Source organism: Corynebacterium sp. p3-SID1194 (assembly GCF_025144155.1).
Lineage (GTDB): Bacteria > Actinomycetota > Actinomycetes > Mycobacteriales > Mycobacteriaceae > Corynebacterium.
On sequence record NZ_JALXWY010000010.1, the window covers coordinates 1 to 57,141 of the forward strand.

Consider the following 57,141-nt stretch of genomic DNA (forward strand, 5'->3'; position numbering starts at 1 on the left):
TTGACCCCGCCAAGAAGCCCGTGCGGTGTGTGTGAGAATAGAGCGGTGCGAAAAGTTCTCATCTTGGGGTCCACTGGGTCAATTGGTACGCAGGCGTTGGAGGTCATCGCCGCGGCGCCGGAGCAATTCGAGGTCGTCGGCATCGCTGCCGGGGGTTCGGACCCGCAGGCTGTCATCGCCCAGGCGAAGAGGTGGGGGCTGAAGGGGGATCAGGTGGGCGTCGCTAAGCAATCTGCGTCTGCTGTTGTCGCGGAAGCTCTCGGTGAGCCTGTGCGCGCGGGCGAGCACGCGGCCGAGGAGCTCGTGCGCGACATTGATGCGGACGTGGTGCTCAACGCGCTCGTCGGCTCGCTGGGGCTCGCGTCGACGCTGGCAACGCTCGACCGCGGCGCGGTGCTCGCACTCGCGAACAAGGAATCCCTCGTTGCCGGCGGCGACCTGGTCACCGCGAAAGGCGGCGACATCGTGCCCGTCGACTCCGAGCACTCCGCGATGGCGCAATGCCTGCGGGCAGGACGCGCAGACGACGTCGACCGCTACGTGCTCACCGCGTCCGGCGGGCCGTTCCGCGGCTGGACCCGCGAGCAAATGTGGGGCGTCACCCCCGCGCAAGCCGCCGCGCACCCGACGTGGTCGATGGGCCAGATGAACACCCTGAACTCCGCGACGATGATCAACAAAGGCCTCGAACTCATCGAAGCAACCCTGCTGTTCGGTATCTCCCCGGACATCATCGACGTCGTCGTCCACCCGCAGTCGATCGTGCACTCGATGGTGACGTTCAACGACGGCGCCACGATTGCGCAAGCCTCGCCGCCGTCGATGAAGATGCCGATCGCGCACGCGCTCGCGTGGCCTGGGCGCGTCGCGGGCGCGCAACCGGCGCTCGACTTCCGTGACGCGATGGACTGGCGCTTCGAGCCTCTCGACGAGGCGGCGTTTCCTGCGGTGCGTCTCGCACGCGAGGTCGCGGCGGCGCGCGGCACCTACCCGGCGGTGTACAACGCGGCCAACGAGGAAGCCGCGGCGGCGTTCCTCTCGGGGCGGATCCGCTTCCCGCAGATCGTCGACATCGTGGCTGAGGTGCTCGATTCGGCGTCGTCGTACGCAGTGGTACCGTCTTCCTTCGACGAAATCGTGGGCGTCGAAACCCAGGCCCGGCAGCGCGCCAATTCGCTTATCGACGCCACCTCCTAACCCCAGGAAGGCCACACCCCCATGGGAGCATTTGTATTAGGCATCGTGCTCTTCGCCGTGTGCATCGCTTTGTCGATCGCGCTGCACGAGGCCGGGCATATGCTCACCGCAAAGGCGTTCGGAATGCGCGTGCGGCGGTTCTTCCTGGGCTTCGGCCCGACGCTTGCGTCCACGAAAAAAGGCGAGACTGAATACGGTATTGCGGCGCTCCCTTTCGGAGGGTTCTGCGATATCGCCGGCATGACCGCGATGGACGATTTGAGCGCCGAGGAAGAGCCCCATGCCATGTACCGCAAGCCGTGGTGGCAGCGCGTGGCGGTGATGAGCGGCGGCATCGTGATGAACCTACTGCTCGGCTTCATGGTCATCTACCTGTTAGCCGTGAGCTCTGGGATCCCAAACCCGTACGCCGATCGCACCCCGACCGTCGGCGAGCTGACCTGCACCTCCGACCAGGTCGACGAGACGAACGTCGCGGACTGCACCGGTGACGGTCCTGCCGCCGCGGCTGGGGTGCGCGCAGGCGACCGTATTCTCACCGTCGACGGGGAGGAGCTGGAGTCGTTCGTTCAGCTACGCGACTACGTTCTCGCCCGTCCTGGCGACACCGTTGTCCTTGGTGTGGAGCGTGGCACGGAGAGCCTCGACATCCCGGTAGAGCTCGATGAAGTCGTCCGCTTCGGCGCTGACGGCCAGCCGTTCACAGCGGGTGCGATCGGCATGGGGAACGCACCGGTTGCCGACGCCATGAAGCGCTTCGGACCGGTCGAAGCAGTGCCGGCGGCGGGGCGTTTGTCGGGGGAGATGATCTCGGCGAGCGTCAAGGGATTGGCGGCGTTTCCGGGCAAGATCCCGGGCGTGGTCTCCGCGATTTTCGGTGGCGAGCGCGATACCGAAGGCCCGATCAGCGTCGTCGGCGCATCCCGCGCGGGCGGCGAATTGGCGGAGCGCAACCAGTGGGCGATCTTCTTCTCGCTGCTGGCCTCCCTGAACTTCTTCCTGGCGCTGTTCAATCTCGTTCCGCTTCCGCCTCTGGACGGCGGTCACATCGCCGTCGTCCTCTACGAAGCCGTCCGGGACCGGATCCGCCGGCTGCGCGGCCTACCGCCGGGCGGACCCGTGAATTACGAGAAGCTCATGCCGCTGACCTACGCCATGGCGGCGCTACTGCTGGGGGTGGGCGTGCTCGTGATCATCGCGGACGTGACTAACCCGGTCCGATTGTTCGGGTAGCGCGCGTGGTTTGCGTGCGGTGTTAATCTTGGGGCTATGAATCAACCTATCGGTTTGGGCATTCCGGAAGGGCCGCCGCCGACGCTGGCCCCGCGTCGTAAAACCCGCCAGCTGTTCGTCGGTGACGTGGGGGTCGGGTCCGATCACCCGATCTCCGTGCAGTCGATGACGACGACGAAGACGCACGACATCAACGCCACCTTGCAGCAGATCGCGCAGTTGACGGCGACCGGCTGCGATATCGTGCGCGTGGCGTGCCCGAAGACGGTGGATGCGGAGGCGCTGCCGGCGATCGCGAAGAAGTCGCCGATCCCGGTCATCGCGGACATTCACTTCCAGCCGAAGTACATTTTCGCCGCGATTGACGCCGGCTGCGCTGCCGTGCGCGTCAACCCGGGCAATATCAAGGAATTCGACGGTCGCGTCAAGGAGGTCGCGAAGGCAGCTGGTGACGCGGGCATCCCGATCCGCATCGGCGTCAACGGCGGCTCCCTGGATAAGCGCCTGCTGGAGAAGTACGGCAAGGCGACGCCGGAGGCGCTCGTCGAGTCCGCGATCTGGGAGGCCGGCTTGTTCGAGGAGCACGGCTTCGGCGATATCGCGATCTCGGTGAAGCACTCCGACCCGGTGCTGATGGTCGAGGCGTACCGCCAGCTCGCCGCGAAGACGGACTACCCGCTGCACCTCGGCGTGACGGAGGCGGGCCCGAAGTTCATGGGCACGATCAAGTCGTCGGTCGCGTTCGGCGCGCTGCTCGCTGAGGGCATTGGCGACACCATCCGCGTGTCCCTGTCTGCGGACCCGGTGGAGGAGATCAAGGTCGGCGACCAGATCCTCCAGTCGCTGAATTTGCGTCCGCGCAAGCTGGAGATCGTTTCCTGCCCGTCGTGCGGTCGCGCACAGGTGGACGTGTACAAGCTCGCGGAGGAAGTCACCGCGGGCCTGGAGGGCATGGAGTACCCGCTTCGCGTCGCGGTGATGGGCTGCGTCGTCAACGGCCCGGGTGAGGCGCGCGACGCAGACCTCGGTGTGGCGTCGGGCAACGGCAAGGGCCAGATCTTCGTCAAGGGCGAGGTCGTGGAGACCGTCCCGGAGTCGAAGATTGTGGAGACGCTCATCGCGCACGCAGAGCGCATCGCGGAAGAGGAAGGCCTCGAGGAGATCGAGGGTGCTCGCGCGGAGGTCAAGGTTACAAAGTAGAACGGGCGGGTTCTGAGAGTGGCAGCGTCGATAAGCATGTCGGCGCTGCTATTTTTACGGCCATGAAATCCAGGCTTTCGGTGCTGCTCATGGTCGTCGCGGTCGCGTTGGGCGCGGTGGCGTGCACGCCGAAACCGAATCCCGCGGAGCCCGTCGCGGAGGAATTCTTGGACGCGTTGGCGCGCTTCGATTACGAGCACATCAGCACGCTTATCGACGACCCCGCCACCGCCTCCGATTCCCTGTCTTCTTCCATCGGCGGCATGCAGGCAGAAGCGGTCACGGCGACTCTGAATTCGGTCGACCAGCAGGAAAACCTGGCCACCGCGCACTACACGCTGGACTGGGCGCTGCCGCGCGACCGCCATGTGCGTTACGACGCGTCGATGACCTTGACACAGCAGAACGAGGATTGGACGGTGCGGTGGCAGCCGTCGATTCTGCACCCGCGGTTGGGCGCGAACCAGCATCTGGAGTTGCGGACGGTGCCGGCGGATCAGGCGAGCGTCGTGTCGTCGGACGGTGTGGCGCTGCTGAGCCCGGGGGTTGCGTACCGTCTGCTCGTGGACACGAATGCGGTGGGGGATAAGGCGAATACAGCTGCATCGATTGCGAATGCGCTCGGTGCCGCGCACGAGCAGGATCCGTCGGTGCCGATGCGTGATGCGGGAGAGCTAGAAAAACAGCTTGACGACGCCACCGGCGTCTTCTCCGTCGCCATGATTCCCCAAGGAGCACGCGAATCCGTCGAAGGAGCCGTCGGGGGATTGAAGGGCGTGCGCCTCAACGAGGAAGCGTCCATGGTCGCTGACGATCCGCACTTCGCGCCCGACATCATGGCGCGCATCGGCGAGGAAGTCCGCACTGATCTTGAAGGCGATGCCGGATGGAAGGTCGCCATCGTCAACGAGAACGGCAACGAGCTCGAAGACATCGAGCGCCACGATGCGACGCCGTCGCCGTCCATCACCGTCAGTCTCTCCCATAAGGTGCAGACCGCTGCTGAGAAGGCCCTCGAGCCCATCAACGGGCAGAAAGCCATGATCGTGGCAATCCGGCCTTCTAGTGGCGAGATTCTCGCAGTCGCCCAGACCAAAGCCGCGGATGAAGACGGCAACACAGCCATGATGGGGCAGTACCCGCCGGGGTCGACGTTCAAGATTTTGACGGCGTTCGCGGGCGTCGATAAGCAAGGCCTTTCTTCTGAAGCGATCGTGCCGTGCCCTGGAACCATGGATATCTACGGCCGAACCGTGACCAACTACGCGGGCTTCGGCATGGGAAGCGTCCCGCTCGAAACCGCTTTCGCGCGGTCGTGCAACACCACCTTCGCCGACATCTCGACGAAACTCGCCCCGGGTGAATTGAAGGACGTGGGCAAGCAATTCGGCCTCGGCGTCGACTACGAGATCGCCGGCCTCGACTCTTTGACCGGATCCATTCCCGACGGGGAAGAACCCCTTGACCGCACCGAAGCAGGCTACGGCCAGGGCCTCGACTTGGCGAGCCCCTTTGGGATGGCGCTGGTGTCGGCAACCGCCGCGAACGGATCCACCCCGATGCCGTATCTCATCTCCGGACGCGAGACGAAGCCCAGCGAAGAACTTCCCGCTCCCAACCCCCACGCGATCGAGGAGCTGCGCGGCATGATGAAAGCCGTCACCAGTCCCGGCGGTACCGCCTCCGGCTTCGGCGCTGGCGGCGACATCCGCGGCAAGACCGGTGAAGCGGAGATCAACGGAGGTTCCCATTCGTGGTTCACCGGCTACCGCGATGATGACATCGCATTCGCCACCCTCATCGTCCTCGGCGGGGGATCCGAGGCTGCTGTTGCCGTCACCGACACAATGCTGCGGAATATCGACGAGGCCGGTGCCCCGAAGCAATAGCCCGGAACCGGGGACTAGCATGGTCCGCATGAACACTCGCGGAAAACTGACCCCCGGTAAGCCCACTCCGATTCGCACCGTGCCCGATAGCATCGAGCGCCCCGAATACGCGTGGAAGGACGAGGTCCAGGAGAATATCGGTGAGCCGCTGATTCAGACGGCGGAGACCATCGAGAAGATGCGTGAGGCGTCCCGGATTGCTGCGAATGCTCTTGAGGCTGCCGGCGCCGCTGTCGCCCCCGGCGTGACCACCGACGAGATCGATCGCATCGCCCACGAGTACATGCTCGACCACGGCGCCTACCCGTCGACGCTCGGATACCGTGGGTTTGAGAAGTCCTGCTGCACCTCTCTCAACGAGATCGTCTGCCACGGCATCCCCGACACCACCGTCATCCAGGACGGCGATATCTGCAATATCGACGTCACCGCCTACAAGAACGGCGTCCACGGCGACACCAACGCGACCTTCCTCGCCGGCGACGTCGCAGAAGAGAACCGCCTGCTTGTTGAGCGCACTAAGGAAGCGACCATGCGCGGCATCCGCGCTGCCAAGCCCGGCCGCCAAATCAACGTGATCGGCCGCGTGATCGAGTCGTACGCGAAGCGCTTCGGGTACAACGTCGTCACCGACTTCACCGGTCACGGCGTGGGAACGACCTTCCACAACGGGCTCGTCGTCCTGCACTATGATTCCGACGCCTACACCGACGTCCTCGAGCCCGGTATGACGCTCACCGTCGAGCCGATGATCAATATCGGGTCCCTCGACTACGACATCTGGGACGACGGCTGGACCGTCCAAAACCGCGACGGCGAATACACCGCCCAGTTCGAGCACACCATCGTCATCACCGACGACGGCAACGAGATCCTCACGATCCCGGATTCCCAGCGCTAGTTTCCGAATAGAAGACTCATCGCGCCGAACGGGTGGACTTTATTGTCCACCGTGAATCCCCGCGGGGACCGCCAGACAGGTCTGCCCCTGATATTCACGACCTTGCCGCGGTGACGATTCTTCGGATCATCGTCGTTAGTGCGGTTGTGGTACCTGCACAGCGGCGCCAGATTCGACATATTCGTCTGACCGCCGCGCGACCACGCCGTGATGTGGTGGACTTCGCAGTTATCGGAGGCATGGCGGCAGTCGGGGACAGGACACGTCGATAAGCTTGCTCGGGCGAGATCGCGCTGTTTCTTGTTAGCGAAACGGCTCGTGCGGTACAGATTCACGGCACCTTCCTGCGGGTGGAACATGGCTACCTCGAGGTCGGTGCCGTGATACTTGGCCAGGTAGTCCGCCCCCGTGATCGTCGTGCCGTCGCTGAGACCGAGGATGGTCTCGTCGCCATCGCCGTTGATGATGTTGAGGTAGTCCGGCAGCGGGATCAGCACCAGCGGCCGCGGCACAGCCGGCGCGGCGGGCGTTGTCGTTTCCGTCTCGGCGTCGGGCCGCAACCCCAGCATGGCCATGAGCGTCTCGAGCATCTGCGGGCCCGCCGGACCGTCCGACGAGATACGCTTCCGCAACGCGTATTCCAGCGCCGCCATGTCCTTCTCGGTGCCCATCGCGGTGAGTGGACGCATGCCATCGCGGGTTTTACCGAAGCCCATCGTCTTCTTAGGCTTCGGCTTCTCCTTCTCGGGGACGATTTCCGCTGCCTTTCGCTTCAGAGCGTCGCAGCGGCCCCGGATGCCCAACAGTTTTAGCCGCAGCTGCCATTTTTCGCGTTCGTCGGTGATGTGTTTGATGCGCGATTCAATGGCCCAGAGCTTGTCCGCCGTGAACTCCGCCGACCGAGCGGCGTGCGCGGCATGCCGTTGCTGGCGCGCCCACTTCGTCGGAGCCAGGTACACGTTGTGAATGGTTTCCCATTGTTTCACCGTCGACCGGTCGAGCCCCGCGTCGAGAGCTTCCTGGGCATCGAAGTGCTCCAGGAAGTCGAGCGGGGCCTTCAGCGCTCCAAGCATCGCGGTGAATTGGTTCATGGTTTTCAACCTAGACACAGCCAAGGGCGCTGCGAAAGAGCATGTCTACTGAAGTGCGCAGCCGCGGGGGTGGAAGCGGGGGTAGCGCTAAAGAACGCAATAAAAAAGACCGCCCGAAGGCGGTCTTTTCGGTTGAAAACCGTGTCCCTTACTTGAGGGTCATGGTCTTCCAGTCAATCTGCGGCAGGTAGCCGTTGTAAAGAGCCCAGTTGGCAGCACCGATGACGCCACCGATGATGGTGGCGAGGGCGAACCAGTCGATGCCATCGCTCCAGAGGCGGGCCCACTGCGGAGTGTTCTCATCTTCCTTGTAGGTTTCCTTGCCCCAAACGTCGCGAACGTCGGCATCCGTGTCAGCGTCGGTGGCGTCACCAACGGCCTCGAGGCCGGGCTTCTCGCCGATCTTACCGATCAGATCCTTGATCGGGGTATCGCCGTCCTGGCTCGAGCCGGAGGTGAAAGATCCACGGGACTCGTCCGGCTGCGGAGCAGCGGTAGCGACTGCGGTGCCGCCGAAAGCAACGGCGGAGGCGGTGACTGCAGCGAGAGCTGCGTTGCGGAACTTGCGCATGATGTTTCCTTACTTTGCTGTTTGAAGGTTACCGGCTTAGTTTCGCAATTACTGGGCGAACGGGCCGTATTTAATGAAGTTGTCGAGCGGTGCGAGAATGACGCCGAATGCTGCAACAGCGCCGAGGGCGACGGTGAGTCCGTAGAGAACCTTTGCCGGGGTGCCGACTTCATCCCAATTCTTGGAGGAGCCGAACAGGTCGCGGCCGTTGACCATGTAGGTGTCCGAGTCGCTGTGGTCGCCACCGATGCTCTCAAAAATGCGGGTGGAGGAGCTGCGCGGCTTGTCGCCACCCTGGTGCTGCTCGCTTGCGGACTCGTTGCCAACCGTCTCCTCAGCACCTGCGACGGCAGTGCCACCGAAGGTCAACGCCAGGGCGGTGGCGCCAGCGATGGCTGCGTTGCGGAAGTTGCGCATATTCACTGTTCCTTTTCAAATAGTTTGGTTCGGTGAACGGCGCTTCATGGATAATCACCGTTCGCTTTCGGGGGGATAGTCTAGCGCACCTCATCCTGATTTCCAGTTTCCGGCAACCTTTCCTCAAGGGAAAAGAATTATCTGCCGGGAACCTGGGAACGAGGTCTGCTATCTGGTTATTGTCAGCTGGGAGAACTTCGTTACAACAGAAACTGTGTTTTGTGTCACACTGCGGGAAATTCGAGGTCGAGGCCGAGGATCGCGTTCTCGGTGACTTCGGCTAGAGCAGGGTGGATCCAGTACTGCTTGCGCGCGACGTCGCGGAGGTCGAGGTCGAATGCCATGACGGTGATGAGCTGCTGGATCAGGGTGGATGCCTGCGGGCCCATGTAGTGAGCACCGAGGAGTCGGCCGGTCTGTTTGTCGGCGACGAGTTTGACCACGCTGTCCTGGTCCTCGAGGGCCCATCCGTATGCGACATCGCCGTAGTTCTGGATCTTGGTGGTCACATCAAAGCCGGCGTCGCGTGCTTCAGCTTCGGTCATGCCGACTGTTGCGAGCTGGGGGTAGGTGAACACGGCGGAGGGGACGTGCTCATGGGGCATCGGCACCATGTCTTGGGGGTTGAGAATGTTGTGGCGCACGGCGCGCAGCTCGGCGTTGGCGACGTGCTTGAGCATGTGGGGAGAAGAAACATCGCCCAGCGCCCAGACACCGTCGGCAGTCGTGCGGCCATGCTTATCGACGACCACCCGTCCCCGCTCATCCATCTCCACGCCCCCGGCTGACAGGTTCATTTGGTCGCCATTGGGGATGCGCCCGGTGGCGACGAGGAGGGCGGAGGAGGTGATGGCGGTGCCGTCGTCAAGCGTGAGCGTGACGCTGTTGTCGTCGTGGTTGGCGCTGGAAACAGTGCGCCCGATGTGCGTTTCGTAGCGGGGTGCGGCGAGCGCGTTGAAGCGGTCGTGGATGTCGTCGTCGAGGTGGCGCATGAGGGGCGAGCGGTTCACGATGCGCACGTGGGTGCCCAACGATTGGAAGATGTGGGCGAATTCCATGGCGATGAAGCCGCCGCCGAGAATCGTGATGGATTCTGGCTGTTCCGGCAGGCGCATGACGTCCTCGTTGGTGAGGTACGGGACGCCGGAATCGGCGATGACGGGCGGAATGAATGGCCGGGAGCCGGCGGCGATGACGATGGTGTCGCCGGTGATCTCCACATCCTTACCGTCAAGAGTCGTTGAGAGGGTTTTGGGGCCGGTGAACTGGGCGTGACCGTCGAAAAGCGTGATGTTGGGGCACTCGTCGCCGCGCCGGTACTCTTCGCCCCCGCGCGAGATGAGGTCGATGCGGCGGGAGAAGACGCGGTCGACGATCGCGGGCCAGTCGGCGCCCTCGAATGTCGTGTGGATGCCTAGGCGCTCGGAATTTGCGGCCGCGCGTGCAGTGTCTGCGGCGACGACGTACATCTTGGTCGGGATGCACCCGTTGTTGAGGCACGTGCCGCCAAACCGCGGGGCCTTATCGATGATGGCAATGGAAGCGTCGTCGAATTCCGGGGTGGGGAACGAGTTGCCGGAGCCGGAGCCGATGATGATGTAGTCGAAGTGCATGGTTAATTCTCCTGGTTGTCGAGCTCAGCGAGCCACGTGTCGGCGGCGTTGAAGGCGAGCTGGCGTGGGTGCGGCTGGGACAGGAAGACGTCGTGAAGCGCGCCCGGAATCGGCCGGGTCTCGTGCGCGGCCGTGGTCAGCTTCGGCGCCCAGCGTTGGATTTGCGCGACGTCGAGGACGGTGTCGGCGTTGTCCGCGGCGGGGGAGTACGGCTTGCCCAAATACGAGTGGGTCGAGCACATCGTGAGCGTGGGCACGCCAGCGTCCGTGTCATTGTGGAGCTGTTCTTGACCGCGCAGGACAGCGCCGAGCCATCCCATGTATTTGTCGTGGCCGCCGAGTCGCTTTTTCTCGGTGTCGAAGTCCCACGAACCGTTGCGCTCCTTATATATGGAGTCGCCGTACGTCGTCTCGCCCGAAATCGGCAATTTCAGGTTCGGCGCGAGTTTCGCACCAAGCTTGACGACGGGGCGCAGCACCCTCAACTGCCACCCCGGCACCTGCATGTCCACCCACGGGCTATTGAGGATCATTCCGTTGACGAGTGCGTGGGTGTCTTTGTCCGTGCGACGGAGGTGATCCAGCCACAGGGGCACGATGAGTCCGCCCGTCGAGTGCGCGAGCGGAATGACTCCGCCGTGCTTTTCCGCGATGAGCTTCGTTGCTTCGGTGAGCTCGTCGAAATAGGTGGCCATGTCGTTGGTGTGGTGCCAGCGCTGGCCGTCACAGTGCGCGCGGCCGCACTTGTGCAGATCGATCGCGTAGAACGGGTAGCCCTGTTCCGTGAAATGGTCCGCGACGTGCGTCTGGAAAAAGTAGTCGGACATGCCGTGCACCCACAGCAGCGCGGGCTTGTCTGTTTGGGGCTCGCGTGCTTTCACCAGCACCGCGACGTTGTCTCCTTCGCCCTCCGGGTCCGCGCCGAGGTGGAGAGTTACGTGTTGATAATTGTCGCCGAGTTCATCGGCGGACCAGTCCAGAGAGTCGATTTTCGGGGCTTCGTGATTCATGGCCCTCATCTTAGGTTCGGATTCAGGGGGTGGGCCATGTTCGGTGATCTGCGGGGCCGCGAAGCACCGTTTGTGGTTTTCGGGGGTGAGTTCCCGCCGTTTTTAGGTGTTTACTGGCCACGAGAAATAGCGTGGAATGATTAGAGTAAGCTTCATCAGCACTAGACGATTATCGGATCGAAGAGGTCATTGAAAGTGTCAACATCGTATTCGCAGGAAGCAGCTAGCACGAGGAACGGAGACGAGGTTGACGTTCTCCTGATCGGCGCCGGCATTATGAGCGCCACCCTCGGTGCCATGATTCGCCAGCTCGAGCCGGACTGGACGCAGTTGGTCTACGAGCGCCTCGACGGACCCGCGCAAGAATCCTCCTTCCCGTGGAATAACGCAGGTACTGGCCACTCCGCACTCTGCGAGCTGAACTACACCCCGGAGAAGAACGGTCGCATCGACGTCTCCAAGGCGCAGAACATCAACGAGAAATTCCAGGTCTCCCGCCAGTTCTGGTCCCAGCAGATCGAAGAAGGCGTGCTGACGGACCCGACAGAGTTCATCAACCCGGTCCCGCACGTCTCGTTCGCTCAGGGCGACGATCAGATCGATTACCTGCGCCGCCGCTACGACGCTCTGTCCGACAACTACATGTTCCCGGACATGAAGTTCACCGCCGACCGCGACGAATTCGCCGAGAAGCTGCCGCTGATGGCGCGCAATCGCGACTTCGACCGTGAGCGCGTGGCGATTTCCTGGACGGATGAAGGCACCGACGTCAACTACGGCGCACTGTCCACCCAGTTCTTCGAACACGCCAAGAAGGCCGGCACCGAGATCCGCTACGGTCACGAGGTCAAGAGCCTGAAGAAGAAGGGCAAGTTCTGGCACGTCACCGTCAAGAACCTGCACACGGGTGACACCAAGGTCACGCGAGCACGTTTCGTGTTCGTCGGCGCCGGCGGCTACGCGCTTGATCTGCTGCGCTCTGCGGGTGTCCCGGAGGTCCGCGGCTACGCCGGCTTCCCGATCTCGGGTGCATGGCTGCGCACCACCAACCCGGAGCTTGTTGAGCAGCACCAGGCCAAGGTCTACGGCAAGGCCAAGGTCGGCGCTCCGCCGATGTCTGTCCCGCACCTGGATCTGCGCGTCGTCGACGGTAAGCAGTCCCTGCTGTTCGGCCCGTTCGGCGGCTGGACCCCGAAGTTCCTGAAGGAAGGCTCGTACCTCGACCTGTTCAAGTCGATCCGCCCGGACAATATCCCGTCCTACCTGGGTGTGGCTGCAACGAATTTCGACCTGGTCAAGTACCTCGTCGAGGAAGTCCTCAAGTCCTTCGATAGCCGTGTCGACGACCTGCGCGAGTACATGCCGTCCGCTGACGGCAAGGACTGGGAGTCCGTGATCGCGGGCCAGCGTGTCCAGATCATCAAGCCGGCTGCTCCGCCGCACTTCGGCTCCCTGGAATTCGGTACCGCTCTGGTCAACGATCAGGACGGCTCCATCGCCGGCATCCTCGGCGCATCCCCGGGCGCATCGATTGCTCCGGCTGCGATGCTCGAGCTGCTCGAGCGCTGCTTCGGTGAGCGCATGATCGAATGGGGCCCGAAGCTGTACGACATGATCCCGACGTACGGCAAGTCCCTGAAGCGCCACCGCGACCTGTACGACCAGCAGTGGGACTACACGCAGCGCGTGCTTAAGCTGGACCGCTAATTAGGTTCCGCAGAACGTCGTAAAGGCGATATCGTCCTCAGGCTCGGCCATCCAGGCCGGGCCTGCTTCTGCGTTATAGGGGTCGGTGACTGCGGCGAGCAGCTCGCGGTACGCCTCGAGATCGCCTTTTTGCTCCGCGGCGGTGATGGCTGCCTCGAGCATCTGGTTGCGGGGCACGAAAAGCGGTCCTTCGTGGTGCTTACGGTTATACGTCGTGATGTCTTCGGCTCGGGCCAGGGCCTCTGGATCGGGAACGTGCTCGGCCCAGAGGTGATGCCACGTCGATTCCATACCGGCGAGGATGTCCTGCATGGCATCGATATCGCTGACCGGAAGCAAGGCTTCGGCCAGGTGCGACAGGTTCCACGCGATGATGTCGGGCTGATGGCCAAAGGCATAGCGCCTTTGAACGTCGATGGAGGAGAAGCATGCATCGACGCGGAAGCGTTCTGTGAAGGCGCAGGGGCCGTAGTCGATCGTCTGGCCGGATAGGGCAGTGTTGTCGGTGTTCATCACGCCGTGGACGAAGCCGAGGCGCAGCCACTGCGCGATGAGATCTAACTGGCGCTCCATGACGGTGCGCAACAACTCCTCCGGGGTATTGAACCCCGCGGCCGCCACGACGGAATCCACCAGGTCCGCAGACTGTGTCGCCGCGTACTGCACAGAGCCGACGCGCAGGTGGCTTGTCGCCACGCGGACCACTACGCCGCCGGGTACCGGGCCATGATGTCGCAGGACGGTCTCGCCGGTGGTCAACACCGCAAGCGACCGTGTCGTTGGAACACCGACCGCGTGCATGAACTCGCTGACAAGATACTCCCGCAACATCGGCCCGAGAGCACCGCGGCCATCCGAGCCCGGTTTTGAAAACGGCGTCGGCCCAGAGCCTTTGAGCTGAATCTCTACTCGTCCGTCTGGGGAGGGAAGATCGCCGAGGAGGAGGGCGCGGCCGTCGCCAAGCAATGGCACGAACTGGCCGAACTGGTGCCCTGCGTACGCTGTGGCGTGTCCGCCCTGTGCTCCCGTGAGCCAGCGGAGGCCGTCGTCGCTGCGCAGCCATTCGATATCGAGACCGAGCGATGCGGCGAGCGGCTCGTTGAGCACGACAAGCTGCGGGTCGGGGAAGTCGGCGCCGCGCGCTTCGAATGCCATGGACGGCAGCGCGTCGGCGAAGCTGTGGGCGAGTTTCGGTTCCGGCATGGGCACCACCCTAGACTCAGAAGCCATGAACGGAAGAGTGACTCTTGTCGGAGGCGGCCCCGGCGCGTGGGACCTGATCACGGTACGCGGTTTGCGCGCGCTGGAAGCGGCGGACGTGATTCTCACGGATCACCTGGGGCCGACGGATCAGCTTGCTGAGTTCCTGGACACGTCGGGCAAGGAGATCGTCGATGTGGCGAAGCTGCCGTACGCGAAGCAGGTCGCGCAGGAACGCATCAACGAGTTGATGGTCGCGCATGCCCGTACCGGCAAGCGCGTGGTGCGGCTTAAGGGCGGGGACCCGTACGTGTTCGGCCGCGGCTTCGAGGAGCTTCAGTCGTGCGCTTCTGCCGGCGTGCCGTGCGAGGTCGTGCCGGGCGTGACAAGCGCAGTGTCGGTTCCCGCGGCGGTCGGCGTCCCAGTCACGCAGCGCGGGGTCACCCACGCGTTCACCGTCGTTTCGGGGCATCTCGCACCGGATGATCCGCGTTCGCTCGTTGATTGGGAGGCGCTCGCGCGGGTGGGCGGCACCATCGTGGTCATCATGGGTGTGCGCCAGGCCCCGGCGATCGCGGAGACGTTGCAGCGCGTGCTGCCCGCCACGACGCCGGCCGCGGTCATCCAGGATGGGGAGACGGGCCGGCAGCGTGAGTTCCGCACCACGCTCGGAGCGCTCGCCGAGACCATGGCGTGCGAGAATGTGACCAACCCCGCGGTCTACGTCATCGGGGAGGTCGCAGGCCTTGCGCACGCTGGATAAACTCATCGTCGACGAAGCGCTTATCGACGCCACCGCCACCACCCTCATCTGCCACGACCCGTCCCTGGATCTCACTCGCACGGCTCTGGACGCAGGTGGACCGGTGGTGTTTTTGGATTCCGATTATGCGCGCAGCCAGCAGGCTGCTTCCCTCGGCGCTCAGATTGCCGGGGATGTGCGCTTGGACGAGTTCCTGGCCGGTGCGTCAGGCTCAGCTGTGGCCTTGGGTGAGATGCCGAAGTCGTTGGCCCGCCTGGACTACCTGGCACGCTCGATCGCCGGTGCCGGTTACGATGACGTGCGCGTGGTGCTCGGCGCGAATAACAAGCACCTCTCGCGCGGGATGAACGCGGTGCTCGCAGAATCTTTCACCGAAGTCGCGGCCTCGCGCGGTCGTGGCAAATTCCGTTGCCTGGTCGCCTCCGGTCCCCGTGACGTCACGTATACGCCCGCGCGCGGCGACGGCCTCGTCGCCGTCGGCGGCGTCTTCTCCGGCGCAAAGCCCGACCGCGGCGGTGAGCTACTGCGCTCCTGCCTGCCCGACGCGCCTGGCCGTCTACTGGATCTCGGCTGCGGCAACGGCTCGGTCACCCGCGGTCTTGAGGCCCAGGCGACCGACTCCGATGCTGATGCGGTGCTGTCTGCCCGCGCCATCGGCCTCGACGCAACGTGGGATGACGCGGGCTCCCAGCTTTCCGACGCCTCCTTCGACACCATCGCCCTCAACCCGCCATTCCACGACGGCACCACCGTCGACGCCACGTTGGTGCAGCATCTTCTCGATGCCTCCGTGCGCCTGCTCGCCCCCGGCGGTTCCCTCTACCTTGTGCACAATTCGCACCTGCGCTACCGCGGCGAGGTGGAACGACGTTTCGCCGCAGTCGAGCAGGTCGCCCGCGATAAGACCTTCACGGTCCTGCGCGCCTGGAACTAGCTAAAGAGTTTCGGGAGCGCATTGGCCGCCGTGTCTTCAATGACCACTTCAGCCAAATGCGACAGGTCAGTGCGCAGCGGGGTGACCTCAATGATCGGGATCTCGCGGGAGTGCGCGAGCAGCGGCAGACCGGCGGCGGGGTAGACCACGCCTGAGGTGCCGACGATCACCACCGCGTCCGCCGTCTGCATCCGACGCTCCGCTTCCTTCCACTCGGCCTCGGGGAGAGCTTCCCCAAACCACACCACGCCCGGTCGCACCGTTCCGTTGCACATGGGGCATGCCGGCGGGGTGATCTCAGCGACTGGCTGCTCGGGGAAGGAGATGGGGTGGGGGTACGGTTCGTCGCAAAGCGAACAACGGAATTCGAATAACGAACCGTGCAGGTGCACGACTTCCGTGCTTCCCGCCCTTTCGTGCAAATTGTCGATATTCTGCGTGGTCACCGTCGTCTTCGGCGAACGTGCGATGGCGATGTGCCCCGCGTTCGGCTCCGCCTGCTGTGCGAGACGCGCGCGCCACAGATACCACGCGAACATCGTGTCCGGATCGTCGTGCCACGCGTCAGTCGACGCCATGTCCTGCGGGTCCACGTTCTCCCACAGGCCCGTCTGCGCGTCGCGGTACGTGGCGATGCCGCTGTCCGCGCTCATGCCGGCGCCGGTGAAGACCTCGATGTGCGACGCGTTGGCGAGGATCTCCTGTGCGCGAGTGATACTCATACTCTCCAGGCTATCCACTCGGCTGTGCGCACGCGTTGCTGAAGAATGGGAGCAGCGACCTGAAGAACATCAGTTTATTCGCTGTGGCCGTCCCCGGTCCAGCAAATATTGTCCGAGATAAGGCTGGGAAAATTCGACGAGGCCCCATCCGGCGGGAGTGATCAGATCCCTTTCGATGAGGCGGGCCCGAATATCGGAGAGCGCCGTCGAGGGACGGCCGAGGTGCTCCGAGAGTGCAGCCGTTGAGACGTCGCTCGAGCCGGTATCGGCCTCGATAGCCGCCATTGCCCGGAGGTATTCCATCTGTCGGGCGGGCACCTCCCGCAAAGCTGGTTGGTGCACGTGAACCCCCAGTCGTTCGAGGGTGCGCGGAATTGCGTCCGACACCGAGTGGGCATCGATGCGGTCCGTGCCGAGGGCGTCGGCAGCTTCCCACGATAGGAACCCCAGCAACTGAACGAGGTAGGGGTAGCCCTTGCTGAACTGAGCCGCGCGTTCGGCGTCTTCGAACGGCCTACCGCCGTCGCGAGCTGTATCAGCAAGAGCCGTGCGAGCATCTTCCAACGTGAGAGGCCCAAGCTCGTAATGGCGGGCGCGCCGCAGAAACGTCGCCCCTGGAAGATCGAGCAGGGCGTTGATTCCGTGAGTGAGACCAGCCATTGCGACGGCGACAGGCAAATCGTCCCGCACTAGATCCTGGTACGTAACGGCTACCTGGGTGAGATCCTCGGGGGAGGCGTCCTGCACTTCATCGATGGTGATGAGCACGCCCGTACCGCGGAGATGCGAAATGAGTTCGCGCAACTGAGTGCTGAGTCTAGGAACTGAGTCAGTGGTCTCCACATCGGTTCTCACCGACCCGATGCCCGCCACGGAAACACCGGTAATGCGGCGCCGCGGTGGAGGCGACAGACGGCGGATCGCTTCAGGGATCACGGATTGCATGAGTGATTCAGCGATCTGTTCCCGAGCCGAGGCACGCAGCACAACCCAGCCGTGCTGCGCTGCAATGTCTTCGAGTTCCGTGAGGAGCACAGTCTTTCCGATGCCACGCGACCCCGAGATCACAATAGAGCGGTCAGGGTTTCCCACAGCCCCGGATATTGCACGGTCGAAGTCGGTGAGCACTGTGGTGCGTCCTGCCCAGACGAGGGGGCTGGCTCCGAAGGTAGGGCGGAAAGGATTGTCCATGCTGGTCATCATAGCGCAACCGATAAACCGATAAATTCACCTCGACCGATAAACCGATAAATCGTCGTGCGACTCAAAGTGCGCCCGCTCATGGAATGTGCTTGAACACCTACCTGCGTCAGCTAGCCGATCTGCTTCTTTGTGTCGCAGTCGATCTTGGCGTAGCGCCGGCCCTTGTCATCCACGTTGTTCAGCGAATAATTCCCGCCGTACGCCCTGCAGCCGGTGTAAACCTCCGCGTCGTCTACTGGCGTGGCCTGGTCGGGCGCCGCGCCGACGAGACAGCCCGGCTCGACTCCGAAAACCCCTTTCCGGTCCGCGCGCGGGCCGGCTTCGGCAGCGAGAATCCGGTCGTAGAACTTCCGATTCGGTTCAAAGACCACCGCGTGGGCGAATCCTTCGCTGACGATCTGCTCGTTGACGAAGTCGTCGCCCACAAATACCCCGGCGAGCTCGCGGCCGTAGCGGTCCTGCCGGTCCACGTCGTACTCGAGTGTCACTGTCGTCCCCGCCGGCAGGAGTTCCTCGAGGCGGTCTTTTGCCTCCTGAGCGAGGCATTCTTCCGGGGCACCGTCGTGGGCGAGCTCAGGGGCATTGATATTGAGCAGCCTCACCCGCTTCGTCCCTGACCAGGTGGACACGTCGACGGTGTCGCCGTCGACGACGCGCTCGACCGTCGTGTCGCTCCCCACGACGACGGCTGCCGCCGCTCCAGCTCCCACGAGCGCAACTGCTCCGATGCCTGCGATCCACTTCTTCATCGTCACTTCCTCTAGATGCCCGCGCTTAGAGAGCGAGGAACGGAACCACGCACACCGCGGCGAGCAGCACGAGAAGTACGAGGGCGTACTGCTTCACTGGTGCATGGGCCCAGTTCAGATCCACCTTGCCCTGGTTGAACGGCGAAACCCACGTGACCATCGGGTCGTCGGGCTCGTTGTAGAAGCCCATCCCGGCCCCCGCACCGAAGTGCTTCTGGCGGGTGCGTTCATCGTCGTCGGTGGGCATTTCCTCCATCTGCTTCGGCCAGCGGGAAAGTAGCACGAAGGTGTAGATCACTGCGGCGATGAGACCGACGACAAGCAAGCCCAGCGCGACTGGGCGGTACGCCGCGTACTCGGGAAACGCGAACGTCAACTGAATCAGGCACATCGGCACGACGAGCGCCACGGCGATCCAGGCCAGCGAACGGTCCGACAAGCGCAACAGGGCAGCGGCTTTGTCGGCGGCGGTGTCGGAGAAAGGGATGGGGGAGGTGGGGGAGACGGGGATTCGTCGATAAGCGATGCCCGGACGCGGGGCCGCGAAGTAGATGAGCGCGACGAGCAGCAGCGAGTACCACGCGCCGAATGTCGCGGCAGGAAGAGATTTGGGCACCCAACTGTCGACCTCGCCGGCGGGGCCAATGTGGACGGGGATCTCTGCGGGCACCGCGTCGTAGCGCAGCAAGATGACAGCGAAACTGAGCAACGCCACGCCGAGCGCCGCGCCGTACAAGGTCCGGGATTTCACGTGATCACTGTATCGGACACCACAAGACACCTGACCGTGACGGTGCAAGAATGGGTGCGGGGGAGAAAATGAACACAGACAAAGCAAGAAAGCTTATCGGAGCGTTAGTGTCCACTCGGGCGGCAGCTTCTGGAAATCGCGAACAAGGACGCCAAATCATTGAGGGGGAACTCGTCGAGCTGTCTTCGAGGTTCGCTTTGCCGCGCGATCTCTATTCAACGTTGGAAGCTTATGAACAGAAGTGGATCACCGTCGCCGCAGTAGCGGCCGGTGCGCCACGAGCGGTAGTGTGCGGTCGGTCAGCTGCACGACTGCTTGGGATGTGGGTGGTTCCTCCCAAGGGGGAAAAGGTCGAGCTCATGCTCCCTTCTGGGGGTCTGCCGCCGAAATCGAAATGGCCGCAAGGGGTTGTTTATTACCGCGACGGCTACCTCGCCGACACCTTCGCGGAAGTCCACGGCATGCACATGACGACTTTTGTGCGCACAGCCTTAGACATCGCGGCGCGCCACGGATTTCTCGAAGGGCTTGTGGCCGTGGACTGGCTTCTGGGACACGGGGTCGCGACTCGGAATCAGTTAGAGACGGAAGTTAGACGTATGCGCGGGCGGAAAGGCGTCGGGACGGTACGCCAGGTAATCCGTCACGCAATCGATTGTTCTGAGTCGCCTTACGAAAGCTATGCCCGTGGGCTTCTGATCGAAGCAGGTTTGGAGGTAGGTGCGCAGGTACAGATCGGGAGGTTTCGAGTTGACCTGCTCGTCGGACGGGTGATCGTCGAAGTCGACGGGCAGGAAAAATACGACGGGGTCACCTATAAACCGGTTGATGAGACTTTGCGGAAGGAACGCGCACGCGAGAACCATTTGCAGGACATTGGTTATGTGGTGCGTCGTGTGTCGCCGCAGGAGTTGCGGCGGGATCCGCAGGGGTTCGTGGAGCGGATCAGGCGTGCACTTGCTGTTTCCTAATGGTCAACGATCCGACGTGTAACGGCGATTGATAACCAGGTTTGCCTTTTGTGGTTTGCCTTTTGCGAGTTTCCGGCGTCGGCGAGCTGGGGTTTTGTGGCTCTCGACGTGCAAAAAGCAAACCACAAAAGGCAAACCTCCCTCAGCGCGCACGAGCACGCTTATCGACGCCGCCCGCGCCGCCCCGCACCTCCTACACGACCAGGGTGAGCTGGTTCGGATCCTTGCTGTCCGCGCCGGGAAGCTCCACCGTCATGCCGGCGGCCTCAGCAATGGAGGCGACGCCCTCGATGTCAGTCACCGAGTCGGCGTCGGGCGCGGTGGCTAGGACGCGGGCGAGCTCGCCTTTGTAGTGCTTGTTGAAGTGGCTGACGACCTTCCGGGAGCCGTCGTCCTGCACCGACTCCACGCGGACGGTCACCGCGCCGGGCACGGGGCCGAGCTGCTGGTAGGCGCCCGAACGCATGTCCACGATGAACCCCTGGTCGGCCAGCGCATCGGTGATGACGGACCCCCACCGGGCCTTCATAGTGGGCTGGTTACCGTCGCGGGACGGGAGCTTTGACCCGCCGGACAGCCGGTAGCGGGGGATGGTGTCGCCGGCGCGGACAACACCGAAGAGGGCGGATCCGATGGCGAGGTGTCCCAGGGAGGAGGAGGGGAGGGAGCTAGCGTCGAGGGCGTCGTAAAGCACGCCCGTGTAGCGGTAGATGGCGGGCATGACGGGCGCTGTGCGCAGCTCGAGGTTCTCGGCGGCTTCGTCGCGCTTGGTGGCGGGGAGTTTGAGCGCGGTCATCATGTCGTCGACGCTGAGGGCAGCGAGGTCGTCCATGATCTCGGCGCGGACCGGATCGAGGGCGGGAAACGACACGTCAATGCCGTCCATTTCGCCGCCGGGAGCTTTGGTTTCGGAAGGGGGGAGCACGATCAGCATGCCGTCAAAGTTACCGGGTAAACTCGCCCGCACCACGGATGGCCGCAACACACCAAAGCAGATCGCCGAGGATGCCTCCGACCTCGCAACTGCCGCCGACAAGGACCTCGAGCACCATGCAGCTGAGTTGTATAGCCGCGGGATGCCCGAAGAAGAGATACAGCCAATCCTCGAGAACGTTCGGGCCCAGAACAGGACACGAGGTATCGGAGAAGAGGTAGCGAAAAATGAGTGACGCAATGACAGTGTTCTTCGATGCGCTTGGTGCCCGCGAAGGCACCAGCCCTGTCTATGACCTCATCGCCCACATCGGAGTCGCCTTCGACTTCACCGATCCCATCGAGGGCGAGTTTTCGTACATCTTCAGCAAGCGCGGCGCAGAGGTGGTCTTCGCAGATCACGTGGTCGTCATGGTCACGGTGGTCACCGTGCCTGAGGGTGAGTTCGCCGCGTGGGCGGGTGAGGTGGTTACCGGCCTCGATCCCCGAGCATCCCGCGCTGAGGTCATGAATGCTCTGGGCACTCCTGAGCGTGTGGGCGAAGACGGCTCATGGGCACGATTCACCGATGGTCCAGAGCGCTACATCCACGTGGAGTTCGATACCCAGGACCGGGCACGCCGCTGGTCCGCCCTGAACGAGGCGCCGTAAGGCGAAGCACTCAAAGCAACCGAGCCACTGCATGGTGCCGGTTGTCTGTTCCTCCGCCCGTGGGCACACCTGACACCTGATGCTCCCCCAGTGCCCTGTTGGCTCCGATGACCGAAACCGCCCACGCCATCTCGCCGCCGGGAGCCTTGGTTTCGGAAGGGGGGAGCACGATCAGCATGCCGTCAAAGCTACCGGGTAAACTCGCCCGCATGATCACACGGTTGTCCACGCTGTTCCTACGCACGTTGCGCGAAGATCCCGCTGATGCTGAGGTGCCCAGCCACAAGCTGCTGGTTCGGGCCGGTTATATTCGTCGCGCGGCGCCGGGCGTGTACTCGTGGCTGCCGCTGGGTTTGCGCGCGCTGCGCAATATCGAGGAAATCGTCCGCGAGGAAATGAATGCGATCGGGGCGCAGGAGCTGCTGTTCCCGGCGCTGTTGCCGCGCGAGCCGTACGAGGCGACGAACCGGTGGACGGAGTACGGCGACGACCTGTTCCGCCTGAAGGACCGCAAGGGCGCGGACATGCTGCTCGGCCCGACGCATGAGGAAATGTTCACCGCGGCGGTGAAGGACTTGTACTCGAGTTACAAGGATTTCCCGGTCACGCTGTATCAGATCCAGACGAAGTACCGCGACGAGGCGCGTCCGCGTGCGGGCGTGCTGCGCGGCCGCGAGTTCGTGATGAAGGACAGCTACTCGTTCGACATGTCGGATGAGGGGCTCGATGAGTCCTACGCGAAGCACCGCGGCGCGTACCAGGCGATTTTCGACCGTGTGGGCCTGAAGTACGAGATCTGCAAGGCGACGTCAGGCGCGATGGGCGGTTCCGCTTCCGAGGAATTCCTCGCGTACAGCGACAACGGCGAGGACACGTTCGTCGTCTCCACCGCGGGCGATTACGCGGCCAATGTCGAAGCCGTGGTCACGGTTCCGCCGGCCGAGCGCGCGATCGAAGGCCAGCCGGAACCGCAGGTTCACGACACGCCGGCGTGCGAGACGATCGAAGCGCTCGTCGAGTGGGCGAAGCAGAACGCGCTTATCGACGATCGACCGGCCGACACCGCCGACACCCTCAAGTGCATGATGGTGAAGGTCAACGACCCCCGCCAGGTCGGCGAAGACGGCGAGCCAGTCGGCCCGCAGCTGGCTGGCGTGCTCATCCCGGGCGACCGCGAGCTGGACGAGAAGCGCCTCGAGGCATCCCTGGAGCCGACGACGTTCGAGCTGGCGGGGGACGAGGACTTCGCTAAGAACGATTTCCTGGTGAAGGGCTACGTCGGCCCGCGCGCGTTGCAGGCAAACGGCGTGAAGATCTACGCGGATCCGCGCGTGGTCGACGGTTCCGCCTGGATCGCGGGTGCGGACGAGCACGAAAAGCACGTCGTCGGGCTGGTCGCCGGCCGGGATTTCGAGGTCGACGAGTTCATCGAGGCGGCGGAGATCTTAGAGGGCGATCCGTCGCCAAGCGGCAACGGCACTGTGAAACTCGCCCGCGGTATCGAGCTGGGCCACATCTTCCAGCTGGGACGCAAATACACCGAGGCGTTCGACGTGCAGATTCTCGATGAGAACGGCAAGCGCGCCGTGCCCACGATGGGCTCCTACGGCATCGGCATCACCCGCATGCTCGCGGTCATCGCGGAGCAGACCCACGACGACAAGGGCCTCGTGTGGCCGAAGGAGATTGCCCCGTACCAGGTGCACCTCGCCGTGGCGAACAAGGATGCCGCAGCGATGGAAGCAGGGGAGAAGCTCGTCGGCGAGCTCGAGGCCGCCAGCATCGACGTGCTTGTCGACGACCGCCCCAAGGTCTCTCCCGGCGTCAAATTCAAGGATGCCGAATTGCTGGGCATGCCCTTCATCGTGATTCTGGGCCGCGCTTTCGCCGACGGCATCATCGAGCTGCGGATCCGCGGCGGCGAGACCCTCGAGGTCCCGGCCGACCAGATCGTGGAGAAAGTCCAGGAGCTGGTCCGCGGTTAGCTTTAGGCGCTGGCCTCGGCGCGCTGCGCATGGCCAGCTAAGACAATGGCGGCCGCGCGCCACTCAGTAGTGGAAGCATCGGCGGCGGCGTTGCGCCAGCGGTCCACGAGATCGCTTTCCAGCTTATCGACGAAGGCTGCCGCCTCCGCCGGGTTTGTGGGGGCACCATTCGGAATCTCGTAACCGGGTTCCCGGGCGGGCAGGGTGTCCGCGGGGAAGGAGTCGTTGAGGGCGGCGAGGCGGGCGTCGTGAAGCTCGCGCAATGAGTCGATGCGGCCCTGGAGCGCATCGTCGGCGTATGCGGTGGCGATGTCGAGGCCGTAATCGACGGCGTATTCGGCGCTGGCCAGCTGCTTCGCGGCCTCCGCGGCGTCTTCATCCTCGATGGGGGTGAACTCGACGAGCGCGAGGGGATCGTCTGTGGCCGCGGCGGCGTCGATAGCTTGGGCGACGACCATGTCGACGGAATCCTCCGGGACCTTGTCGGCGGCCTTGGCGGTGCTCGCGATGAGCTCCCTGGCATCCGCTGCGGCGGGGAGATCGGTGTCGCCGTAGCCCACATCGCACGTCGACGGGGTGTTGCCGTGGTCGTCCGTGCCGCAGAGGCGGCGGGCCTCGTCCTTCAGCTGCTCAGCGTGGAAGGTGCGCAGCTCGCGCCACGACTCATCGCCGGATGCCCTGTCAGCCGACGCCTGTTTCGCCAATGCCATGATCTCGCCGTTCGGGCGTGGGCCGAAGACATCGAGGGGCGAGCACGCGGCCAGGGGAGCGGCGAGTGCTGTGGTGAGAATGACGGCAAACATCTGGCGGGAGGACTTCACAGTGGGAGACTGTACCGCCCGCGACCGTCCAGACCCGTACAGTGGTGGGCATGGCATTTCCGGATAGTGGAGAACTCGAGACGCTGATCCGCCCCGTTATCGATGCATACGGGCTGGACATCGAGGCCGTGAAAACGGTCAAAGCGGGCAAGAAATCGCAGGTTGTCGTCGCCGTTGCCGGTGATGAGGCGCCGACGCTCGACCAGTTGGAGGAGATCTCCAACGAGCTTTCCGCGCTTTTCGACGCTACCGAGGAGCGCGGCGAGGTCAATTTCGGCGCCGGCTACACCCTAGAGGTGACCACCCCGGGCGTGGACCTGCCTCTGACGGAAGCTCGGCACTGGCGGCGCAACCGCGGCCACCTGGTGAAATCGGGCGAGAAGCTGTACCGCATCGGCTCCCTGAACGATGCTGAAGACACCGTTGCGCTGATCGTTCCCGCCGCGAAGAAGAGCGGCGAGCCCACCGTACAGACGGCGCCCATTTCGTCGCTGTCCGGTGCAGTGGTAGAAATTGAGTTCAACACTCCGCCAGCCGCCGAAGTGGAACTGGCGGAAAAGGACTACGTCGACGTTGAGGCCCTCGCGGGCAACGGCGATGAGTAGGACCGAGAAAGACTCACTTTCCACGAAGCACGACCCACGTAAGTAAGGACGACAAGTGAATATCGATATCGCTGCACTCGAAGGCATTGAGAAGGAAGCCGGCATCCCGGTCGACGACCTGCTGACCACGATCGCCACGGCACTTTTGCACGCCTACCGCGAGACCCGCGGGGACAGTGGTGCGAACGCGGAGGACGGCTCGAAGGCACGAGTGGATATCGACACTGAGACTGGCCAGGTCGCTGTCATGGTCAGCGAGCTCGATGAAGAAGGCAATATCGTCTCCGAATATGACGACACCCCGGTGAACTTCTCTCGCGTCGGTGCGCTCGCTGTGCGTGAAGCGATCCTGAAGCGCATGCGTTCGGCTGAGGCGACCCGCGCCTACGACGAATACTCGGAACTCGAGGGCAAGGTGGTCTCCGGCATCGTGCAGCGCGACGCGAACGCGAATGCTCGCGGGATCGTCGTCGTGCAGCTGGGCACCGAGGCGAACCCGCAGGACGGCATCCTGCTTCCGGCGGAGCAGATCCCGGGCGAGAAGCTCGAGCACGGGGACCGCGTGAAGGCCTACGTCGTGGGAGTGACCTCCGGCGAGCGCAACACCACCGTCAACCTGTCGCGCACGCACCCGGAACTCGTCCGTGGACTCTTCGCGCTTGAAGTGCCGGAGGTGGAGGACGGCTCCGTGGAGATCGTCGGTATCGCCCGCGAAGCTGGCCACCGCTCCAAGGTCGCTGTGAAAGGCGCCGTGAAAGGCATCAACGCCAAGGGTGCGTGCATCGGCCCGCGCGGCGCACGCGTGACCAACATCATGGAGGGCCTGAATGGGGAGAAGATCGACATCGTCGACTACTCCGACGACCCGGCCGTCTACGTGGGCAACTCGCTCGCCCCGTCCAAGGTGATCAAGGTCGACATCCTCGACCTTGAGGGGCAGGCAGCGCGTGTGACCGTTCCGGATTACCAGCTGTCGCTGGCGATCGGCCGCGAAGGTCAGAACGCCCGCTTGGCGGCACGTCTCACCGGTTGGAAGATCGACATTCACTCCGACACCGACCGCGCGAGCTAGCCGGTTCGGGGCAAATAGCCGAAGGTGAAATCCAGCCGGTGTAATTCGTTCCGGCGAAAGTGAACAACAAGTTACAGTTCCGGGCGCCAATGGCGTATGGTTGAACCTTGGCTTCAATTCTGCCGAGGTGGCGGGGCGGGAGGCGTCGATAAGCGAAAATGAGTAACCCGACACGAACCCGAACGTGCATAGCCACGCGCGAGGCGCGGCCGGACACTCAGCTTTTGCGCGTCGTCGTCGACCCCGACGATCCCACGCGGATCATCCCGGACCCGGGACGCAAACTTCCCGGCCGTGGCGCATGGATCACACCCACCACCCAGGCATGTGAGCTAGCGGAGCAACGCCGCGCCTTCGGGCGGGCCCTCCGGGTGTCCGCGAACGTGGACACCAGCGCAGTACGCAAGTACATCGCGGAAGAAATTCCGCACAGTAAGTGAAAAGGACTAAAGAACTGATGAGTCTTCAACCATGAAGCAGACCATGAAGCATCAGCGATGAACGTCATGACCATCGTCTAGAGGCCTGCCGCGTAGCAGCGGACAGTCACCTCTAGCCAAACCAAGAGGAGATACGTGTCCGGAAAGCTACGCGTTCACGAACTGGCAAAACAGCTCGGCGTAACAAGTAAGGAATTGCTCGCCACCCTGAAAGAGGAAGGCGAGTTCGTCAAGACCGCATCCTCCACCATCGAACCGCCGGTGGTGAAGAAGATGAAGGCGCTCTACGAAGAGCGCGGCGACGGCGCAAAGGACGATAAGGCTGCCGGCAAGAAGCCGTCCGCCGGGGCGAAGAAGCCCGCGGCGAAGAAGCCTGCCGCCAAGCCGTCGGCTGCGAAACCGTCGGCTGGCACCAAGGCCGATGCGCCGAAGCCGGCTGCGAAGCCTGCCGCCAAGCCGGGCCCGAAGCCTGCCGCCAAGCCGGGCGCCGCTAAGCCGGGCCCGAAGCCGGCTGCGAAGCCTGCCGCCAAGCCGGGCCCGAAGCCTGCCGCCAAGCCGGGCGCCGCTAAGCCGGGCCCGAAGCCGGCTGCCCCGGGGCCGAAGCCTGCCGCGAAACCGGGCCCGAAGCCGGGTTCCGAGGGCGGCGCCGCACCCATGCCGCGCCCGATGCCGAAGCCGGGCGGTCGTCCGCGTGTGGCAAATAATCCGTTCTCTTCTAACTCGGGCGGCCCGCGCCCGCAGCCGCGTCCCGGTGGCGGTCGCGGCGGTGCCGGTGGCCAGCAGAAGCGCCGCGGTGACCAGGCACCCCGTCCGGGCGGCCAGGGTGGCCGTTCAGGTGGTGGCGGTTCCCGTTCCGGTGCACCGAGCCCGGCAGATATGGCGAACCACCCGAATCCGGCGCAGATGCCGTCGCGCGCTGCCGGCCGTCGTGGTGGCGGACGCGGCCACGGCGGTCCGGGCGGACCTGGCGGTCGCGGTCGCGGTGGCGGCCCGATGGGAGGCGGCGGTTTCCGCGGTCGTGGCGGTCGTCGCGGCGGCACCGCTGGCGCATTCGGTCGTCCGGGTGGCGCACCTGGCAAGGGACGTAAATCCAAGCGTCAGAAGCGCCACGAGTACGAGGAGATGCACGCACCGAACGTCGTGGGCGGCGTCCGTCTGCCGGACGGCGGCGGCAAGACCGTGCGTCTGCGTCAGGGCGCGACCCTGTCCGACCTGGCCGAGAAGATCGGTACCGAGGCATCGAACCTCGTCCAGGCGCTGTTCAACCTGGGCGAGATGGTGACGGCGACGCAGTCTGTCTCCGAGGAGACGCTGCAGCTGCTGGGCGCCGAGATCAACTACGAGGTGCAGATCGTCTCGCCGGAGGACGAGGACCGCGAGCTGCTCGAGTCCTTCGATCTCCAGTTCGGCGAGGACGAGGGCGGCGAAGAGGCCCTCGAGCAGCGCCCGCCGGTGGTGTCCGTCATGGGTCACGTCGACCACGGTAAGACGCGACTGTTGGACTCGATCCGCAACGCGAACGTTGGTCGCGGCGAGGCCGGCGGCATTACCCAGGGCATCGGTGCGTACCAGACCGAGGTCACCCTGGACGACGAGCCGCGCAAGATCACCTTCCTGGATACCCCGGGTCACGAGGCGTTCACCGCTATGCGTGCCCGCGGTGCCAAGTCGACCGACCTTGCCATCCTCGTTGTGGCGGCGGACGACGGCGTGATGCCGCAGACTGTCGAGGCGATCAACCACGCCAAGGCGGCGGAGCTGCCGATCGTGGTCGCTGTGAACAAGGTGGATAAGCCGGAGGCTCAGCCGGACAAGATCCGCGGTCAGCTGACCGAGTACGACCTCGTGCCGGAGGAGTACGGCGGCGACACGATGTTCATCGACATCTCCGCTAAGCAGGGTACCGGTATCGACGACCTGCTCGAGGCAGTCCTGCTCACCGCAGATGCCGCACTTGAGTTGACGGCGAACCCGGACATGGACGCTCAGGGTCTGGCCATCGAGTCCCACCTGGACCGCGGCCGCGGCCCCGTCTCCACGGTCATCGTTCAGCGCGGTACGCTGCGCGTCGGCGATTCCATCGTCGTCGGCGGCAACTTCGGCCGCGTGCGCCGCATGATCGACGAGTGGGGCAACGACGTCGAAGAGGCAGGCCCGTCCTGCCCGGTTCAGGTCCAGGGTCTCAACGGCGTTCCGGGCCCGGGCGACAACCTGCTCGTGGTCGAGGACGACCGCGTGGCACGCCAGATCGCTGCACAGCGTGACGCGCGTCAGCGTGCGGCGATGCAGGCCCGCAAGAAGAAGCGCGTCTCCCTGGAGAACCTGGACCAGGCGCTCAAGGAGACGAGCACGCTCAACCTCATCCTCAAGGGCGACAACGCCGGTTCGGTGGAAGCCCTCGAGGAGGCTCTGCTCAAGATCGAGGTGGACGACGAGGTGCAGGTCAACATCATCGACCGCGGTGTCGGTGCTGTGACCCAGACCAACGTGTCGCTGGCTGCGGCTTCCGACGCGGTGATCATCGCCTTCAACGTTCGCTCCGAGGGCAAGGCCACCGAGGAGGCCAACGAAGAGGGCGTGGAGATCCGCTACTACTCGGTGATCTACCAGGTCATCGACGACATGGAGGCAGCGCTCAAGGGCATGCTCAAGCCCATCTACGAAGAGCGCGACCTCGGTACCGCGGAGATCCGCCAGATCTTCAAGGCATCCGCTGTCGGCCTCATCGCGGGCTGCATGGTCACGTCCGGCAAGGTCAAGCGCGGATCGAAGGTCCGCCTCGTACGCGACGGCAACGTGGTCACGCCGGATGCGACGATCGATTCGCTCCGCCGCGAGAAGGACGACGTCACTGAGGTGGACAAGGGTTACGAGTGCGGCATGGTGCTGTCCTACCCGGACATCCAGGTCGACGACGAGATCCAGGTCTACGAGATGGTCGAGGTTCCGCGTTCCTAACGCACACGCCGCTTATCGACGGCTCCGCTTCACCCACGCCCCGCTGGCTTCCACGCCCGCGGGGCGTGGGTGTTGGTGAGGGGCGCTACACTAGGGAAGCTGATTTTGGAGAGCAGGAAGGGGAATCACTGTGGCTGATAACACTCGCGCGCAGCGTTTAGCCAAGCGGATTCAGACAATCGTGGCCAGCGCCATCGAGCGCCAGATCAAGGACCGCCGTCTGGAGCTGGTGACCGTCACGGATGTCCGCGTCACCGGCGACCTGCACGATGCGACTGTGTTTTACACGGTCCGCGGCGCAGACATCGATGACGAGCCCGACCTGGACCAGGCCGCCGAGGCGCTGCACCGCGCCCGCGGCCAGCTCCGCAAGATCATGGGCGATGAGCTGGGTGTCCGGTTCACCCCGACGCTGAGCTTCGAGGTGGATACGGTGCCGGAGGCGTCGGCACGCATGGAAGAGCTGCTGGCGCGCGCCCGCGCCCGCGACGAAGAGCTCGCGGAGCTGAAGAAGAACGCCACGCCGGCGGGTGAGGCTGATCCGTACAAGACGAGGGACGAATAGATGGCGGCCAACCATCTCTTCGCGCCCGGGGAGGGCGAATTCGCAGCCGTGGCGGCGCGTCTGAAAGACACTGAGAAAGTGCACGTGGTCACGCACATCCGTCCCGATGCCGATGCCGTTGGTTCGGCCTCGGCTCTGGCTCTGTCGTTGCGCGCGCTCGGCGTCGCGGTGGATGTGCGGATCGGGCAGAATTCGCCGTGGCCGGAAAATCTCTCCACGATCCCTGGTGTGAACGAGGTGATTCTCGGCGACGAGCTTCCCGATGACGGTCTTGTCGTGACCACGGATTGCGCGTCGCTGGACCGCACTGGGCGTCTGCGCCCGGCGTTGGAAGCGGATCCATCGCGCGTGATCGTGATCGACCACCATGCGTCCAATCCTGGTTTCGGCGGGATGAACCTGATTCTTCCGTCGGAATCGACGACGGTGATCATCCGCGAACTCATGCACTACCTGGGTGTGGAGCTCACCCCGGACATCGCGTACTGCCTGTATGCGGGGCTGGTCACGGATACCGGAAGTTTCCGGTGGGGCACCCCGCGCATGCACCGTCTCGCGGAGGAGCTGCTCGACCATGGCGTGGAGCCGCGTTCAGCCGCCCTGGACTTGATGGATGCCGTTTCGGCGGACGACTTGAAGCTGATGGGCGAAGTCATGGCGGGAATGACAACGCTCGCCGCGGGATCGCTCACGATGTCTGTGCTGCGTATCGACGATGCCCATTTGTCCGGCATGCACCAAACCGCAGTGGAGTCCATCATCGAGTATTCGCGCGCTTTGACCGGCAGCGATATCGGTGTGGTGTTCAAGGAAATCCACCCCGGTTACTGGTCGGTGTCGTTGCGTTCGACGGTGGTGAATGTCGCGGAGGTCGCGGCTGCGCACGGAGGCGGCGGTCACGTTCCAGCAGCCGGGTATTCCGTGGCGGGGCCGGTCGACGACGGGATCGAGGCGCTGCGCCGCACCGTCGAGGAGATGGCCTCGGCGCTGTGACGGACACCGACACGACTTCTCAGACACCTATCGACACCACGGTGACGCTGCGCCGCGTACTGGCGCTCGCGTTGCCGGCGCTCGGTGTGCTCGCTGCGAATCCGCTGTACCTGTTGTTGGACACCGCGGTGATCGGCCGGTTGGGCGCCGGCGAACTGGCTGCGTTGGCGGCGGGTGCCACGGTGCAGTCGACGGTGACGACTCAGTTGACGTTCCTGTCTTATGGCACGACTGCCCGATCGGCACGGTTCTACGGGGCCGGGAAGACGCAGCGTGCCATTGCGGAGGGCGTCCAGGCCACGTGGGTGGCGCTGGGCGTCGGATTGTTGCTCGCTTCCTTGGTATGGATTTTTGCGCACCCGATCGCGCTGTTTCTCACCAACGATCCAGCCACTGCCGACATGGCGGTGCGTTGGATGCGCGTGGCGGCGCTGGCGATTCCCCTGACGCTGATCATCATGGCCGGCAATGGGTGGTTGCGTGGGATACAGAACACCAAGCTGCCGTTCTACCTGACTCTGTGCGGCCTGATTCCCGGGGCGGCGGCACTGCCATTTTTGGTGGCTCGGTTCGGTCTGGTCGGTTCAGCGGTGGCCAATGTCATCGGCATGGGGCTGACCGCGGCGGGGTTTTTGGGAGCGCTGATTCACGTTCACAAGGGGTCGTGGAAGCCGGACGGAAAAGTCATCGCCCGGCAGCTGGTGCTCGGCCGGGACCTGATTCTGCGGTCGTTGTCGTTCCAGGTCGCTTTCGTGTCCGCGGCGGCGGTGGCAGGCCGGGTGAGTGTCGCCGCGCTGGCGGCGCACCAGGTGATGCTGCAACTGTGGAATTTCCTGACGCTCGTGCTCGACTCGCTGGCGATTGCGGCGCAGACGCTCACGGGCTCGGCGTTGGGCACGGGGCGTATCGACGACGCCCGTGCCGTCGGCGAGAAAGCTACCCGCCTGTCGCTGTGGTTCGCACTCACATTGGCGGGTGTCTTCGCGATCGGCGGACCGTTCATCCGTCGGCTGTTCACCACCGATGAGGCGGTCCTTGAGGCGATGGCGGTGCCGTGGTGGTTGCTCATCGCGATGATCGCTGCAGGCGGTGTTCTGTTCGCGCTCGACGGCGTATTGCTGGGCGCGGGGGATGCGGCGTTCTTGCGCACCCTCACCCTCGGTTCGGTGCTGCTCGGCTTCCTGCCGGGCATCGCCATCGCGTACTGGGCGGAGACAGGTCTCGCCGGTATCTGGTGCGGCCTGACCGCGATGGTGGTGCTGCGTCTGGTGGGCGATGTGTGGCGTTTCTACTCCATGCGATGGGCGAAAATCGATACGCCGGAAGACTAAAAAGGAAGACATGACTACGACACTGTGGGCAGTTTCGGACCTTCACGCCGCTGTGAAGGCCAACCGTCCGCGCGTCGATGACATTGTGCCGGCGGACCCGTCCGACTGGCTGATCGTCGCCGGCGATGTCGCCGAGCGCACGGAGTTGGTCGTCCAGGTCATGGCGAAGCTGACGCAGCGTTTCGACACGGTGATCTGGGTGCCGGGAAACCACGAACTCTTCGCCCGCGGCACGGACCGCTACAAAGGTCGCGAGAAATACACCGACTTGGTCAACCGGCTGCGCGGCCTCGGAGTGATCACGCCGGAGGATCCGTACCCGGTCTTCGGCGGGGTGACCATCGTGCCGCTTTTCACGCTCTACGACTATTCGTTCCGTCCGCCCACCTCCACGGTGGAGGAGGCGCTCGCCGCGGCGAAAAAGAACGAGGTCGTGTTCACCGACGAGGTGGCCATCGCGCCGTTCACGGATATCCGCGCCTGGTGCTGGGACCGCCTGGCGTATTCGACGCGGCGGCTCTCGCGTATCGACGGCCCGACGATCCTCATCAATCACTGGCCCCTCGTGCAGGAACCGACCGACATGATGTGGTGGCGCGAAGCCGCCCTGTGGTGCGGCACCCGGCACACCAGGGGGTGGGCGACGCGGTACAACGCTCAGACCGTCATCTACGGGCACCTGCACATGCCCGGCGTGCAGTCAATCGACGGGGTGGACCACGTCGAAGTCTCATTGGGGTACCCCGACGAGTGGAGGCGCAGGAAAAATCCGCCGGCGTGGCCGTATCCGGTGATGGAGGTGGAGCGGTGATCGTCGGAAAGCTCTTTCCTGCTCCCGCGCGCGTGGTGTTCATGCGCACGGATTCCAATGGTGACCTGACGAATTACAACGAGCTGCACCCGGCTGAACGCGTGGTGGTGAGCCGGGCGGTGGATGACCGCAAGGGCGAATTCGGCGATGCCCGCTGGTGCGCGCACCAGGCGCTGCGGGAGCTCGGCATGGATTCCGCGAGCGCCATCCTGAAAGGGGAGAAGGGCATGCCCCTGTGGCCGGAGGGCTACACGGGTTCTTTGACCCACACGGACGGGCTGCGCATTGCTGTGGCCGCGCCGACGGACGTGCTGCGTTCGGTGGGGATTGACGCGGAACCGGCTGAGCCATTGCCAGAGGGCGTGCTCGACCAGATCGCGCGCTCGCCGGAACGCCACTGGGTCGATGTGCAGAAGGCCGCGGGCAACGACTGGGCGGACCGCCTGCTGTTCTGCGCGAAAGAGGCGACTTACAAGACGTGGTTCCCGATGACGCTGCGGTGGCTGGGATTCGAGGATGCGGAGATCGACATCCGCCCCGACGGCACCTTCATTTCCTACCTGCTTGTGCGGCCCACCCCAGTGCCGTTCATCGAGGGACGGTGGATGGTGCGCAGTGGCTATGTCTGCGCGGCGGCATTCGTCCCGGCACAGTCGAAGGCGGGCTAGAGGGTCGAGGGTCGGGCGACAAAGATCGTCGATAAGCGCTTGCCTTTTTCTTTCACGAGCGCGACGGCGCGTCCGTCCGGACCGACGGCTGCGTGGACACCGGCCAATCCGCGCGGCTCGAGCCATTTGCCCATCGCGAGCGCGGCGTATTCGTCGGCGGTGACCTCGAGCACGGGCCACGCGGTCGTGAGCGCCTCGTCGAGGGCGAGCGACAGCGCGGCGTGGTCCTCGAGCTCGTCGAGCGTGCGCGCGTGCTCGAGCGTGAAGGGGCCGGAGGCTTCTCTACGCAACGCCGTCAGGTGCCCACCCACCCCGAGCGCCTCGCCCGTATCGCGCGCGAGCGAGCGGATATAGGTGCCCGACGAGCAGTGGACGCGCGCATCGATGTCGACGAAGGTGCCCTCGCGGCGAATCACGGAAACATCGAAGCTGAAGATCGTCACGGGCCGCGGCGGAATCTCGACCTCTTTGCCCTCGCGGACGAGCTCGTGGGCGCGTTTGCCGTCGATCTTGATCGCGGAGACCTTCGACGGGACCTGCATGATCTCGCCGGTCAACGCGGCGACCTGCGCCATGATCTGGTCGTCGGTGATGTGCGAAGCGTCCGTCTCGGTGAGGATGTCGCCCTCGGCGTCGTCAGTGCTCGTCGACGCGCCGAGGCGGATCGTCGCGGAGTAGATTTTCTCGTCGGCGACGAGGTGCGCGAGCAGCTTCGTCCCACGCTCGATGCCGGCGACGAGCACGCCCGTGGCCATCGGGTCGAGCGTGCCGGCGTGCCCGACCTTGCGGGTGCCGAAGAAGCGACGCAGCTTCGCCACGACATCATGGCTGGTCACGCCAGCTGGCTTATCGACGACGACCACGCCCGAGGTGGATAGCGGATCTGCAGTTTGGCCCACGTTCATAGTCACAACACTATGCACTACGCTTTCCGGCGTGGATATTTTGTCTGGGCTCGGCCGTGTTCCCGCCGATATGCGCGACCCCGTGGTCACCATCGGTGTCTTCGACGGGGTGCACCGCGGCCACCAGAAACTCATCCGGCGCGCTGTGAACCTCGCCCACGAGGCGGGCGTGGAGTGCGTGGTGATGACCTTCGACCCGCACCCGGTGAAGATCTTCGCGCCGGAGCACACCCCGGACACGCTGCTGCCGCTGGCCGAGCGCGCCCGCCTGATCGAGGAGCTCGGTGTCGACCACCTGTTGGTCATTGACTTCACTAAGGAGCTGGCAGGGGAGAGCCCCGAGGATTATTTCCGCTCGGTGATCGTAGACACCCTGCACGCCTCGCGTGTCGTGGTGGGGGAGAATTTCACCTTCGGAGCAGGGGCGTCCGGCACCGCGCAGACGATGCTTGCCCTCGGCGAGAAATACGGCGTCGACGTTGACGTCGTGTCGTTGCTTTTCGACGGCACCGAGCGCATCTGTTCCACCGCCATCCGCGATGCTCTGCGCGGCGGCGATGTCGCCCAGGCTTCTGAATTCCTGGGCCGCGAATTCTCCGTGACTGCCGAGGTGGAGCGCGGCGCCGGACGCGGCGGGCGCGAGCTCGGCTACCCGACCGCGAACCAGTACGCCGCCGATACCGAGGCTGTGCCCGCCGACGGGGTTTACGCCGGCTGGTTCACGGTACTTCCGGACGGCCGTCCCATCGACGGCGACATGGAGCCCGGGATCCGCTACCGCGCCGCGATCTCGGTGGGCACCAATCCGACCTTCGGTGACCACCGGCGCTCCATCGAGTCTTTCGTCCTCGACCGCGATGCAGATTTGTACGGCCGCACTGCCCGTGTGGAATTCATCGCGAAAGTGCGCGACATGGTCAAATTCGATTCCGTCGACGAGCTGTTGGAGAACATGGCGCGCGATGTCGCGCGCGTCCGCGAGATCCTGTCGTAGCGCGTCGATGCCGACGGGCTAGTGTGGTGTGCCATGACCCGCAAAATGATTCTGGATCTGGACACCGGCATCGATGATGCCCTCGCTCTCGCTTATGCCCTCGGCTCCGAGGAAGTCGATCTGATCGGCGTCACCGGCACCTACGGCAATGTGCTCGTGGAAACGGGTGTGCGCAATACCTTGGCCATTCTCGAGCTGTTCGGCCGCACCGATATTCCGGTGTACGCCGGACCCGGGCACGCCAGCGCGAAAGACTCTTTCGAGGTACTGGAGATCTCCGAGTTCATTCACGGCAAGAACGGCGTCGGTGAAGCGCAGCTGCCGGAGCCTCAGCGCGCGGTGGAGACGAAATCGGCGGTCGACTTCCTCGTTGAATCCGTTGAGCAGTACGGCGATGAGCTCGTCATCGTACCCACCGGCCCGTCCACCACAATCGCCGCGGCAGCGAAGGTGAGCGAGACGTTCGCCGAGAAGGCCCACATCGTCATGATGGGTGGCGCTCTGACCGTCCCGGGCAATGTCTCGCCGTGGGCCGAAGCCAACGTCAACCAGGACCCGGAGGCGACTGACGCGATCTTCCGTCGCCTGAAAGACATCACCATGATCGGCCTCGACGTCACGCTGCAGACTCTGCTTACCGTCGACGAGACCGCCAAGTGGGAAGCACTGGGCACCCCGGGCGGAGATTTCCTCGCGGCAGCCACGAACTACTACATCGACGCTTATAAGACGACAGCGCCGCACCTGGGTGGCTGCGGCCTGCACGACCCGCTGGCAGTCGGCGTCGCCATCGACCCAAGCCTCGTGGAGACCATCGCGATCAACCTCAAGGTGGACACCGAAGGTGAGACGCGTGGGCGCACCATCGGCGATGAGACGCGGCTCAACGATGAGGAGAAGACGGCGAAGGTGGCGGTCGGCGTCGATAAGCAACGCTTCCTCGCTGAGTTCATGCGGCGCTTGACGGATCTCGCTGCGGCAGCGAAATAAGCACGATTAACGGTCGAGCGTGAGCGTGCGCTAGCATGACTGTCTCGGTAACGGCACCGCGCTGTGCTCAGTGCAGCGCGGCATGACTGTGGTTCGCAGCAGTCGCCGACACCGCTTCCCCGTGAGGGAAGATCCGCAGAATGCGAACTGAAATAACCAAGGAGATTCAATCATGGCTTTGACCACTGAGAAGAAGGCTGAAATCCTCAAGGAGTACGGCCTGCACGAGACCGACACTGGCTCCCCGGAGGCACAGGTTGCCCTGCTCACCGAGCGCATCAACAACCTGACCGAGCACCTCAAGGGCCACAAGCACGACCACCACTCCCGTCGTGGCCTGCTGCTGCTCGTCGGCCGTCGTCGCGGTCTGCTGAAGTACCTGCGCGAGAACAACGTTGAGCGTTACCGTGAGCTCATCGCCCGCCTGGGTCTGCGCCGCTAACTTCGCGCGTCACTTCACGGCATAAACGGCTACCGAATTGTCGGTGGCCGTTTTTTCACGCCTTGTTTTCGTGGTGACGATGTCTGAACGTTTCTTTAAAACTCAGTAAACCGTCAATGTTACGTGTTGGTAATGTGCCCTGCTTAGGGGCCCACTTAGGAGCGCGAAAGTGTCTAGAGAATCAAAAGTCTGTCTGGAAGTTACGGGGCCGTAGGAGAATACTGTCGCCTATGACGACCGAGCTGATCCTATTGCTGATCATCATTGTTACTGCGCTAGCATTCGACTTCACAAACGGCTTCCACGACACCGCGAATGCCATGGCGACGTCGATTGCGACGGGTGCCCTCAAGCCCAAGACTGCCGTCATTCTCGCCGGCTGCTTGAACTTTGTGGGCGCGTTCATCTCGATTGAGGTGGCTAAGACTGTGGCCAAGGGCATCGTCCGGCTAGATGAATTTGACCTTAGCGACAATGCCCAAGCTGATACATTGCTTCTCATTGTGTTCTGCGGCCTGATTGGCGGCATTCTCTGGAACTTGTTCACCTGGCTCTTCGGTATTCCGTCCTCCTCCTCGCACTCCTTGTTCGGCGGCCTCATCGGCGCCGCCATCGGTGCGATGGGCTTCGGCGGCGTGATGTGGGGCGGCGTGCTGAACAAGATCATCGTGCCGGCTGTCGCCGCTCCAGTGGTCGCTGGACTCGTTGCGGCATGCGGCACGGCCGGCGTGTACTATTTCACCTCCCAGCTGCGTGAGAAGGAACGCGACAACTACTTCCGCTGGGGCCAGATCGGGTCCGCTTCGCTGGTGGCGCTCGCGCACGGCACGTCCGACGCGCAGAAGACAATGGGCGTGATCTTCCTGGCGCTTGTAGCCACCGGCCACCTCGACGAGTCCGCCGATATGCCGCTGTGGGTCACGTTCGCGTGTGCGACTGCGATTGCCCTGGGCACCTACAGCGGCGGCTGGCGCGTGATCCGCACTCTGGGCAAGGGTCTGGTGGAGATCTCTTCACCGCAGGGCATGGCTGCTGAGACCGCATCCGCCGTGATCATTCTTTCCTCCTCTCACCTGGGTATGGCGCTGTCCACCACCCACGTCGCCACCGGCTCCATCCTGGGTACCGGTATCGGCAAGAAGGGGGCGGAAGTCCGCTGGAACGTTGCTGGCCGCATGGCCATCGCCTGGATCACCACGCTGCCCATCGCCGCGATTGTTGCCGGCGTGCTGTTCTGGATCTCCGATTTGATCTCCAATGGCACCAATGTCGTCGTCGGCGCGCTCTTCGCACTCGCAGTGCTCGTGGTGCTGGTCCTGTACATGCTGCGCCGGGCACGCCAGAACCCGGTCCACTCCGGCAACGTCAATGCCGACTGGGATGGCGACGGTACTCCCGACACGGACGCGGATTCCCGCGCAGCTGCGCAGCGCACCCGCGAGAAAGTCGGTGCTGGTGCGCCGGCTGAGGTGGCTGAGCGACGCGATTCCGGCGAACCTGCCGATTTCGTGGACACCAGCCGGGGCGGCTCATCCACTTTCAAAGACCTGCCTGGCGAAACTGACGGCACGTCTGCTGCTAAGTAGCTGACAGCGACGACGAGAAAGTTTGACGGAAGCATATCAAGGAGTACATGACATGGAACTGCTTCAATCCCTCGTGCAGGTCACACTTGGCGGCCTGATCCTCGGCGCCGGTTTGCCGATCCTGTTCGCACTGGGCGTTCGCTTCGCCGTGCCTCACAAGGACGCCGCTGACGGCAGTACGCCGAACAAGGTGCTGGCGTGGGTCTTCTTCGCCATCATCATTGTCGCCCTGGTGGTGGGCATTCTGTGGATCGCCCAGGGCCGAATCTCCACAACCTTCGGTATCGACCTGTTCGGCACCGGCGGCAAGGGCGTATAACGCTCCCGCGTGACACGCTCACAACAACTAAATTATGAACCAAAGGTGAACGTACGGTAAACTCCCTCGTTATTGTTTGCGAACGAACGATTCGCACGAAAGGAGCACCATGAAATTCACCAATATGTTCCGGCATCCGGTCGACTCGACCGCGCTCGGAGTACTGGCCCCGGCAGACAGCCGTGTCCTTACCGGCGGTGGCGTAGGCGCTCCCGATGTCGTCGCCCACCTCATCGACACGGGGCGCACCCCTGCGTCGGCGGCGATGGCTATGGACGCATTCACAGAAGTGATGCGCTACAGTCCCTCCGCGGCCGACCTGGACGGGGTCATGCGCGAGCTCGGCTCCGTCGGACTGGCCGCCTAGAGGCCATCGACCGGGCCGTGCCCAGTTCTTCCGCCCACGTGGATGAACTGGGCATTTTTCTATGTCTGCTGGTAGCATGCCTGGTTGTTGTACCTAAATACCTTCAACGGCGGCACCGATGATCGCCACAAGAAACGAGAACCCCAGAAAGGGATCTTTTGAGCAAGCACCAGATGCACACCCCGGACAATTCCGTCGAATTCAACGTTGACGAGGAATACGGCATCACCGACGCAGTAGCCGTGCTGGACAACGGCGATTTCGGTGAGCGCACGGTCCGGTTCGAGACCGGCCAGCTCGCACGCCAGGCAGGCGGCTCGGTGACCACTTACCTCGACGACGAGACGATGCTGCTGGCCACCACCACCGCGTCGAACCAGCCGCGCGAGGGCTTCGACTTCTTCCCGCTCACCGTCGACGTGGAAGAGCGCATGTACGCCGCCGGCAAGATCCCGGGCTCCTTCTTCCGCCGTGAGGGCCGTCCGTCCACCGAGGCGATTCTGGCCTGCCGCCTGATTGACCGTCCGCTGCGCCCGAACTTCGTGAAGGGCCTGCGCAACGAGGTCCAGGTCGTCATCACCGTGATGAGCTGGGATCCGGAGGAGTACTACGACGTTGTGGCCATCAACGGTGCTTCTGCCGCAACGCAGCTGTCGGGCCTTCCGGTCTCCGGTGCAGTCGGCGGCGTGCGCATGGCGCTTATCGCTGACGAGGACCACCCGGGCGGCCAGTGGGTCGCTTTCCCGAACCACGAGCAGCACGAGCAGGCCGTCTTCGAGATGGTCGTCGCCGGTCGCATCGTGGAAAAGAAGAAGGGCCGCAAGAAGGTCGAAGATGTCGCGATCATGATGGTCGAGGCAGGCGCCGGTGCCAACGTGGTCTCACTCATCGAGGACGGCGCCCCGGCCCCGACTGAGTCCACCGTTGCGGAAGGCCTCGAGGCGGCCAAGCCGTTCATCAAGACGCTGTGCGAGGCTCAGCGTGGTCTGGCCGAGCGCACCGCGAAGGAGACCCAGGAGTTCCAGCTCTTCCCGTCGTACAGCGACGAGATCTTCGACGCGGTGGAGAAGAAGGCTTCCAAGAAGCTGTCGAAGCTTCTCACGATCAAGGGCAAGGCTGAGCGCGACGACGCGACCAACGAATACATGGAGGAGATCGAGTCTGATCTGCTGGACTCCCTGCCGGTCGAGGACGAGGCTGACGCCTCCAAGCAGATCCGCGCCGCTTATAACGCGGTGATGAAGCAGATCGTGCGCAACAAGATCCTCACCGAGGGCTTCCGTATCGACGGCCGCGGGGTCACCGACATCCGCGACCTCGGCGTTGAAGTCGAACTGGTTCCCCGCGCCCACGGCTCCGCTCTGTTCGAGCGCGGCGAGACCCAGATCCTCGGCGTGACCACCCTGGACATGCTGAAGATGGAGCAGCAGCTGGATTCCCTCCACCCGGAGACCTCCAAGCACTACATCCACCACTACAACTTCCCGCCGTACTCCACGGGCGAGACCGGCCGCGTCGGTTCGCCGAAGCGTCGCGAGATCGGCCACGGTGCGCTCGCCGAGCGCGCCCTCGTGCCGGTGATTCCGTCCAAGGAGGACTTCCCGTACACGATCCGTCAGGTCTCCGAGGCACTCGGTTCCAACGGTTCGACCTCTATGGGTTCCGTGTGCGCGTCGACGCTGTCGCTGTACAACGCCGGCGTCCCGCTGGCTGCTCCGGTCGCCGGCATCGCGATGGGGCTGGTCTCCGGCGAGATCGACGGCGAGACCAAGTACGTCGCGCTCACCGATATCCTCGGCGCCGAGGACGCATTCGGCGACATGGACTTCAAGGTCGCGGGCACGTCCGAGTTCATCACTGCTCTGCAGCTGGACACCAAGCTCGACGGCATCCCGTCCGATGTCCTGGCGAACGCGCTGAACCAGGCCAAGGACGCTCGCGAGGCGATACTGGACACCATGGCTGAGATCATCGAGGGCCCGGACGAGATGAGCCCGCTCGCCCCGAAGATCACCACCGTGAGCGTCCCGGTGTCCAAGATCGGCGAGGTCATCGGCCCGAAGGGCAAGACCATCAACCAGATCACCGAGGACACCGGCGCAGACATCTCCATCGAGGACGACGGCACGATCTACGTCGCCGCCGCCACCGGCGAGGCAGCCGATGCCGCGATCGAGAAGATCAATTCGATCGCCAACCCGCAGCAGCCGAAGGTCGGGGAGCGCTACCTCGGCACCGTGGTCAAGACGGTCGCTTTCGGCGCATTCGTGTCGCTCACCCCGGGCCGCGACGGCCTGATCCACATCTCCAAGCTCGGCGGCAACAAGCGCATCGAGAATGTGGAGGACGTCGTCAACGTCGGCGACAAGGTCGAGGTGGAGATCGCCGACATCGACAACCGCGGCAAGATCTCGCTCGTCCCGGTCAATGAGGATGAGGACGACGAGTAAACAAAGCTTCTCGACGAGCGCACCCATCTCACCGCCATCGTCCCGTTGGGACCCGCGGGTGTGGCACCGCAAGGTGTCGCGTCCTGTGTCGGTGTGGATGGGTGTGTTCGTTCTCGTCGGCCTTGTGCACACCACGGTGCCTGAGCCGCGCGTTCTGCTGATCCACATCTTCACTCTTGGCGTTTTGACGAATTCCATCGTGGTGTGGTCGCAGAACCTCACCGAGCGTTTCCTCCAGCAGAAGTTGCCGGATTCAGCGCGGCCGGCCCAACTGCTGCGGTCTCGTATCCTCAACGCCGGAGTCGTGGCTGTTTTGCTCGGCCACGTGTTCAGCGGCGCTGGCTGGCACTGGATCATTCTCTGCTTCGGCGCAGCACTCGTAGTGGGGGCAGTGGGGTGGCATGCGGTAGGCGTCGCTAAGCAAATTGCTTCGGCGGATCCTGCGAAGCGTTTCCGCCCTGTCGTGTGGGGGTACGTGGCTTCCGGCGCGTGCCTTGTTCTCGGCGGGTGCTTTGGTGCTGCTCTTGCGCTGGATTTGCGCGGCGGCTGGCAGCAGCGTGTTTTGCTGGCTCACCTGCTTGCGAATATCGGCGGTTTCGTCGGCTTCGCGGCGATGGCTTCGCTTGTCGTGCTGCTGCCCGCGATGTGGCGGATGAAAGCGATGCTCACGCACCCGCGCGCCGTTTTGGGCGTGATGAGCGCGGGTCTTTTCGCTGCCATCGCCGGGGCGCTGTCGAACAGCGGTCTCCTTTTGGGAATCGGGGTGCTCGTGTATGCGGCGGCGTGGGCGTGGGCGCTCCAAACATGGTTCGCGGGAGTGCTGTCCACCTCCTGGCGCGAACGCGTCGCGTACCCGAGCTTGTCCGCGCTGCTCGCCATCGCATGGCTCGTGGCATCGCTCGTCGCTTTCGGCACGTCCGCATTGCTTATCGACGGCTACCTCGACGCCCTTTCTCCTCCCACCCTTCCGCTACTCGCCGGTTTCGCCGCGCAGCTTCTCATTGGAATGATGAGCTACCTCATGCCCACGACGATCGGTGGTGGCCCTGCTGCGACGCGGGCGGGCCTGGCGGAGCTGAACCGTGCGGGCGTTGTGCGTGTGGTCGTGTTCAACGCCACGCTGCTCGGCTGGCTCTTCGCGCCGTCGTCGATCGCGCGCATCGTGTGCAGCATCGTTGCGTGCGCGTGCCTCGTCGCGTTCATTCCGCTGATGGTGCGCGGTGTGCGTGCCCAGCGTGCGGTGATCATGGCGAATGCCGCCGCGCGGAAACAGGGAAGCTAGTCCGCCATCACGACGTCGTAGACCATGCCCCGGGATTTGTGCGAGGCCATGGTGCACCAGCCTTGAGTGTTGGTGGAATACGTGCCGAAATCGCGCACGACTGTTGTACCCGGAGCGATGATGCCTGAGTAGTGCGAACCGATCTTCAGGTCGTGGTTGCGGTCGTCATTGTTCGTGATCTTGAGCACCACCGGGGTCGAGGCGTCCGCCTCTATACGCGCGGGAGAAAAGCGCATTCCTTCGATGGTCACTTCCTGAATCACCGGGCCGGATAGATCCCGCGCATCGCCGGCGCGTGCGTGCGACACGAGAGCTCCTGCCACCGAGGCGATCACCAGCAGAGCCACGACAGCCCACGCCGCTATATTGCTGCGTCGAGTTGAGGCAGTGCGTGGAGAAGTCATGAAAGAAACCGATCGTTGGGCTATAGGCTAGTTCTGAAAGTCGACGACAAGACGCGTCGGCTCGTGCAGGATCTCGACCTTGTACGGGCGCTCGCTTTTCAGACCAACGACGTACTGGGAGGTCGCCTCGAAGGCGCCGCCGTTGTACACATCCACGATATTGCCACTGCTTAGGCCCAGGTTGGTGTTCGGCTTGTACTTCGCGTCCGGTGACATATCCGGGGCAGTTCCGTGGACAATCATCTCCAGCTTCGCGGCGCCGGGCACGTCGATGGGAAAGCCGGAGCCGTCCTGGTGGGGGTCGTTGTTGTAACCGATGTGGTAGCGCGGTTCCCCGGTGCCCTCGAATTCGATGACGAGCCGGTCGAAGCCGTCGTGGGAACCGACGCGGATATCGGTGGTGCGCAGCTCACCGTAGCCGTCGCCGAATTTCTCGGTCGGCTCGGTGCTGAACCCGTTGGCGGCGGCAGCGGGATCCATCGCGGCCTGACGGGTCTGGCTGTCGGCCTCGGACGTGGCGGATTCCGTCTGCTCCTGGGCTGCGGTCGTCGATTCGGGCGTCTGCTCGGTCAGGGTGGGCTCAGCGACGTTGTCGCCAGCGCACCCTGCCAGCGTGAGTCCCGACGCGACGATAACTGCCGTTAACTGGAGTGACTTGAGTTTCATATGTTTCATTCTAGCTGGGGGAATGATGCGAGGCGACTACTGACAGGCCGCTCGTCCGTGGAAGTGGCCCCGCAGCGAGGTTTCGGCGGCGTGGTCACACGGCGGCGCTATGGTAGTTAGGCAGAAAGCGAACGACTAAAGAAAAGCGCCGGTGCTCATACCGGCAGGAAGGCGGATCATGTCTATCAAGGTCGGAGTGCTGGGCGCGAAGGGCCGTGTGGGCTCCGCGGTCGTTGCAGGCGTTAAAGCGGCCGACGGCGTGGAGCTTGTCGCCGAGGTCGGCGCCGGCGACTCGCTGGATCTGCTCGTGGATAACGGGGCAGAGGTCGTGGTCGACTTCACCACCCCGGGCGTGGTCATGGACAACCTGGAGTTCTGCATTAGCCACGGCATTCACGCGGTGGTGGGCACCACTGGCTTCGACGATGCGCGCTACCAGCAGGTGCGCGACTGGTGCGCCGCCAACGATGGAGTGGGCGTTCTGATCGCCCCGAATTTCGCCATCTCCGCTGTGCTGGCGATGGCATTCGCTCGTCAGGCCGCGCCGTTCTTTGAGTCGGCTGAGGTCGTTGAGTACCACCACCCGAATAAGCTCGACGCACCGTCCGGCACGGCGGTGAAGACGGCGCAGGGGATTGCGGAGGCTCGTCGAGAAGCGAATATGTCCGCGATGCCGGACGCGACGGAGCAGGCGCTCGACGGCTCCCGCGGTGCAGACATCGACGGTGTGAAGGTGCATGCCGTGCGCATGCAGGGCATGGTCGCGCACGAGGAAATCATCTTCGGCACCACCGACCAGTCGCTGACCATCCGCCAGGACTCTTATGGCCGCGATTCCTTCGTGCCGGGCGTGCTCACCGGCATCCGCCAGGTCGCGGACAACCCGGGACTCACCGTCGGGCTGGATAGCTACCTGGGCCTGTAGATGACACAGAGCAAAAAGCTGGACGTTCAACTCGTCGCGGCGACCTCGTTCGCGGCGCCCGCCGACGTCGATTGGGACCAAGACCCCGCCGCTTCGGACGCAGAAGCGCTCATCGAATTCGCGGGCCGCGCCTGCTACGAGACCTTCGACAAGCCGAACCCGCACACCGCGAGCAATGAGGCGTACCTGCGCCACATTCTCGAGGTGGGCCACGACGCGCTGCTCGAGCACGCGACCGCGACGCTGTACGTGCGCGGGCTGTCGCGTGCGGCGGGCAATGAGCTGTTGCGCCACCGCCACCTATCGTTCTCCCAGCTCTCCCAACGTTTCGTGCCGGCGGGGGAGGCCGATGTCGTCATGCCCGACGCGATCGCGGAAGATGAGGACTTGGCGCGCATGTTCCTCGCCGCAGTCGACGAGCAACGCTTCATCTACGAGGAACTCCTCCAGGCGCTCGAGAACAACCTCGATGCCGAACCGAACGCTTTGCTGCGCAAGAAGAAAGCGCGCCAAGCTGCGCGCGCAATCCTGCCCAACGCGACCGAGACACGCTTCGTGGTCACCGGCAACTACCGGGCATGGCGCGAATTCATCGCCGCGCGCGCAAGCGAGCACGCCGACACCGAAATTCGCGAACTCGCCGTTGCCTGCCTGGAAATCCTCAAAAAACAAGCACCTGCGCTTTTCGACGATTTCCTCATCAGCACGCTTGCCGACGGCTCTGTGATGGCCACCAGCCCATACGCCGGATAAGAACTCTGCCCCCGCCACAAAAGCCCGATAGGGCTACACAGATTGGCGGGGAAGAGAATGTACCCTAGATAACCATGGGCATTTCAACGAAAGCACAAACCGGTGCAGAAGAACTCGGCACTGTCGGTGTCGCAATGGTCACCCCGTTCGATCGAAACGGCGAACTCGACCTAGAGGCCGGGCGAAAGTTGGCTGCCCACCTTGTCGACAACGGTGTCGACTCTCTCATCCTCGGTGGCACCACCGGCGAATCCCCGACGACATCCCCGGACGAGAAGATCGCACTGATCAAGGCTGTCCGCGAGGAGCTCGGCGACCGCGTCAAGATCATGGCCGGAGCCGGCACGAACGACACACGCTCCACCATCGCGCTGGCCAAGGCTTCCCGCGATGCTGGCGCTGATTCGCTTCTCGTGGTCACGCCGTACTACTCCAAGCCGTCCCAGGCTGGACTGCTCAAGCACTTCACGGCCGTGGCTGAGGCGACCGAACTGCCGATCTGCCTGTACGACATTCCGGGCCGTTCCGGCATACCCATCGCCGGGTCCACGATCCGCGCTCTCGCCGAGTTGCCGACCGTGAAGGCGGTCAAGGACGCCAAGGGCGACATGCTTGAGGCGACCGCGATTATCAACGATACGGACCTTGCCTGGTACTCTGGCGACGACGTTCTCAACCTGCCGTGGTTCTCCGTCGGCGCGACCGGAGTCATCTCCGTGATCGGCCACGCAGCCCCAGGTCTGATGAGAGAAATGGTGACAAGCTTCGAGGAAGGCGACCTCGCCCGCGCGCGGGAAATCAACGCCACCACCATGAGCGTGCTCGCTGGACAGCAAGCAGCGCTCGGTGGAGTGACATTTGCAAAAGCGGCCCTGCGTCTGCAGGGCATCGAGGTCGGAGAACCCCGCCTGCCTGTTGTCGGAGTAGATGACACGCAGTTGGAGGCTCTGCGCCGCGACATGGAAAAGGCTGGAGTCCTATAAGTATGAACGAACCCCGCAATCGCTCCCGTAAAGTGACCCGCAAGGCGGGCCCGCCGGAGGCCGGCGATCAGCAGCCGGTCTTCCAGGCTGCGGATACCCAACCCGGCGACAACGGGGGCAACAACGGTTCCGGCAACGGCAACGGCGACGGCAACCGCGACAACAACGGAAACGGCAACGGCAACAACCGCGGCGGCGGCAACCGTGGCGGACGCGGCAATAACGGCGGCGGCAACGGCCGTGGTCGTGGCCGCGGGCGTGGGCGTGGACGCGGCGGTCGTGGTGGCGGCGACAACCGCCGTAACCCGGTGAAGGGTATGCAGGGCGCCGATCTGACCAAGCGTCTGCCCGCACCGCAGAAGCCCCCGCAGAATGGTCTGCGTATTTACGCCCTCGGCGGTATTTCCGAGATCGGCCGAAACATGACGGTCTTCGAGTACAACGGGCGTCTGCTCATCGTGGACTGCGGTGTGCTCTTCCCGTCTTCCGACGAGCCGGGCGTGGATTTGATCCTGCCGGACTTCGGCCCGATCGAGAACAAGCTGGACAAGGTTGAAGCGCTCGTGGTCACCCACGGCCACGAGGACCACATTGGCGCTATCCCGTGGCTGCTCAAGCTGCGTCCGGATATCCCGATCTACTCGGCGAAATTCACCAACGCGCTCATTGCCGCGAAGACCAAGGAACACCGCCAGCGTCCGAAGCTGAACGAGGTCAACCCGAAGTCCGAGGTGACAGTCGGCCCGTTCAACCTGCGCTTCTTCCACGTCGGTCACTCCATTCCGGACTGCCTCGGCGTGGTCATCAAGACTGGCGCTGGCACGGTCTGCATGACCGGCGACGTCAAGGTCGACATGACTCCGTACGACAATAAGCCGACGGATCTCCCGGCGCTGGCACGCTACGGCGACGAGGGCATCGACCTGTTCCTCTGCGATTCCACCAACGCCACGATTCCGGGCATCTCTGCTTCTGAGGCCGGCATCGAGGAGACCCTGATCCGTCTCGTGCAGGCTGCGAAGCAGCGCGTCGTCTTGGCGTCCTTCGCGTCGAATGTGTCCCGTGTCCAGATGGCGGTCAACGCGGCCGTCGCCTCGGGCCGCAAGGTCGCCTTCAACGGCCGCTCCATGATCCGCAACATGGAGATCGCCGAGAAGATGAATCTGCTCAAGGCTCCGAAGGGCACGATCATCCCGATCGAGGAAGCCGCGAAGATGGCTCCGCACCGCGTCATGCTGATCACGACCGGTACGCAGGGCGAGCCGATGGCCGCTCTGTCGCGCATGTCCCGCCGCGAGCACCGTCAGATCACCGTGCGCGACGGCGACACGATCATCCTGTCCTCCTCGCTCATCCCGGGCAACGAGGAAGCGGTCTTCGCCGTCATCAACAACCTGGCCCAGATCGGTGCGAACGTGATCACCAGCGATGACGCTCACGTTCACGCATCCGGCCACGGTTACGCCGGCGAGCTTTTGTTCCTCTACAACATGGCCCGCCCGCGCAACGCAATGCCGGTGCACGGTGAGTGGCGCCACCTGCGCGCCAACAAGGAGCTGGCGATCGCGACGGGCGTGAAGCCGGAGAACACCGTCCTGGCACAGAACGGCGTTGTCGTGGACATGGTCGACGGCAAGCTCAAGGTCGCTGGCCAGTACCAGGTGGGCAACCTGTACGTGGACGGCACCACGATGGGCGATGTGGACCCGGACGTCCTGACCGACCGCACGAACCTTGCCGCCGGCGGCGTCATCTCCATCACCTGCGTGATCGACGACCGCACGAGCCGCCTCATCGAGCGCCCGGTCGTGTCCACCACCGGTCTTGTCGACGACGACCGCGGTGTCCTGCCTGACCTGGTCGAGCTGGTGGAAAACACCATGTTCGATCTGGCGGCGGAAGGCGAGAACGATCCGTACCGCATGGTGCAGCAGATTCGTCGCCGCGTGTCCCGCACCATCGAGCAGAAGTACAAGCGCGAGCCGGTGATCCTGCCGACGGTCGTTCCGATGAACGCCGACGACACAGCACCGCTCAGCAACGAGGACGTCGAGGCATCGCGCGAATCCCTGTAATTCGCTTCCCGACGAACCCCGGAACCATAGGCCCCAGCCACGCTAGGCTGGGGCCTATGTCGTTTCAGCAAAAAGAACGTGAAAAGCTCGCCCAGCTGATGCTCGAAAAGGGGCCCGATGCCCCGACGTTGTGCGACGGATGGACGACCGCTGATCTCGCCGTGCACCTCTACCTCCGTGAGCGCAAGCCGCACTTGGCTGGCGGATATTTCCTGCCGGCGCTATCGAAAACGACAAAAGACGCCCAGGCCAAAGTGAAGCAGCGCCCATTCGACGATGTAGTCAAAGAGTGGGCAGCAGGACCGCCGGTGTTCATGAAGCCCTTGGACAAAGCGATGAACACCTCGGAACACTTCATTCACCACGAGGATGTCCGCCGGGGTGGGGGAGAGGTTGCGCCCCGCGAGTTTTCCCGCACGGTAGAAAACGACCTCATGAAGGCCGCGAAGTTAATGGGCCTGATGGCGCTCAAAAGCTCTGATGTGCCAGTCGTCTTGACCCCGCCGAACCACCCGCCAGTCACACTCGGTGGCAAACGGGGTGTGGTGGACCAGGGCGACCGGGTCGTCCGCGTTTCCGGCGAGCCCGGGGAACTGCTGCTGTGGGTCACCGGCCGCGATGCAGTCGAGGTTCGCATTGACGGCGACGAGCAAGCAGTTCAGGAAGTCAAGCGTCGACTCTAGACACCATGAAAATTGAGCGTCCCGGTGTGGCGCATGTGACTTGAGGTGCAACTGGGCACTACAGTGGTGGCCATGTCTGTCACCAGTACCCAGCGCCGCCAGAAAGGCCGCCCCAAGACCGGGCCGAAGAGCCGCGATAACCGCACCACAGGCGGGTACTCGCGCAATTCCGCATCCGGAACCATGGTCGCCGCCGCTTCCGCTGATGAGCGCGTCGGCTCCGCTGTCGGTGCCGTCGGGCGAGGAATGGGCAATGCTGCCCGGGAGGTGACGGGAGCGTTCTCTTCTGTCGGCCGTAAGGCCACAGGCTCACAGAAGCGCCGTACCGACGATGAGATTGATGGAGCACCTGCGCGCCGCCGCCGGAGGCGTTCGGCGCAGCCAGATGGGTACGACGATTCCTACGACGCACCCGAGGAGGCTGGGGACGTGGATGATTCCTTTGATGCTCATGACGAACACGACGACGTCCCGGGGCGCGGTCGCCATGTCGATGCTCTCGGCCTGATCCTTATCGGCCTCGCAGCCGTGCTCGGCGCGTCTGTCTGGCTGGATATCGCAGGTCCTGTCGGCGCTGCTATCGCAAGTGGCGTGCACTGGGTGATCGGTGCTGGTGCACTTGTTCTTCCCGTGATCCTCGTCGGCATCGCCGTCGCGATCATGCTCGGGCTCGGCAGGACCGCGTCCGAACGCGCCCACAGCGGTGCAGGTCTCACGATCATTGCGGTCTGCATGCTCGGTCTGATCCATATCTTCGCCGGTACGCCGGAAAGCTGGCCTGACAGGAAGATCGCCGGCGGCGCCATTGGCGCCATTATCGGTGGACCGCTCAGTGCTGGATTCACTCCATTCGTCGCAGTTCCGCTGCTCGGTCTCGTCATCGTCTATGCGGCACTTCTCGCCACCGGTATCACCGTGCGCGAATCCTTCGACTACATCCGGAACGTGCTCCGCAGCATCGTGTCGAATGCGCACACTCCGGATCCGCACGAAGATGAGGCCGAAGACGACGACATGTACGGCTACGTCGACGGCGATCTCGACGACATCGCCGAGGGGCGTGAGCGTCGCCCACGCGAGCGCGTCCAAGGCCGCAGCCAGCCGCGTAAGCGCCGCACGCCGATGGACAATTACCCAGTCGAGCCCGCCGACGAGGAAGCCGGCGACCCGACGCTTTTCGACGCCCCCGCCGAGCCCGCTCCCCGTCGCCGCCGGACCAACTCTCGTCCTCCGGCAGCTAACGAGACCCGTGCGATGTCCCGTTCGGCAGCGCAGGACGAAGTGTACGACTTCAGCAGCGAGTTCGACTCTGACGATCAGTTCACCGAGCAGATCCCGGCTTCTCCGGCCGCTCCTGTTGCTGAGGCACCGGCACCAGCTCCGGCTGAAACACCGCGCCGCAAGCCAGCACCGAAGGCTAAACCTGCGTCGAAGCCGTCTGATACCGCACCGATTCAGAAGGTCGGCGGTGCAGCCGCTGCTGGTGCCGGGGCTGCTGCTGGGGCGGCCGCTGCTGGTGCAGTTGGCGCCAGCGATGCAGTGACGCAAGCGCGCGAAGAAATGCGCAAGCAGATCGTCGCCCGTTCGGACATCGATGCCTCGGCTATCCCGGCGTCCACGCCGAATTCCGAGAAGGAGCAGCAGGCAACCAATGCTCCGGCCGTACGGGAGCCGGAGGGGGCGAGCGACTACAACCTGCCGTCGACAAGCTTGCTGCTGCCGGGCAACGCGCCGAAGACCCGTACCGAAACCAACGACCGGATGATCGAGGCGATCACCGACGTCTTCGACGAGTTCAAGGTCGATGCGGCGGTGACGGGATTCTCGCGCGGCCCGACAGTGACGCGCTACGAGGTCGAGCTTGGCCCGGGCGTGAAGGTCTCCAAGATCACGAACCTGCAGTCCAACCTCGCGTACGCTGTGGCCACCGATAACGTGCGTCTGCTGACTCCCATTCCGGGCAAATCTGCCGTGGGTATCGAGGTGCCGAATGCCGACCGCGAGATGGTCCGTCTGCGCGACGTGCTCGATGCGCCGCAGGTGCGCAGTGAGCAGGACCCGATGCTCATCGGCCTGGGCAAGAATATTGAGGGCGATTTCGTCTCCGCCTCCGTGCAGAAGATGCCGCACCTGCTCGTCGCTGGTTCGACCGGTTCCGGTAAATCCGCGTTCGTGAACTCCATGCTGGTGTCGCTGCTGACGCGCGCGACGCCGGAAGAAGTCCGCCTGATTCTTGTCGACCCGAAGATGGTGGAGCTGACCCCGTACGAGGGCATCCCGCACCTGATCACACCGATCATCACCCAGCCGAAGAAGGCTGCCGCGGCTCTGCAGTGGCTCGTCGAAGAGATGGAGCAGCGCTACATGGACATGAAGTCCGCGCGCGTGCGCCATATCAAGGACTTCAACAAGAAGGTCCGCTCCGGCGAGCACACCGCTCCTTTGGGCTCCGAGCGCGAAATGCGCCCGTACCCGCTGATCGTCTGCGTCGTCGACGAGCTCGCCGACCTCATGATGACCGCGCCGAAGGAGATCGAGGACTCGATCGTCCGCATCACCCAGAAGGCGCGCGCCGCCGGCATCCACCTCGTGCTGGCAACCCAGCGTCCGTCCGTCGACGTGGTCACCGGCCTGATCAAGACGAACGTGCCGTCCCGCCTCGCTTTTGCGACATCCTCTCTCACCGACTCCCGCGTCATCCTCGACCAGGGCGGTGCCGAGAAACTCATCGGTATGGGCGATGCGCTGTTCATTCCGCAGGGCGCCGGTAAGCCGCAGCGTCTCCAAGGCGCATTCGTCTCCGATGAGGAGATTCAGGCTGTTGTCGATGCCGTCAAGGAGCAGGGCGAGCCGCACTACACCGAAGGCGTCACCGAGGAGAAGTCTCCGGAGAAGAAGGAGATCGACGAGGAGATCGGCAAGGATATGGACGACCTCCTCGAGGCCGTCGAGCTCGTCGTCACCTCCCAGCTCGGCTCCACGTCCATGCTGCAGCGCAAGCTCCGTATCGGCTTCGCCAAGGCCGGCCGCCTGATGGACCTCATGGAATCCCGCGGTGTCGTCGGCCCGTCCGAGGGTTCCAAGGCCCGCGAGGTCCTGGTGAAGCCCGAGGAGCTCGAGACCATCCAGTGGATGATCAAGGGCGCTGACCCGGCCGAAGCGCCCAAGGAAGTGCTCGAAGAGCAAACCGCGGCAGAAGAAGCGTCCAGCGATTCGGATGCGGCAGATGGCGACACCCAGACCGTGAAGGCCACCTACAACCCGACCGGGGGTGCGTTCTAACCGATGGGTGCTACTCATGGGCTTCGGTTCTCTGTCGTCCTTTTCGACAATGTTGAGCTGCTCGATGTGGCTGGCCCGGTTGAAGTGCTGTCCAAAGTTGACGACTTCGACGTGGAAATGCTTTCAGCGGACGGTGGTTCCGTCGCGAGTTCTCAAGGCGTCCGGCTCGGCGTGGACGGCGACTTTAGTTCGGCAACCGGGGATGTGCTGTTCGTGCCGGGTGGCATGGGGACGCGCCGGCTGGTCGAAGACGACCACTTCCTCGCCCAGTTGAATGCGCTGGCCGACCAATCGCAGATCTTGATGTCAGTGTGCACGGGATCCGCGCTTCTCGCTGCAGCCGGCCTGCTCGAGGGATATGCAGCGACGAGCAATAAGAGAGCCTTCGAGTGGGCCACGAGCTTTGGCGTAAATGTCGAGTGGCACCGGTCGGCGCGGTGGGTGCATGACCGCGACCGGTGGACATCTTCGGGAGTAGCCGCAGGTACCGACATGGCCGCGGCGTTCATCGGCGACTGTCGCGGCGATCATCTTGTAGCCGAGATCGCCGATGCGATTGAGCTCCGGCTGAATCTCGATGCCGACGACGATCCCTTCTCCGTTTAGGCCACGGCTCTGAGGGTCGGGGTGTGTGCTCGCCGGGGCGATCAAGTAGTCTTGCTCTCTGTTGGAGGGGAGTACCCCGAAAGCGCCTCGGATCGTCAACACGGCCAACCTATGCGGTTCCCGGTCCGGGTGGCCCATCACGTGAGAGGGTGGGGGAGACCTCCGGTTATTTTTCGTCGCAACCGGAGGTTCTATTTATGCATGTGCCCCTGTCTATTTGGTTGATCACCTCGGCGGTGATCTTGGGCTTTTTCATCTTCGACTTCGTCTCGCACGTGCGCACCCCGCATGAGCCGACGATGAAGGAATCGGGCGGTTGGGCCGCGTTCTACATGGCGATGGCGTGCGTCTTCGGCGGCCTCGTGTGGGTCATGTGGGACTCGGAGCACGCCGTGCAGTTCTTCACTGGCTACATCACGGAGCTCTCGCTCAGCGTGGACAACCTGTTCGTGTTCGCGCTGATCATGGGATCGTTCAAGATCCCGCGCGCGTACCAGCAGAAGGTGCTTCTCATCGGCATCGTCATCGCCCTGATCTGCCGTTTACTGTTCATTCTGCTCGGCGCAGTGATCATTGAGGCGTGGTCGGATGTCTTCTACATTTTCGCCGCCTTCCTTCTCTACACCGCGATCAAGCTGGTGTACGACGAGGCGACCGATCAGGAGGATCCGGACCCGAAGGACATGTTCGTGGTCAAGACGCTGCGCAAGGTCATTCCGGTGACTAGGTCCTACCACGGCGACCGGTTGTTCTCCATGACGGTGGCAGGAAGGAAGGCGGTCACGCCGCTATTCGTGGCGCTGTTGTCCATCGGCTTCATCGACGTGATGTTCGCCTTTGACTCCATTCCGGCGATCTACGGCATCACCCAGGAAGCATTCCTGGTGTTTACGGCCAACGCATTCGCACTGCTGGGACTGCGCCAACTGTACTTCCTGCTCAACGGTCTGCTGGACAAGCTCGTCTACCTGCCGTACGGCCTCGCGGTGGTGCTGGGCTTCATCGGTGTGAAGCTGCTGCTGCATGCACTGCACGAGAACAACCTGCCGTTCATCAACGGCGGTGAGGGCATGAACGTGCCGGAGGTCGGCACCGTGCTGTCCCTGGCGGTGATCGTCGGCGTGCTGGCGGTGACGGCGGTGGCCTCGATCATGAAGGATCGCGCCGATGTGAAGGCGGGCCGTTCCAGCCGCGAGGAGCAGAAGTACCACATCGACTTCGATGACCACGGCAACCGCCGCAAGGTGGACAACCACGGCCACCACATCGAGTGGATTGACGACCCGGCGACTTCAGGCAAGGGCGATCACACCGCGACCGGTTCGCGCGAGACCGACCACTTGGACGTCGCGCGCGGCGGCCGGAAGAAATAGGGCTAGTCCCAGTACGTGTACGTCGCGATGAGATAAGCCATGGGCGCGGGGTCTAGCGCGAGAGCATGGAATGTAGGGTTGAAGGCGTGAATGCTCCGAGCCAGACCACACAGTCGAACTGGAATCTGCCCAATATTTTGACGTCGTTGCGCATCCTGTTCATCCCCGTCTTCGCGTGGCTAGTGCTCACGGAACGGTGGTGGTGGGCGTTCGGGCTCTTTGTCGCGCTGATGATCACCGACAAACTCGACGGCGATATCGCGCGCTCGCGGGGCCTGGTCACGGACTTCGGCAAGATCGCCGACCCGATTGCGGATAAAGCGCTGATGATCACGGCGCTGGTCACGCTCAATATCGCGGGCCCGCTGCCGATCTGGATCACCGTCGTGATCATCGCGCGCGAGCTGGGCATCACCTTCTGGCGCATGGGCATGCTGCGAAACGGCAAAGTCGTGCCCGCATCGAAGGGCGGCAAACTCAAGACAGTGCTCCAAACCATCGGCGTGGCCATGTATCTGTGCCCGCTGCCTGGCTGGATGGATATCCCGACGCTCGTGGTCATGCTCGTCGCCGTCGTGGTCACGGTGGTCACGGGCGTGCAGTACCTCGTCGACGGTGCCAAGGCGAACAGGAAGGACGCATGACACAGGACACGCTTATCGACGTCTCCGCTGCCCCCGATCTTGTCCGCACTCTCGCGTCACGCGGCGAGACCGTCGCTTTTTGTGAGTCCCTGACAGCGGGGCTGGCCAGCGCGACCGTGGCGAAAGTTCCCGGTGCTTCCAATGTGCTGCGCGGAGGACTGATCACGTACGCCACGGATCTGAAGGCATCACTGGCAGGTGTGCCCGAGTCTGTGTTGGAAAAGCACAGCCCTGTGGCCGCGGTGACTGCCCGGCACATGGCCCGTGGCGCGCGCGAAAAGTGCGGCGCGACGTGGGGTGTGGCCTTAACGGGTGTGGCAGGGCCCGATCCGCAGGACGGGCACCCGGTCGGCGAGGTCCACATTGCGGTCTCGGGACCGTCACGCACCATCTCACTTCCAGCTGCGGAGATTCTCGCCGGTAATTCCCAGGAAGCGCTAGCGACGCAGTTCGCGCTGGTTCCGGGGAGCCGCGAACCGGTGCGAGTGCTGGTGGGGCAGCGGCAGGAGATCCGCGAACTGGCCGTCGCTGCGGCTATCGTGGCAGTACTTCATGAAACTGATCGGGAACAAAAACAAGGGGACGATCGTTGAACGACGTGATGGCAACTACGACGACGCTCAATTACCAACCTGTTACGACCCGAACTGAGGACGGCGCGCGCGAGGATTCTGCGAAGAAGACGCAGACGAAGGTACGCGAACCGCTGTTGCGCGAGGCATTGGGAATGTCGCTTCGCGCATTCCGCGCCGACAAGGGCGTGACACTGCGCGAGCTGGCGAACGAGGCACGCGTCTCACCGGGCTATATCTCCGAATTGGAGCGCGGCCGCAAGGAAGTCTCCTCCGAGCTTTTGGCCTCCGTGTGCATCGCGTTGGACACCACCGTTGCCGAGCTGTTGCTCGAGGCGGCGGCGAACCTCTCCCTGCAGTCGATGGAGCACGAGCTGGCTCATACCCCGCCGGCGGCCGCCGAGGTATAGAAAAACTCCCGCGCGCGACCTGTCGCGCTCCGCTACCATTGAACCGTTAGCGATTAATCACGTGACGTGGTGAAACACCACGCGGTAGAAAGGCGAGACTGAAACACCATGGCGAATCCTTTCGTTAAAGCCTGGAAGTACCTCATGGCGCTCTTCGACAACAAGATTGAAGAGAATGCCGATCCGAAGATCCAGATCGAGCAGGCGATCGGTGAGGCTCAGCGCCAGCACCAGGAGCTGTCTCAGCAGGCTGCGGCCGTGATCGGTAACCAGCGTCAGCTGGAGATGCAGCTGAACCGTCGTCTGGCTGATGTGGAGAAGCTGCAGGCGAATACCAAGCAGGCGCTGAAGCTGGCTGACAAGTCCCGTGCCGATGGCGATAATTCCAAGGCCGTCGAGTACGAGAACGCCGCTGAGGCTTTCGCTGCCCAGCTGGTCACCGCTGAGCAGGGCGTCGAGGACACCAAGACTCTGC

General features: G+C 63.8%; 55 protein-coding genes (1 of these 55 only partly in view). 40 read left to right on the plus strand and 15 right to left on the minus strand.

Annotation, left to right across the window (positions count from 1 at the left end):
• Window positions 1–45 precede the first annotated feature (45 nt).
• The 5 genes from dxr (at window position 46) to map (ending at window position 6,420) form a co-directional block, all read left to right on the plus strand.
• Complete coding sequence (gene dxr, locus M3G19_RS07660; protein WP_259902025.1) at window positions 46–1,197, plus strand: 1-deoxy-D-xylulose-5-phosphate reductoisomerase; 1,152 nt, start codon at window positions 46–48, stop codon at window positions 1,195–1,197.
• A gap of 21 nt (window positions 1,198–1,218) precedes the next feature.
• Window positions 1,219–2,430, plus strand: a complete 1,212-nt coding sequence (locus M3G19_RS07665) for an RIP metalloprotease (protein ID WP_259902026.1) — start codon at window positions 1,219–1,221, stop codon at window positions 2,428–2,430.
• A gap of 36 nt (window positions 2,431–2,466) precedes the next feature.
• The gene (ispG, locus tag M3G19_RS07670; RefSeq protein WP_210571765.1) at window positions 2,467–3,630 is read left to right on the plus strand and encodes a flavodoxin-dependent (E)-4-hydroxy-3-methylbut-2-enyl-diphosphate synthase; all 1,164 of its coding nucleotides are present in this window, start codon (window positions 2,467–2,469) and stop codon (window positions 3,628–3,630) included.
• A gap of 62 nt (window positions 3,631–3,692) precedes the next feature.
• Window positions 3,693–5,519, plus strand: a complete 1,827-nt coding sequence (locus tag M3G19_RS07675; RefSeq protein ID WP_259902027.1) for a penicillin-binding transpeptidase domain-containing protein — start codon at window positions 3,693–3,695, stop codon at window positions 5,517–5,519.
• A gap of 28 nt (window positions 5,520–5,547) precedes the next feature.
• A complete protein-coding gene (map, locus tag M3G19_RS07680; protein ID WP_259902028.1) occupies window positions 5,548–6,420 on the plus strand; it encodes a type I methionyl aminopeptidase in 873 nt (290 codons plus the stop codon).
• Here map and M3G19_RS07685 read toward each other — a convergent pair.
• The 5 genes from M3G19_RS07685 to M3G19_RS07705 all read right to left on the minus strand — a co-directional run bounded on the left by M3G19_RS07685 (window position 6,417) and on the right by M3G19_RS07705 (window position 11,122).
• On the minus strand, window positions 6,417–7,511 hold the full coding sequence (locus M3G19_RS07685; protein ID WP_259902029.1) for an HNH endonuclease signature motif containing protein: 1,095 nt from the start codon (window positions 7,509–7,511) through the stop codon (window positions 6,417–6,419). The genes map and M3G19_RS07685 overlap by 4 nt on opposite strands.
• A 148-nt stretch (window positions 7,512–7,659) precedes the next feature.
• Window positions 7,660–8,082, minus strand: a complete 423-nt coding sequence (locus M3G19_RS07690) for a hypothetical protein (RefSeq protein ID WP_259902030.1) — start codon at window positions 8,080–8,082, stop codon at window positions 7,660–7,662.
• Between the two features lie 48 nt (window positions 8,083–8,130).
• Window positions 8,131–8,499, minus strand: coding sequence for a hypothetical protein (locus tag M3G19_RS07695; RefSeq protein WP_259902031.1), 369 nt, complete (start codon window positions 8,497–8,499; stop codon window positions 8,131–8,133).
• 224 nt (window positions 8,500–8,723) lie between these two features.
• Window positions 8,724–10,112, minus strand: coding sequence for a mycothione reductase (gene mtr, locus M3G19_RS07700; RefSeq protein ID WP_259902032.1), 1,389 nt, complete (start codon window positions 10,110–10,112; stop codon window positions 8,724–8,726).
• A gap of 2 nt (window positions 10,113–10,114) precedes the next feature.
• A complete protein-coding gene (locus M3G19_RS07705) occupies window positions 10,115–11,122 on the minus strand; it encodes an alpha/beta hydrolase (protein WP_311198344.1) in 1,008 nt (335 codons plus the stop codon).
• A 195-nt stretch (window positions 11,123–11,317) separates the two neighbouring features.
• On the opposite strand from M3G19_RS07705, the gene mqo reads away from it, so the two are divergent.
• Window positions 11,318–12,829, plus strand: coding sequence for a malate dehydrogenase (quinone) (gene mqo, locus M3G19_RS07710; protein ID WP_259902034.1), 1,512 nt, complete (start codon window positions 11,318–11,320; stop codon window positions 12,827–12,829).
• Here the strand turns inward: mqo and M3G19_RS07715 are convergent, their stop codons facing one another.
• Window positions 12,830–14,032 (minus strand): protein adenylyltransferase SelO family protein, encoded by a 1,203-nt coding sequence (locus M3G19_RS07715; protein ID WP_396121768.1) that lies wholly within the window; start codon window positions 14,030–14,032, stop codon window positions 12,830–12,832.
• A gap of 25 nt (window positions 14,033–14,057) precedes the next feature.
• On the opposite strand from M3G19_RS07715, the gene cobA reads away from it, so the two are divergent.
• Both cobA and M3G19_RS07725 read left to right on the plus strand, forming a co-directional pair.
• Window positions 14,058–14,792 (plus strand): uroporphyrinogen-III C-methyltransferase, encoded by a 735-nt coding sequence (gene cobA / locus M3G19_RS07720; RefSeq protein WP_259902036.1) that lies wholly within the window; start codon window positions 14,058–14,060, stop codon window positions 14,790–14,792.
• On the plus strand, window positions 14,776–15,726 hold the full coding sequence (locus tag M3G19_RS07725; RefSeq protein ID WP_259902037.1) for a class I SAM-dependent methyltransferase: 951 nt from the start codon (window positions 14,776–14,778) through the stop codon (window positions 15,724–15,726). Before cobA ends, M3G19_RS07725 begins: the two co-directional genes overlap by 17 nt.
• On the opposite strand, the gene M3G19_RS07730 is transcribed toward M3G19_RS07725, so the two are convergent.
• The 4 genes from M3G19_RS07730 to M3G19_RS07745 all read right to left on the minus strand — a co-directional run bounded on the left by M3G19_RS07730 (window position 15,723) and on the right by M3G19_RS07745 (window position 19,151).
• Window positions 15,723–16,457, minus strand: coding sequence for an NAD-dependent deacylase (locus M3G19_RS07730; RefSeq protein WP_396121769.1), 735 nt, complete (start codon window positions 16,455–16,457; stop codon window positions 15,723–15,725). The two genes, M3G19_RS07725 and M3G19_RS07730, sit on opposite strands and share 4 nt — an antisense overlap.
• 60 nt (window positions 16,458–16,517) lie before the next feature.
• On the minus strand, window positions 16,518–17,639 hold the full coding sequence (locus tag M3G19_RS07735; protein ID WP_259902039.1) for an AAA family ATPase: 1,122 nt from the start codon (window positions 17,637–17,639) through the stop codon (window positions 16,518–16,520).
• 122 nt (window positions 17,640–17,761) lie between these two features.
• Window positions 17,762–18,400, minus strand: coding sequence for a thermonuclease family protein (locus M3G19_RS07740; protein ID WP_259902040.1), 639 nt, complete (start codon window positions 18,398–18,400; stop codon window positions 17,762–17,764).
• A 25-nt stretch (window positions 18,401–18,425) separates the two neighbouring features.
• On the minus strand, window positions 18,426–19,151 hold the full coding sequence (locus tag M3G19_RS07745) for a DUF1648 domain-containing protein (protein ID WP_259902041.1): 726 nt from the start codon (window positions 19,149–19,151) through the stop codon (window positions 18,426–18,428).
• 68 nt (window positions 19,152–19,219) lie between these two features.
• On the opposite strand from M3G19_RS07745, the gene M3G19_RS07750 reads away from it, so the two are divergent.
• On the plus strand, window positions 19,220–20,122 hold the full coding sequence (locus tag M3G19_RS07750; protein ID WP_259902042.1) for an endonuclease domain-containing protein: 903 nt from the start codon (window positions 19,220–19,222) through the stop codon (window positions 20,120–20,122).
• Window positions 20,123–20,315: 193 nt separating this feature from the next.
• Here M3G19_RS07750 and yaaA read toward each other — a convergent pair whose 3' ends face one another.
• Window positions 20,316–21,056 (minus strand): peroxide stress protein YaaA, encoded by a 741-nt coding sequence (yaaA, locus tag M3G19_RS07755; RefSeq protein ID WP_259902043.1) that lies wholly within the window; start codon window positions 21,054–21,056, stop codon window positions 20,316–20,318.
• 227 nt (window positions 21,057–21,283) lie between these two features.
• Here yaaA and M3G19_RS07760 point away from each other — a divergent pair, with 227 nt between their 5' ends.
• Both M3G19_RS07760 and M3G19_RS07765 read left to right on the plus strand, forming a co-directional pair.
• Window positions 21,284–21,706, plus strand: a complete 423-nt coding sequence (locus M3G19_RS07760) for a hypothetical protein (protein WP_259902044.1) — start codon at window positions 21,284–21,286, stop codon at window positions 21,704–21,706.
• Window positions 21,707–21,915: 209 nt separating this feature from the next.
• Window positions 21,916–23,691, plus strand: coding sequence for a proline--tRNA ligase (locus tag M3G19_RS07765; RefSeq protein WP_259902045.1), 1,776 nt, complete (start codon window positions 21,916–21,918; stop codon window positions 23,689–23,691).
• A 2-nt stretch (window positions 23,692–23,693) separates the two neighbouring features.
• Here the strand turns inward: M3G19_RS07765 and M3G19_RS07770 are convergent, their stop codons facing one another.
• Window positions 23,694–24,512, minus strand: coding sequence for a DUF4439 domain-containing protein (locus M3G19_RS07770; protein WP_259902046.1), 819 nt, complete (start codon window positions 24,510–24,512; stop codon window positions 23,694–23,696).
• A gap of 50 nt (window positions 24,513–24,562) precedes the next feature.
• On the opposite strand from M3G19_RS07770, the gene rimP reads away from it, so the two are divergent.
• The 9 genes from rimP (at window position 24,563) to M3G19_RS07815 (ending at window position 33,955) form a co-directional block, all read left to right on the plus strand.
• Complete coding sequence (rimP, locus tag M3G19_RS07775) at window positions 24,563–25,117, plus strand: ribosome maturation factor RimP (protein WP_259902047.1); 555 nt, start codon at window positions 24,563–24,565, stop codon at window positions 25,115–25,117.
• 55 nt (window positions 25,118–25,172) lie between these two features.
• Window positions 25,173–26,189, plus strand: a complete 1,017-nt coding sequence (gene nusA / locus M3G19_RS07780; protein ID WP_259902048.1) for a transcription termination factor NusA — start codon at window positions 25,173–25,175, stop codon at window positions 26,187–26,189.
• Window positions 26,190–26,347: 158 nt separating this feature from the next.
• On the plus strand, window positions 26,348–26,629 hold the full coding sequence (locus M3G19_RS07785; protein WP_210571813.1) for a YlxR family protein: 282 nt from the start codon (window positions 26,348–26,350) through the stop codon (window positions 26,627–26,629).
• A gap of 135 nt (window positions 26,630–26,764) precedes the next feature.
• Complete coding sequence (gene infB, locus M3G19_RS07790) at window positions 26,765–29,587, plus strand: translation initiation factor IF-2 (RefSeq protein ID WP_259902049.1); 2,823 nt, start codon at window positions 26,765–26,767, stop codon at window positions 29,585–29,587.
• 130 nt (window positions 29,588–29,717) lie between these two features.
• A complete protein-coding gene (rbfA, locus tag M3G19_RS07795; protein WP_259902050.1) occupies window positions 29,718–30,152 on the plus strand; it encodes a 30S ribosome-binding factor RbfA in 435 nt (144 codons plus the stop codon).
• Complete coding sequence (locus M3G19_RS07800) at window positions 30,153–31,145, plus strand: bifunctional oligoribonuclease/PAP phosphatase NrnA (protein ID WP_259902051.1); 993 nt, start codon at window positions 30,153–30,155, stop codon at window positions 31,143–31,145.
• Entirely contained in the window at window positions 31,142–32,476 is a 1,335-nt protein-coding gene (locus tag M3G19_RS07805; RefSeq protein ID WP_259902052.1) for an MATE family efflux transporter, read from the plus strand. The genes M3G19_RS07800 and M3G19_RS07805 overlap by 4 nt, the downstream gene beginning before the upstream one ends.
• Window positions 32,477–32,486: 10 nt before the next feature.
• Window positions 32,487–33,287: a metallophosphoesterase gene (locus M3G19_RS07810; RefSeq protein ID WP_259902053.1), complete on the plus strand. Its 801-nt coding sequence runs from the start codon at window positions 32,487–32,489 to the stop codon at window positions 33,285–33,287.
• A 41-nt stretch (window positions 33,288–33,328) separates the two neighbouring features.
• A complete protein-coding gene (locus M3G19_RS07815) occupies window positions 33,329–33,955 on the plus strand; it encodes a 4'-phosphopantetheinyl transferase (RefSeq protein ID WP_396121770.1) in 627 nt (208 codons plus the stop codon).
• Here M3G19_RS07815 and truB read toward each other — a convergent pair.
• Entirely contained in the window at window positions 33,952–34,860 is a 909-nt protein-coding gene (truB, locus tag M3G19_RS07820; protein ID WP_259902054.1) for a tRNA pseudouridine(55) synthase TruB, read from the minus strand. The two genes, M3G19_RS07815 and truB, sit on opposite strands and share 4 nt — an antisense overlap.
• Window positions 34,861–34,891: 31 nt before the next feature.
• Between truB and M3G19_RS07825 the strand changes: the two genes are divergently transcribed.
• The 8 genes from M3G19_RS07825 to M3G19_RS07860 all read left to right on the plus strand — a co-directional run bounded on the left by M3G19_RS07825 (window position 34,892) and on the right by M3G19_RS07860 (window position 43,290).
• Complete coding sequence (locus M3G19_RS07825) at window positions 34,892–35,854, plus strand: bifunctional riboflavin kinase/FAD synthetase (RefSeq protein WP_259902055.1); 963 nt, start codon at window positions 34,892–34,894, stop codon at window positions 35,852–35,854.
• A 33-nt stretch (window positions 35,855–35,887) separates the two neighbouring features.
• Window positions 35,888–36,844, plus strand: coding sequence for a nucleoside hydrolase (locus M3G19_RS07830; RefSeq protein ID WP_259902056.1), 957 nt, complete (start codon window positions 35,888–35,890; stop codon window positions 36,842–36,844).
• Between the two features lie 172 nt (window positions 36,845–37,016).
• Entirely contained in the window at window positions 37,017–37,286 is a 270-nt protein-coding gene (gene rpsO, locus M3G19_RS07835; RefSeq protein ID WP_259902057.1) for a 30S ribosomal protein S15, read from the plus strand.
• Between the two features lie 230 nt (window positions 37,287–37,516).
• Window positions 37,517–38,872, plus strand: a complete 1,356-nt coding sequence (locus M3G19_RS07840; protein WP_259902058.1) for an inorganic phosphate transporter — start codon at window positions 37,517–37,519, stop codon at window positions 38,870–38,872.
• A 52-nt stretch (window positions 38,873–38,924) separates the two neighbouring features.
• Window positions 38,925–39,191 (plus strand): hypothetical protein, encoded by a 267-nt coding sequence (locus M3G19_RS07845; RefSeq protein ID WP_259902059.1) that lies wholly within the window; start codon window positions 38,925–38,927, stop codon window positions 39,189–39,191.
• Between the two features lie 109 nt (window positions 39,192–39,300).
• A complete protein-coding gene (locus M3G19_RS07850) occupies window positions 39,301–39,558 on the plus strand; it encodes a hypothetical protein (protein ID WP_259902060.1) in 258 nt (85 codons plus the stop codon).
• Window positions 39,559–39,731: 173 nt separating this feature from the next.
• Window positions 39,732–42,008 carry a polyribonucleotide nucleotidyltransferase gene (locus M3G19_RS07855; protein ID WP_259902087.1) on the plus strand — a complete coding sequence of 759 codons (2,277 nt, stop codon included), beginning with the start codon at window positions 39,732–39,734 and terminating at the stop codon, window positions 42,006–42,008.
• Between the two features lie 85 nt (window positions 42,009–42,093).
• Window positions 42,094–43,290: a copper oxidase gene (locus tag M3G19_RS07860; RefSeq protein WP_259902061.1), complete on the plus strand. Its 1,197-nt coding sequence runs from the start codon at window positions 42,094–42,096 to the stop codon at window positions 43,288–43,290.
• Here the strand turns inward: M3G19_RS07860 and M3G19_RS07865 are convergent.
• Both M3G19_RS07865 and M3G19_RS07870 read right to left on the minus strand, forming a co-directional pair.
• Complete coding sequence (locus tag M3G19_RS07865) at window positions 43,287–43,694, minus strand: cupredoxin domain-containing protein (protein WP_259902063.1); 408 nt, start codon at window positions 43,692–43,694, stop codon at window positions 43,287–43,289. The genes M3G19_RS07860 and M3G19_RS07865 overlap by 4 nt on opposite strands.
• A 27-nt stretch (window positions 43,695–43,721) precedes the next feature.
• Window positions 43,722–44,360, minus strand: coding sequence for a hypothetical protein (locus tag M3G19_RS07870; RefSeq protein WP_259902064.1), 639 nt, complete (start codon window positions 44,358–44,360; stop codon window positions 43,722–43,724).
• A 178-nt stretch (window positions 44,361–44,538) separates the two neighbouring features.
• Between M3G19_RS07870 and dapB the strand changes: the two genes are divergently transcribed.
• From dapB to M3G19_RS07930, 12 genes are all read left to right on the plus strand, one after another.
• Window positions 44,539–45,285 carry a 4-hydroxy-tetrahydrodipicolinate reductase gene (gene dapB, locus M3G19_RS07875; protein ID WP_259902065.1) on the plus strand — a complete coding sequence of 249 codons (747 nt, stop codon included), beginning with the start codon at window positions 44,539–44,541 and terminating at the stop codon, window positions 45,283–45,285.
• On the plus strand, window positions 45,286–46,038 hold the full coding sequence (thyX, locus tag M3G19_RS07880) for an FAD-dependent thymidylate synthase (RefSeq protein ID WP_259902066.1): 753 nt from the start codon (window positions 45,286–45,288) through the stop codon (window positions 46,036–46,038).
• Between the two features lie 74 nt (window positions 46,039–46,112).
• The gene (gene dapA, locus M3G19_RS07885) at window positions 46,113–47,021 is read left to right on the plus strand and encodes a 4-hydroxy-tetrahydrodipicolinate synthase (RefSeq protein ID WP_259902067.1); all 909 of its coding nucleotides are present in this window, start codon (window positions 46,113–46,115) and stop codon (window positions 47,019–47,021) included.
• A gap of 2 nt (window positions 47,022–47,023) precedes the next feature.
• Entirely contained in the window at window positions 47,024–49,096 is a 2,073-nt protein-coding gene (locus tag M3G19_RS07890; RefSeq protein WP_311198345.1) for a ribonuclease J, read from the plus strand.
• Between the two features lie 56 nt (window positions 49,097–49,152).
• Window positions 49,153–49,779, plus strand: coding sequence for a TIGR03085 family metal-binding protein (locus M3G19_RS07895; protein ID WP_259902068.1), 627 nt, complete (start codon window positions 49,153–49,155; stop codon window positions 49,777–49,779).
• Window positions 49,780–49,851: 72 nt separating this feature from the next.
• Window positions 49,852–53,061, plus strand: a complete 3,210-nt coding sequence (locus tag M3G19_RS07900; protein WP_396121765.1) for a DNA translocase FtsK 4TM domain-containing protein — start codon at window positions 49,852–49,854, stop codon at window positions 53,059–53,061.
• 3 nt (window positions 53,062–53,064) lie between these two features.
• On the plus strand, window positions 53,065–53,667 hold the full coding sequence (locus M3G19_RS07905) for a DJ-1/PfpI family protein (RefSeq protein ID WP_259902069.1): 603 nt from the start codon (window positions 53,065–53,067) through the stop codon (window positions 53,665–53,667).
• 197 nt (window positions 53,668–53,864) lie between these two features.
• The gene (locus tag M3G19_RS07910) at window positions 53,865–55,040 is read left to right on the plus strand and encodes a TerC family protein (protein ID WP_259902070.1); all 1,176 of its coding nucleotides are present in this window, start codon (window positions 53,865–53,867) and stop codon (window positions 55,038–55,040) included.
• A 65-nt stretch (window positions 55,041–55,105) separates the two neighbouring features.
• Entirely contained in the window at window positions 55,106–55,684 is a 579-nt protein-coding gene (pgsA, locus tag M3G19_RS07915) for a CDP-diacylglycerol--glycerol-3-phosphate 3-phosphatidyltransferase (RefSeq protein WP_259902071.1), read from the plus strand.
• Entirely contained in the window at window positions 55,681–56,277 is a 597-nt protein-coding gene (locus M3G19_RS07920; RefSeq protein WP_259902072.1) for a CinA family protein, read from the plus strand. Before pgsA ends, M3G19_RS07920 begins: the two co-directional genes overlap by 4 nt.
• A gap of 8 nt (window positions 56,278–56,285) precedes the next feature.
• Complete coding sequence (locus M3G19_RS07925) at window positions 56,286–56,666, plus strand: helix-turn-helix domain-containing protein (RefSeq protein WP_259902090.1); 381 nt, start codon at window positions 56,286–56,288, stop codon at window positions 56,664–56,666.
• Window positions 56,667–56,774: 108 nt separating this feature from the next.
• Window positions 56,775–57,141, plus strand: partial view of a PspA/IM30 family protein gene (locus M3G19_RS07930; RefSeq protein ID WP_259902073.1) — the 5' end (the start) only. Its footprint extends 491 nt past the window's final position; only the first 367 of its 858 coding nucleotides appear in the window; it begins with the start codon at window positions 56,775–56,777; its stop codon lies beyond the right edge, outside the window.

Excerpts from the sequence above, each read along its gene's own strand:
- M3G19_RS07665 (WP_259902026.1), top strand. The coding sequence starts at position 1,219 with ATGGGAGCATTTGTATTAGGCATCGTGCTCTTCGCCGTGTGCATCGCT.
- ispG (WP_210571765.1), top strand. The coding sequence starts at position 2,467 with ATGAATCAACCTATCGGTTTGGGCATTCCGGAAGGGCCGCCGCCGACG.
- M3G19_RS07675 (WP_259902027.1), top strand. The coding sequence starts at position 3,693 with ATGAAATCCAGGCTTTCGGTGCTGCTCATGGTCGTCGCGGTCGCGTTG.
- map (WP_259902028.1), top strand. The coding sequence starts at position 5,548 with ATGAACACTCGCGGAAAACTGACCCCCGGTAAGCCCACTCCGATTCGC.
- M3G19_RS07685 (WP_259902029.1), bottom strand. The coding sequence starts at position 7,511 with ATGAACCAATTCACCGCGATGCTTGGAGCGCTGAAGGCCCCGCTCGAC.
- M3G19_RS07690 (WP_259902030.1), bottom strand. The coding sequence starts at position 8,082 with ATGCGCAAGTTCCGCAACGCAGCTCTCGCTGCAGTCACCGCCTCCGCC.
- M3G19_RS07695 (WP_259902031.1), bottom strand. The coding sequence starts at position 8,499 with ATGCGCAACTTCCGCAACGCAGCCATCGCTGGCGCCACCGCCCTGGCG.
- mtr (WP_259902032.1), bottom strand. The coding sequence starts at position 10,112 with ATGCACTTCGACTACATCATCATCGGCTCCGGCTCCGGCAACTCGTTC.
- M3G19_RS07705 (WP_311198344.1), bottom strand. The coding sequence starts at position 11,122 with ATGAATCACGAAGCCCCGAAAATCGACTCTCTGGACTGGTCCGCCGAT.
- M3G19_RS07715 (WP_396121768.1), bottom strand. The coding sequence starts at position 14,032 with ATGCCGGAACCGAAACTCGCCCACAGCTTCGCCGACGCGCTGCCGTCC.
- cobA (WP_259902036.1), top strand. The coding sequence starts at position 14,058 with ATGAACGGAAGAGTGACTCTTGTCGGAGGCGGCCCCGGCGCGTGGGAC.
- M3G19_RS07735 (WP_259902039.1), bottom strand. The coding sequence starts at position 17,639 with ATGGACAATCCTTTCCGCCCTACCTTCGGAGCCAGCCCCCTCGTCTGG.
- M3G19_RS07740 (WP_259902040.1), bottom strand. The coding sequence starts at position 18,400 with ATGAAGAAGTGGATCGCAGGCATCGGAGCAGTTGCGCTCGTGGGAGCT.
- M3G19_RS07750 (WP_259902042.1), top strand. The coding sequence starts at position 19,220 with ATGAACACAGACAAAGCAAGAAAGCTTATCGGAGCGTTAGTGTCCACT.
- yaaA (WP_259902043.1), bottom strand. The coding sequence starts at position 21,056 with ATGCTGATCGTGCTCCCCCCTTCCGAAACCAAAGCTCCCGGCGGCGAA.
- M3G19_RS07760 (WP_259902044.1), top strand. The coding sequence starts at position 21,284 with ATGAGTGACGCAATGACAGTGTTCTTCGATGCGCTTGGTGCCCGCGAA.
- M3G19_RS07765 (WP_259902045.1), top strand. The coding sequence starts at position 21,916 with ATGATCACACGGTTGTCCACGCTGTTCCTACGCACGTTGCGCGAAGAT.
- rimP (WP_259902047.1), top strand. The coding sequence starts at position 24,563 with ATGGCATTTCCGGATAGTGGAGAACTCGAGACGCTGATCCGCCCCGTT.
- M3G19_RS07785 (WP_210571813.1), top strand. The coding sequence starts at position 26,348 with ATGAGTAACCCGACACGAACCCGAACGTGCATAGCCACGCGCGAGGCG.
- M3G19_RS07800 (WP_259902051.1), top strand. The coding sequence starts at position 30,153 with ATGGCGGCCAACCATCTCTTCGCGCCCGGGGAGGGCGAATTCGCAGCC.
- M3G19_RS07810 (WP_259902053.1), top strand. The coding sequence starts at position 32,487 with ATGACTACGACACTGTGGGCAGTTTCGGACCTTCACGCCGCTGTGAAG.
- M3G19_RS07815 (WP_396121770.1), top strand. The coding sequence starts at position 33,329 with ATGCGCACGGATTCCAATGGTGACCTGACGAATTACAACGAGCTGCAC.
- truB (WP_259902054.1), bottom strand. The coding sequence starts at position 34,860 with ATGAACGTGGGCCAAACTGCAGATCCGCTATCCACCTCGGGCGTGGTC.
- M3G19_RS07830 (WP_259902056.1), top strand. The coding sequence starts at position 35,888 with ATGACCCGCAAAATGATTCTGGATCTGGACACCGGCATCGATGATGCC.
- rpsO (WP_259902057.1), top strand. The coding sequence starts at position 37,017 with ATGGCTTTGACCACTGAGAAGAAGGCTGAAATCCTCAAGGAGTACGGC.
- M3G19_RS07840 (WP_259902058.1), top strand. The coding sequence starts at position 37,517 with ATGACGACCGAGCTGATCCTATTGCTGATCATCATTGTTACTGCGCTA.
- M3G19_RS07845 (WP_259902059.1), top strand. The coding sequence starts at position 38,925 with ATGGAACTGCTTCAATCCCTCGTGCAGGTCACACTTGGCGGCCTGATC.
- M3G19_RS07850 (WP_259902060.1), top strand. The coding sequence starts at position 39,301 with ATGAAATTCACCAATATGTTCCGGCATCCGGTCGACTCGACCGCGCTC.
- M3G19_RS07855 (WP_259902087.1), top strand. The coding sequence starts at position 39,732 with ATGCACACCCCGGACAATTCCGTCGAATTCAACGTTGACGAGGAATAC.
- M3G19_RS07865 (WP_259902063.1), bottom strand. The coding sequence starts at position 43,694 with ATGACTTCTCCACGCACTGCCTCAACTCGACGCAGCAATATAGCGGCG.
- M3G19_RS07870 (WP_259902064.1), bottom strand. The coding sequence starts at position 44,360 with ATGAAACTCAAGTCACTCCAGTTAACGGCAGTTATCGTCGCGTCGGGA.
- dapB (WP_259902065.1), top strand. The coding sequence starts at position 44,539 with ATGTCTATCAAGGTCGGAGTGCTGGGCGCGAAGGGCCGTGTGGGCTCC.
- thyX (WP_259902066.1), top strand. The coding sequence starts at position 45,286 with ATGACACAGAGCAAAAAGCTGGACGTTCAACTCGTCGCGGCGACCTCG.
- dapA (WP_259902067.1), top strand. The coding sequence starts at position 46,113 with ATGGGCATTTCAACGAAAGCACAAACCGGTGCAGAAGAACTCGGCACT.
- M3G19_RS07890 (WP_311198345.1), top strand. The coding sequence starts at position 47,024 with ATGAACGAACCCCGCAATCGCTCCCGTAAAGTGACCCGCAAGGCGGGC.
- M3G19_RS07895 (WP_259902068.1), top strand. The coding sequence starts at position 49,153 with ATGTCGTTTCAGCAAAAAGAACGTGAAAAGCTCGCCCAGCTGATGCTC.
- M3G19_RS07900 (WP_396121765.1), top strand. The coding sequence starts at position 49,852 with ATGTCTGTCACCAGTACCCAGCGCCGCCAGAAAGGCCGCCCCAAGACC.
- M3G19_RS07905 (WP_259902069.1), top strand. The coding sequence starts at position 53,065 with ATGGGTGCTACTCATGGGCTTCGGTTCTCTGTCGTCCTTTTCGACAAT.
- M3G19_RS07910 (WP_259902070.1), top strand. The coding sequence starts at position 53,865 with ATGCATGTGCCCCTGTCTATTTGGTTGATCACCTCGGCGGTGATCTTG.
- pgsA (WP_259902071.1), top strand. The coding sequence starts at position 55,106 with ATGGAATGTAGGGTTGAAGGCGTGAATGCTCCGAGCCAGACCACACAG.
- M3G19_RS07920 (WP_259902072.1), top strand. The coding sequence starts at position 55,681 with ATGACACAGGACACGCTTATCGACGTCTCCGCTGCCCCCGATCTTGTC.
- M3G19_RS07925 (WP_259902090.1), top strand. The coding sequence starts at position 56,286 with ATGGCAACTACGACGACGCTCAATTACCAACCTGTTACGACCCGAACT.